Source organism: Streptomyces sp. NPDC008001 (assembly GCF_042958085.1).
Lineage (GTDB): Bacteria > Actinomycetota > Actinomycetes > Streptomycetales > Streptomycetaceae > Streptomyces.
On the sequence record NZ_JBIBIZ010000007.1, the window covers coordinates 367,456 to 424,497 of the forward strand.

Genomic DNA, 57,042 nt, shown 5'->3' on the forward strand with positions numbered 1-57,042 from the left:
GAGGGGGCGTTACGTGATGGGCAAGGCACGTGTGCGAGGGGCGTGGACGGTGCTCGCGCTGTTGCTGACGCTGCTGGGGACGCAGGTCCCCGGAGCCGCCGGCGCGGCACCCGCCCGCGCCGCGGACGGCCCGGCCCGGGTCGTCCGGGAAGTGCGGGCCGGCGAGCGGATGCTCGACGTGGCCGTCCGGTCGCCCGAGATCGACGGCCTGACCCGCACGCGGTGGGTGCGGCTGCTGCTCCCCGCCGGCTGGGACAGGAACGCGCAGCGCACCTGGCCCACCCTGTGGCTGCTGCACGGCGGCGGAGGGAACCACAAGGACTGGACCGCCAACACCCATGTCGAAGAGCTCACCGCCGCGCGCGACGTGATCGTCGTCATGCCGGAGACCAGCGGCTGCAGCAGCTACAGCGACTGGTGGAACTACGGCAAGGGCGGCGCCCCCGCCTGGGAGACCTACCTCCTGGACGAGCTCAGACCGCTCCTGGAGCGCACGTACCGGGCCGGTACGGACCGGGCGGCCGTCGCGGGCCTGTCCATGGGCGGGCAGGGCGCCCTGAAGTTCACCGCCGCACACCCGGGCATGTTCAAGGCGGCAGCCTCCTACAGCGGCGCCGCCGACCCCCTCTACAAGTCGCCCGACGGCGGCTTCAACGGCCCCGACGCGGTCAAGCTGGGCGGCCTCACCTGCCTCACGGACTGGAAGCGCCTGTGGGGCGAGCCCGGCTATCCCTTCGACACCACCGACCCGGCCGACGTGCGCCAGCGCGCCCTCTGGGAGCGCAACAGCCCCCTCCACCGGGCCGCCTCGCTCGCCGGCACCCCTCTCTACCTCTCCTACGGGAACGGCACCGACAGCGGCCCGGGCTGGAAGTGGGGCGATCCGCCGCCCTCCCCGGCCCGCTGCACCGACCCGGCCGCGCACGGCGGCGAAGCGGTCGAACGCGCGGTCTTCGGCATGAACCAGGAGCTCCGCGCCCGCCTCGCCGAGCTCCGCATCCCGGCCACGGTGTGCGCCTCGGAGGGCACGCACACGTGGCCGTACTGGGAGAGGGAGCTCGTCGCCTCCTTCCCGATGCTGATGGGCGCGATAGGGGCCTGAGCGTGCCCACCGCGATCCGGCGGCTGCGGGCCGTCCTCGGCTCGTCGGGCAGTTCCCCGAGCCCTTGACGGGGCGCGGCGAATCCACCGGGTTCAGCACGTCCGCTCAGTCGCGCCGCTCCAGCCTCAGCGTGAGGACCTGGAACGGCCGCAGCGCCAGCGGCACGGCGTCGCCGTCCGTCGCCGCCGCTGCCAGCGGCCGTTCCAGAAGGTCGCACACGGAGGCCGAGCCCAGCGGGAAGCCGGCCTCCAGACGCGCCCGGGCCCGCCCGCCCAGCGACTCGTACAGCCGGACGACGACGTCGCCGCTGCCGTCGTCCGCGAGCTTCAGCGCGCTGATGACGACCGCCTCGTTGCCGACCTGCGCCAGGGGCGGCACCACGGAACTCCCCGGGACCCGCCGCTCCGGCAGATTGATGCCGTAACCCTCGCGGACGGCGTCACCGATGGACGCGTTCGGCACCAGCGCGTACCGGAAGCGGTGCACCCCCTGATCCGTGCGCGGGTCCGGGAAGCGCGGCGCGCGCAGCAGGGAGAGCCGGACCGTGGTGGTCGTCCCCGTATCCTCCGGGCGGACCGTCCGCGTCACGTCGTAGCCGTACGTCGAATCGTTGACCAGCGCGACGCCCCAGCCCGGCTCCTCCACGTGGACGAACCGGTGCGCGCACGCCTCGAACTTGGCCGCGTCCCAGCTGGTGTTGGTGTGCGTGGCCCGGTACAGGTGGCCGAACTGGGTCTCGGCCGCCGCCCGGTCGGCGTGCACGTCCAGCGGGAACGCGGCCTTGAGGAACTTCTCCGTCTCGTGCCAGTCGACCTCCGTGACGAAGTCCAGCCGCCGTGCGCCCGCCGGGAGGGAGATCCGCTGCTCGACGCGCGACGACCCGAAGGCGCGCACGACCCGCACCGCCCCGTCGTCCGTCAGCTCCAGCGTCCCGGCGTCCGTCAGGTCCGTCACCGTGTTGCGGTAGAAGTGGTCGACGTCCCAGGCGTCCCACATGTTGGGGAAGTCCTGGTGCAGCTGCAGCAGGTTGGCCGCCGCCCCCGGAGCGACGGTCTCCCGGCCGGCCTCGAGGTCGTACACCGAGACCACCAGGCCCCGCGCGTCGACCTCGGCGCGCAGCACGCCGTTGCCAAGGACGAAGCCGCCTCCTTCGCGCGGCTCGGCCGTGGCCCGCTCGGGGCCGGAGCGGCCCGCGGGCCCGGCGGCGTGCGCGGGCGTCCCGCCGCGGCCGTGCGGCGCCGCGTTGAACACCACCGTGCCGCCCGCCGGCACATCACCCGCCAGCGCCGTCACCGCCTCCCCGATCAGGCCCTCCAGCTCGGCGGCGACCGCCGCGTACGTCTGCGCCGCCTCCCGGTGCACCCAGGCGATCGACGTGCCCGGCAGGATGTCGTGGAACTGGTGCAGCAGCACCGTCTTCCACAGCCGGTCCAGGGCCTCGTACGGATACGGCAGGCCCGTCCGCACCGCCGCCGTCGCCGACCACAGCTCCGCCTCGCGCAGCAGGTGCTCGCTGCGCCGGTTGCCCTGCTTGGTGCGGGCCTGGCTGGTCAGCGTCGCCCGGTGCAGCTCCAGATACAGCTCGCCCACCCACACGGGCGCCTGCGGGTACTCGGCGTGCGCCTTCTCGAAGAACGCCGACGGCTTCTCGAAGACCACGCGCGCCGAGCCCTCCAGATCCGCGAGCCGCTTCGCCCGCGCCAGCATCTCCCGCGTCGTGCCGCCGCCCCCGTCGCCCCACCCCGTCGGCGCGAGGGAACGCGTGGCACCGCCCTTCTCCTGGAAGTTGCGGACCGCGTGCGCGACCTCCCGGCCCGAGAGCTGCGCGTTGTACGTGTCGATCGGCGGGAAGTGCGTGAACACGCGGGTGCCGTCCAGGCCCTCCCACCAGAACGTGTGGTGCGGAAACTTGTTCGTCCGGCTCCACGAGATCTTCTGCGTCAGGAACCACTTGGCCCCCGCGAGCCGCACCAGCTGCGGTAGCGCGGCCGAGTAGCCGAACGAGTCCGGCAGCCACACCTCCTCCGTCTCGATCCCGAACTCCTCCAGGAAGAAGCGCTTGCCGTGCACGAACTGCCGGGCCAGCGCCTCCCCGCCCGGCATGTTCGTGTCCGACTCCACCCACATGCTCCCCACCGGCACGAAGCGGCCGTCAGCGACCGCCTTCTTCACCCGCGCGTACACCTCCGGGCGGTGCTCCTTGATCCAGGCGAACTGCTGCGCCTGCGACATGGCGTAGACGAACTCCGGCTCGTCCTCCAGCAGCGCGGTCATGTTGGCCGTGGTCCGGGCCACCTTCCGCACCGTCTCGCGCAGCGGCCACAGCCACGCCGAGTCGATGTGCGCGTGCCCGACCGCGCTGATCCGGTGCGCCGAGGCGTGCGCCGGCGCGGACAGCACGGCCGTGAGCCGCTCGCGCGCCTCGGCCGCCGTACCGCCGACGTCCTGGAGGTCGACCGCGTCCAGCGCCCGCTCGACCGCCCGCAGGATCTCCCAGCGGCGGGGATCGTCCGGGGACAGCTCCGTCATCAGCCCCTCCAGCACCTCCAGGTCCTGGACGAGCTCCCACACCGTCCGGTCGAAGACGGCCAGGTCCATGCGGGCCAGCCGGTAGCGCGGGGCGTCGTCCGCCGTCTCCCGGTCGCCGAGCTCGGTGGGGACGAAGGGGTGGTAGTCCAGGATCACCGGATTGGACGACGCCTCGACGTGCAGCAGCACCTCCTCGCCGCCCGCTGCCCGCTCGGCGACGCGGACCCACTGGTTGCGCGGGTTGAGGCCCTTCACCGGCGAGCCGTCGGGCCGGTAGACCAGGCCCTCGCACTGGAACCCCGGCATGTTCTCGTCGAACCCCAGGTCCAGCAGCGCCTCGACCGTGCGGCCCGCCCACTCCTGCGGCACCCTCCCCGCGACGGTGAACCAGCTCGTGCCCCACGGCGGGCCCCAGGCCGCGCCCGCCTCGATCGGCACGCCGCTGCCGGCGATCCCCTCGGCCACCGGGACGGGCTCGCCGGGCGCGTGCCACACGGTGACGGCCAGCGGCACCGACTCGGGGTACACGGCCGGCCGGATGCGCTCGTCCAGCACGCGCTTCAGCCGGGCTTCGGTGATGGTGCGGTCGTTGTGCATCAGGTCGGGTTCCTTACCGGGAAGTCGGACGTCCCGCCGGGGAGGCCGGACGTCTCACCAGGGGAAGCGGTGCCTCACCAGGGGAAGGCGAGGGAAGCGGGAGCGGATGCGGTGTACAGCTCGTCCACGGCGCGCACCTCGATCCGGGTGGCCGCCTCGCCGTCCGTACGACGCAGCGCCGGGACGTAATAGGCATGCCCGCAGGTGCCCCCGAGGAAGCGGAAGCGCCCGCCGGGCAGCACCTGGTGCAGCTCGTACTGGCGTACGGGGCGGGCACGGTGGCCGCTCCCGGCGGCGGCGCCCCAGGCCAGGCGCAGCTCGGCCGTCCCGCCGGGGCCCGTCCGCGACGCGGTGACGACCGGCGCCACGGGCCGGGCGGGCGCCGCCGGCACCGCGTCGCGCACCGCCAGCAGCCCCAGCCGCCAGCGCACCGCCCCGCCGTCCGGCGCCGTCAGCCGGATGCCGAGCGTCCGGATCGTCCGTCCGCGGCGGCCGCGCAGCTTCCGTCCGGCCCGCACGGTCGCCGTCGCCCAGCCGCGGCCCCCCGCGCGAAGGACGCCCGCCGGGAGGTACGCGACGCCGTCGTCCACGGCGACAGCCAGTTCGACGCGCACCGCGGCCGAACCGGGGTCCGTCCGGTGGGCGAGCTCCACGACCGTGGCGTCCGAGAGCGGCAGCCGCGCCGCGTACAGCTCGACCGTCGCCGGGGCACCGAGCCCGCCGTCGACCAGGAGGCTGCTGCCGCCCCGCCAGGCGTCGGCGAAGTCGAACCCGACGGCCGGCCGCGGCCCCGCCGTACGGACCACCCAGCGCCGGCCGGGCAGCCGGTCCTGCAGCCCCAGGTGGTTCCAGGCCGCCTCGCCGGTCCGCCGGCCCTTCTCGTACCAGCCCAGGCCGTGGCCGGTGTTGAACGTCGTCGCGAACGGCAGGGCGGTGAGGGTGGACCGGTCCGCGACGGACGCGGCCGGCGGCCGCCACGGCCCCGCCTCCGGCGCTGCGGGGTCCAGGGCCCGCCCCGACCAGAAGCGGTCGTCGCGCGCGTGGAAGGCGGCGGGGCCGCGGTCCCCGGCGGGCAGGCTCGTCCACGTCCACTCGGGCCGGTAGAAGCCGTACGAGGTGACGTGCGGGCCGGCCGCCGGAACGACGGCGTCCCAGTCCACGGGCGTGTCCCAGCCGCGCGCCTCGACGTCGATCCCGGCCCACAGGTCGTACGGGCTGCGCCCCAGCCCCCGCGCGACCCCGCCGGAGGAGACGAGGCCGGGCCGGTCCCAGCCGAAGTTGAGGAACATCGACCGGGAGGCCCGGAAGAACGGGGAGTTGCGGTCGTTCAGCTGGTTCTGCCAGGCGACGTCGCCCGAGATCGCCATCGCGTCGTACCAGGTGACGCGCAGGCCCTTCCCGCGCGCCCCGCCCTGCTCCTGCAGGTACGCCACGAAGTCGCGCATGTCCGCGCCGAGCCGGACGTCGCCGCCGCCGGTCTCGGCGTTGACGAACCAGCCGTCGAAGCCGTACGCCCCGGCCACCCGGATCAGCCGGTCGGCCAGCGGGAAGCCGCCGTCCGGGCCGCGCCGCACCAGGTCCCGCGTCCACTCCAGCCGCCCGCCGTACGCCGCCGGCGGCAGGAACACCGTGCCCAGCACGGGCACGCCGTTGCGGTGGGCCGCGTCCACGACGGGCGCGTTGGGCGCCAGGATCAGGCCCTCGCCGGAGGATCCGCCCCAGAAGACCAGCTCGTCGAGGTAGGCCCAGTGGGTCAGCGCGTAGAAGTCGGCGGTCGGCGCGCCCTGCGAGGGGTTACCGGAGGTGTGGGCGAAGGCGGCGAGCGCGCAGACCCGGGCCTGTCCGGCGCGGGCGGTGGCGTTGGGCGGCGGGGGAGCGAAGCGCGCGGCGAGCGGCACGGTCGCCCGGTTGAACGGCAGGTCGGCGTCCTTCTCCGGCTCCCACGCGCTGAGACTGCGCCAGACCACCCCGGGCTCCGGCGAGCCGCCCGGCAGGCTGTCGGGGAACCAGTAGGAGGCATACGGCTGGAGGGTGGGGGTGGGGGCGGTTGCAGGCGCAGGGGCGGCCGTGCTGTGCCCGGCGGGCAGGGCGACGGCGGCGAGGCCGGCGGCGAGGGCCGTCCGGCGGGTGATGTCCATGGTGGCTCCTCCACTGATCAGGCGTCAGTCCGACCACTTGACAAGTCGTCAACGGCGACGACTTCGGCGATGCCCCGCGCAGCCAGATGCGCCGCATCTCCGGCCCGCCGGGCCAGCACCACGGCCGGCCGCCCCCCGCGGGAGGCGCCCCGCATCCACGCCTCGAAGAACGCCCCGCCCGGCGCGCACACGGCTCGCCCCGGCGCGGTCTCGTCGTCACCCGCGTCCAGCACGAGCGCGGTGCGCCGTGGCGCGGGGGGCCCGGCGTGGCGGTGTTCGCGGGCGAGGCGCGCGAAGACCTCCCCGGCGGGTTTGACCTTGCGGTCGTTGGTGAGCAGCCCCAGCCCGTACTCCAGCTCCGGGAAGTCCGCGAGCCCGCGGTCGACGTCGTGGGAGCACCACCAGGTGATGCCCCAGAGGTCCGGGCAGTCCAGGGCGTTGCGGACGGTCGCTTCCGTGAAGGCCGCGGCGCGGGCGGGCGGGACGTGCGGGGCGGGCGCGCCGGTCTCCTGCAGCCAGACGGGGCGCGCCGGGTCGTCCGCCCAGGCCTTGGAGAGCTCGACGAGGTAGGCGGCGAGGTGTTCGGTCGCGCCGCCGGGCCCGTGCCGCTGTGCGGTGCCGTTGAACACCCAGGCGTGTACGGCGGTCATGGCCCCCAGCCGGGCGGAGTGCGCCGGGGTGAAGGGGTGGGTGCCGTCGTGGAAGGCGGCGTCGTACGAGGCGTGCAGGTGGGTCCTGCCGGGTGCTCCCTCCTCGCACGCCGCGAGCATGCGGCGCAGCCAGCGGCCGGCCTGCCGGGGGCTGATGCGGTCCGGGTCGGGGTGGGGCGGTCCGGCGAACTGGTTGAACTCGTTGCCGACGGTCATGCCGAGGAAGTTGGGCCGCCCGGCGAGGGCGCCGGCGAGCTCGGTGAGGAGGCGGGCCTGGGCGTCGACGACGTCCGGGTCGGTGAAGAGGCTGCGGCGGTGCCAGGTCGTGGTCCAGGACGGCACGAAGTCGAAGCTGGACAGGTGCCCCTGCAGCCCGTCCACGTTGACGTCGAGCCCGCGTTCGCCGGCGGCGTCGACGAGGCTCACGAGCTGTTCGACGGCGCGCGGCCGGATCATGGTGCGGTTGGGCTGGAAGAGCGGCCAGAGGGGGAAGACACGGATGTGGTCGAGGCCGAGCGCCGCCACGGAGTCGAGGTCGGCGCGGACGTCGTCCAGGTCGAAGTCGAGCCAGTGATGGAACCAGCCGCGGGACGGGGTGTAGTTGACGCCGAAACGCATGGGGCGGGGGTGTCCCTTCTGTGGGTGTCGTGTCCCTGGTGCGGGTGCCGTGCCCCCGATGGGGTGTCAGCCCTTGACGGCGCCCTCTCCGACGCCGCGGAAGAAGTACCGCTGCAGGCATGCGAACAGCACGACGAGCGGGGCGACGGCGACGACCGTGCCGGCGGCGACCAGCCGCGGATCCTGCTGGAAGGTGCCGTGCAGGTAGTTCAGGCCGACAGTGAGCGTGAAGTTGCCCGGGTCGGACAGCACTATCAGCGGCCACAGGAAGTCGTCCCACGCCCCCATGAAGGAGAAGATCGCGACGACGGCGAGGGTGCCCCGTACGGACGGCAGCGCGATCCGGACGAACCGCTGCCACGCGTTCGCCCCGTCGATGACGGCCGCCTCCTCGGTCTCGTAGGGCAGGTTCGCGAAGGCGTTGCGCATCAGCAGGACGTTCAGCGCACCGACCGCGCCGGGCAGGACGACGGCGACCAGCGTGTTGTTGAGCTGCAGGTCGCGCATCATCGTGAACTGGGCGACGACGACGGACTCCAGAGGCACCAGCACCGCCGCCACGAAGGCCAGCCCGGCCGCCCGGCGCCCGCGGAACCGCAGCCGGGCGAGCGCGTAACCGGCCGCCGAAGCGCCCGCGAGGTTGGTGAGGACGCTCGCGGCGGCGACCTTGAGGGAGTTCAGCGCGTAGTCCCAGACGGGGATGACGTCCGCGACCGCGGCGTAGTTGTGCCCGGTGGGGTGGGCGGGCAGGAAGCGGGGCGGGGAGGTGTAGACGTCCTCGGTGGTGCTCTTGAGTGAGGTGGAGAGCTGCCAGAGGAACGGACCGACGGTCAGCGCCAGCAGCGCGAGGAGGAGGACGTAGCGCAGGACCTTCTCCCAGGGTGTGGTACGGCTCATCGCTGCCTCCGCCGCCTCCGCCGGCGGTCGGTGCGGTGATCGGCGCGGGGGTTGGCGCGGCTGTCGGTTCGGCGGTTCGCGCGCAGCACCAGCAGCATCAGCAGCAGGGCGACGGCGAAGACGACCAGGGAGAGTGCGGAGGAGTAGCCGACGCGGCCGTTGAGGCCCGTGCCGGTCCGCTGGACGAGCATGACGAGCGTGGTGTCCTGCCCGGCGGGCCCGCCGGTGGGCCCGGCCAGCAGATAGACCTCGGAGAAGACCTTGAAGGCGGCCACCGACGACAGGGCGCCGACCAGGACCATGGTCGGGCGCAGGGCGGGGACGGTGACGGCGGTGAAGCGGCGCAGCGCGCCCGCGCCGTCGACGGCCGCCGCCTCGTACAGCTCGCGGGGCACGTTCGCCAGCCCCGCCAGGTAGATGATCATGTAGTAGCCGAGGCCCTTCCAGACCGTCAGGGCCATCGCGCTGAACAGCAGCAGCCACTCGTCGCCGAGGAAGGCCACGGGGCCTGTCCCCAGGGCGTGCAGGATGCCGTTGACCAGGCCGCGGTCGTCGAGCATCCACTCCCAGATCAGGGCCACCACGACGGTGGAGGCCACGACGGGCGTGTAGAACGCGGACCGGAAGAACGCGACGCCCGGGACCTGCTTCTGCACCAGCAGCGCGAGCAGCAGCGGCAGCAGCACGGTGCAGGGGACGACGAGGACGACGTAGAGGCCGCTGTTGCGCAGCGCCACCCAGAACTGCTCGTCGTGCAGCATGTCCCGGAAGTTGCGCAGTCCCACCCAGCCGCCGGGCGTGAGGGTGCGGGCGTCGGTGAACGCTTTGTGGAGGGTGGTGAGGAAGGGGTAGAGGCTGAAGGCAGCGACGGTGCCGAGGCCGGGCAGGAGGAAGAGCCAGGGAGTGGCGGCCCGGTGCGTACGTGCACCGGTACGCGTACGCGCATGAGCACGAAGGAATCTCACGGTCGTCAGCTCTGCTTGAGCAGCTTGTTGCTCTGCGCGACCGCGTCGTCCAGGGCCTCCCGGGGTGATTTCTTTCCCTGGAGGGCCTTGGCGACCTCGTTCTTGAGGACGGTCTTCATCTCTTCGCTGAGGACGACCGGTGTGTAATTGACCGCGCCCTTGAGCATTCTCGCGGAGGCCACCCGCACGCGGCCCTCGTCGGTGCCGTCGTCCTTCGTCCAGTACGGGTCGTCGAGGGAGCCCTTGGTGCTGGGGAAGACGGCGACCTTGTGGGCGAACGCCTCCTGGTTCTTCCGGTCCGTCACGAAGTGGGCGAACGCGACGGCCGCGGCCTTGTGCTTGCTGCGGCTGCTGACCCCGAGGCCCATGACGTACATATTGGGCTTGCCGGTGTTGTTGGGGGCGTCGGTGATGCCGAGGTTCCGGTAGAGGGAGGGCGCGTTCTTCTTGAAGTTCTCCAGGTCGTGGGCGCTGCCCGGATTCATGGCGACCTTCTGTTCCAGGAACTTCTGACCCGTCTTGTCCGGGGTGTTGGTGAGCGACTGCGGATCGAGGCCGCCGCGGTCGTAGAGCTTCTTGTACTCGGTGAGCAGTTCCACGCCCTTCGGCTCGTTGTACGTGAACCGGGTGGCGTCGCCGTTCATCAGCTGCACGCCGTAGCGGCCGAAGTCCTCGACGGCGGGGGTGCCGCCGAGCGTCGCCGTCTTCCCGCCCGAGCGCTCCGCGATGGTGCGGGCCGCCGCGAACAGCTCGTCGTAGCTCTTCGGGGGCTTCTCCGGGTCGAGGCCGGCCTGCCGGAAGAGGGCCTTGTTGTAGAACAGCGGACCGGTGTTGAGGTACCAGGGGAAGGAGTACGAGCCGTCCAGGCCCGGCAGTACATTGCCCTGCCACGCTTCGGGGGTGTATTCGCCCTTGAAGCGCGCGGCGGCCGGCTCCTTGTCGAGGTTCATCAGCAGGCCGGCCCTGGCCAGGGGAAAGGACAGGTCCGGTGAGACGTTGACGACGTCAGGGAGGGTACCGGCCGCGGCGTCCGCGCTGAGTTTGTCCGCGTAGTTGTCGGCGGGCTGGTCGAGCCATTTGACGCGGACGCCCGGGGTGGCCCTCTCGAATTCCGCCACCAGGCCGGTGAAGTAGTCCTTGAAATTGCTGCGCAGATTCCAGGTCTGGAAGGTGATGTCCCCCTCCGGTTTGCCGTCCGCACCGCCGCCCCCGGAGTCCGTGCCGCCCGAGCCGCAGGCGGTCAGCGTGAGGGCGGACACGAGCAGCGGAACGGACACGGCGACGGCTCTGCGGCGTATCGGCATGGCCGGCGGACTCCTTCGGTCGGGGCCGGGAGGTGGCGGTCCAAAAGGTGCACCCGGAAGGGGAGTTAGTCAATACTTCCGTCAACTGCTAATGCGCTTTAGTGTGTTGGGGCGAGGGGAGGAGGCATGGCGAGGGGAGGCGGTATGCGCCGTACGCCGGCCCGCCGGCCGACGATCAAGGACATCGCGCGCCGCGCCGGCGTCTCGGAGAGCGCGGTCTCGTTCGCGCTCAACGGCCGCCCGGGGGTCTCCGCGGCCACGCGTGAGCGCGTGCGCCGGGTCGCCGAGCAGCTCGGCTGGCAGCCGAGCACCGCCGCCCGGGCCCTGTCCGGCGAGGGCGCGGCGACGGTGGGGCTCGTCCTGGCCCGGCCCGCCTGCACGCTGGGCGTCGAGTCGTTCTTCCTCCAGCTGGTGTCGGGCGTGCAGGAAGCCCTCGCCGCCCGCCGCTTCGGGCTGCTCTTCCAGGTCGTGGAGGACCCCGGCGCCGAGTGCGCCGTCTACCGCCGCTGGTGGGCCGAGCGCCGCGTGGACGGCCTGCTGGTCGTCGACCCGCGCACGGCCGACCCGCGCCCGGAGCTGCTCGCCGAACTCGGCCTGCCCGCCGTCGTCATCGGCGCTCCCGCCGCCACGGCCCCGCCCGGCGCGGCGATCTCCACGGTGTGGGCCGACGACGCCGGCGCGATGGCCTCCGTCGTGGCCCACCTCCACGCCCTGGGCCACCGCCGGGTCGTCCACATCGCCGGCCTCCCGGACCTGGCCCACACCCGCCGCCGCATCGACTCCCTGCGCACGGCGGCCGCCCGCCTGGGCCTTGCGGAGGCGAGGTCGGTGACCACGGACTACTCCGACGCCCAGGGCGCCGAGGCCACCCGCCGCGTTCTCGCCGACCCCGACCCGCCGACCGCGCTCGTCTACGACAACGACGTGATGGCCGTGGCGGGCCTGGCGGCGGCCGCGGAACGCGGCCTCTCGGTCCCCGGCGACCTGTCCGTGGTGGCGTGGGACGACTCGGCCCTCTGCCGCCACGCCCACCCCACCCTGACGGCCCTGACCCGCGACACGGCCGCCTTCGGCAGGCGCGCGGCGGAGTCCCTGCTCGCCCTCCTCGACGGCGGCCCCCCACTGAGCATCCAGGACGCACGCCCCCGCCTCACCCCCCGAGGCAGCACGGCCCCACCCTGAACGAAACCGCCCCAACCGGCGATTCAGGAGGCCTGAATTTCAGGAGACGTAGTCGCCCCACCCGAAGGTCGCGACGTACGCCCGCCGTGCGATCTCCCATCCGCGGCCGCCCCGGACGCACACCACGCCGAGCGCGAGGACGAACCACGCCGCCAGGGCCCCGCCCAGGACCAGGGCCCACCGCGGGCCGGACGCGAGCGCGCAGGCGCCGAGGAGGGCGACCGTGACGCCGAGCCCTATGTGCGCCCCGACGGTGTCCGTCCGGACCGCCTCCCGCATGATCCGCCGCTCCGCGGCCATGTCCCGGGCGTACCGCCCGTCGGGGGAGGAGGCGCCGTCGCCGGCCCCAGTGGTGATGTCAGTGCGTGTCATGGAGGCCTCAACATACCTCCGCCTCACCCCCGCCCCCGCTCCGGCCCTTTGCCTGTTGTTTAATGACGACTGTTAGTTGCAAGCAGTTCGCAAAAGCAAGAGATCTTGAGTAGAGGTGTGGGCATGACGGCCCGGTCCGTACGGGGAGTGGCCGCCACGGCCATGGCAGGCGTTCTCGCGGCAGGCGCGGTGGCCTGCTCGGCACCGGGCGGGGGCGACGGGGCCGGCAAGGGCGCCAAGGACTCCCTCGTCGTAGGGCTGGCCAACGAGCCCGAGACCCTCAGCCCGCTCCTCGGCTACGGCAAGGACGGCAACTCCAAGATCTTCGACGGGCTGCTCCGCCGCGACGCCGCGATGAAGCTGCAGCCCGCCCTCGCCGCCGAGCTGCCGAAGGTCACCGACGACGGCCGTACCTACACCTTCACGCTTCGCAAAGGCGTGAAGTTCAGCGACGGCAAGCCGTTCACCGCCCGGGACGTGGTCTTCACCTACCGCACCATCCTCGACGAGAAGACCAACAACGCCGCCAAGGGCGAGCTCGACGCCATCGACAAGGTCACCGCTGCCGGTGACGACACCGTCGTCTTCGCGCTCAAGTACCCCTACGCGCCCTTCGCCGAGCGCACCGTGCTGCCCGTCGTCCCCGAGCACGCCGCCAAGGGCCAGGACGTCAACTCCGGCTCCTTCAACACCGCTCCCATCGGCACCGGCCCGTACGTCCTGACCGGCTGGAGCAAGGGCGAGAAGCTGACCTTCAAGGCCAACCCCGGCTACTGGGGCGGCGAACCGAAGGTCAAGAAGCTCACCATGGCGATCATCAAGGACGACGACGTGCGCGCCACCCGGCTGCGCTCCGGCGACCTCGACGGCGCCATCCTGCCGCCCAACCTCGCCAAGGGCTTCAAGGGCGACAAGTCCAAGGTGACCGTCACCGCCCGGACCACCGACTTCCGCGGCGTGACCCTGCCCACCGCGAACAAGGTCACCGGCGACCTCGCCGTCCGCCGCGCCCTCGACCTCGCCGTCGACCGCAAGGCCATGGTCGGCAAGCTCCTCGAAGGCGCCGGCCGCGCCGGCTACGGACCCGTCCCCACCGACAGCGACTGGTTCGCCAAGGGCACCGAGCGCCCGTACGACCCCGGCAAGGCCGGCAAGCTGCTGGACGAGGCCGGCTGGAAGCCCGGCGGCGACGGCATCCGGGAGAAGGACGGACAGCGCGCCGGCTTCACCCTCTGGTTTCCCGCCGGTGACAAGCTCCGCGAGGAGCACGCCCTCGCCTTCGCCTCCGACGCCAAGAAGGCCGGCATCGAGGTCAAGGTGCAGAGCGGCACCTGGGAGGTCATCGAGCCGCGCATGAAGAACGACGCGGTCCTCGCCGGCGGCGGCAACCCCGCCGACCCCGACTTCGACCTCTACAACCTCCTGCACTCCTCCCTGGCCCTCAACGGCTTCAACAACATGGCCGCCTACGCCGACCCCGGCGTCGACCAGGCCCTCGAAGAAGGCCGGCGCAGCGGCGACAAGACGGCCCGCAAGGCCGCCTACGACAAGGTCCAGCGCGGCCTCGCCGACAACCCCGGCTACACCTTCCTCACCCACGTCGACCACCTCTACGTCATGAACGCCGGGTGGAAGGACATCACCACCCAGGTCGAGCCCCACGACCACGGCCTCGGCGCCGGCCCGTGGTGGAACGTCGAGGCCTGGCAGCCCGAGCAGTGACCGCCCAGGCCTCCCTGCCCTGGGGGCCGATGGCGCGCATGGCGGGACGGCGGCTGCTGGCCGCCGTCCCCGTCCTCGCCGCCGTCACCTTCGGGGTCTTCGCCCTCGCCGCCGCCTCACCCTTCGACCCGGCCAAGGCGTACGCCGGCAGCGCCGCGCTCGGCGCGCGCCAGGATGTCCTCGACCAGCTGCGCGACAACCTGGGCGCCGACCGGCCCTTCACCGCCCGCTGGTGGGACTGGCTGACCTCGGCCCTCACCGGCGACCTCGGCGTCTCCGCCTCGCTGCGCCAGCCCGTCGCCCAGGTCATCGGCGAACGCATCGGCTGGTCCCTGCTGCTGTGCGGCACCGCCTTCGCCCTGGCCGTCACCGCCGGTACGCTGCTCGGCGTCCTCGCGGCACGCCGCCGCGGCAGCCTCTTCGACCGGGCCGTGACCTTCCTGGCGTACGCGCTCGAAGCCGCCCCGCCGTTCTGGCTCGGCCTCCTCGCCATCTGGCTGTTCTCCCTCAAGCTCGGCGCCCTGCCCGCCGGCGGACTCACCGGCACCGGCAGCGACGTCGTCCTGCCCGGCCAGGTCGCCTCCCACGTCGTCCTGCCCGCGGCGGTGCTCGCCGTCTCACAGCTGCCCTGGTTCGTGCTGTACGTGCGGCAGGGCGTCGGCGACGCCCTCGCCGAGGACCCCGTGCGCGGCGCCCGCGCCCGCGGCCTGCGCGAGCGGACCGTCCTGCTCGGCCACGCCCTGCGCTCCGGCCTCCTGCCCGTCCTCACCCTCGTCGGCTCCCGCGTCCCCGAACTCATCACGGGCGCCCTGCTGGTGGAGACCGTCTTCAGCTGGCCCGGCATCGCCTCCGCGACCGTGGAGGCCGCGACCAAGGTCGACTTCCCGCTCCTCGCGGCCCTGACGGTGCTCGCCACGGCAGCGGTGCTGGTGGGGAACCTGCTGTCGGACCTGCTGTACGGGCTGGCGGACCCGAGGGTGGGCTTCGATGGGTGACACGCGTGGCGCGGGTGGCAACGCGCGCATGCGCGCCTCCGCCACCGTGACGGCGGCCGTCGTCCTCGCCGCCCTGGCCGTGCCGTTCGCCGTCCCCCTGGACGAACAGGCGGTCGACCTCGCCGCGAAGCTCCGGCCGCCCACCTGGGCGCACCCCTTCGGCACCGACGAGGTGGGCCGCGACCTGCTGCTGCGCAGCGTGTACGGGCTCCGCGTCTCCCTCTTCGTCGGCGTCGCCGCGGCGCTCGCCGCCACCGTGATCGGCACGGCCGTCGGTGCGGCGGCAGGCGCCCTCGGGGGCTGGACGGACCGCGTCCTGATGCGGGTCGTTGACCTCTTCTCCTCGGTGCCGCACCTGCTGCTCGGCATCTTCGTCGTCACCATGTTCCGCCCGGGCGTCTGGCCCGTGGTGGCCTCCGTGGTGGTCACGCACTGGCTGTCGACGGCGCGCATCGTACGGGCCGAGGTGCTGTCCCTGCGGTCGCGCCCGTACATCGACGCGGCGGTGTCCGGCGGCGCGTCGCGGTGGCGGGTGACCGTGCGCCACCTGCTCCCGGCCGTCCTGCCGCAGGCCGGGCTCGCGGCGGTGCTGATGATCCCGCACGCGATCTGGCACGAGTCCGCTCTCTCGTTCCTGGGCCTTGGCCTGCCCACGCACCAGGCGAGCCTCGGCAACATGGTCCAGAGCGCGCGGAGCTCCCTCCTCGCGGGCGACTGGTGGCCGACGCTCTTCCCCGGGCTGTTCATCATCGTCCCCACGCTGGCGGTGGCGGGCCTGGCGGGGGCGTGGCGGGAACGCCTCAACCCACGGCGCCGATCGGAGCTGACGCTGTGAGCCCTGCGCATTCCGTACAGCCTGCGGAGCACGTACAGCCTGCGGAGCCCGTGCAGTCCGTACAGCCTGCACTTTCCGAACAGCCCGTACAGCCCGTACAGCCCGTACTGTCCGTACGGAACCTCTCCGTCCGCTTCTGGATGCGGCACGGCCGCCGCATCGCCGCCGTCACCGACGCCTCGTTCGAGCTGCTCCCCGGAGAGTGCCTGGCTCTCATCGGCGAGAGCGGCTGCGGCAAGTCCGTCCTGGCCTCGGCCCTCCTCGGACTCCTGCCCGGCAACGCCACCACGGAAGGCCACGCCCTCCTCCAGGGCGACCTGGACCTGCTCACCGCGGACGAGCGCACCCTCGCCCGCACCGTACGGGGCCGCCGGATCGGCCTCGTGCCGCAGAGCCCCGCCGCCCACCTCACCCCCGTCCGCACGGTGCGCTCCCAACTGGAAGAGACCGTCCGGGAACTGACGGGCGTGCCCAGGGCCGGGCTGCGGGAAGCGGCCGAAGCCGCGGCGGAACGGGTGGCCTTCCCCGCCACGCACCTGGACCGCCACCCCCACCAGCTCTCCGGCGGCCTGGCGCAGCGCGCGGCCACCGCCCTCGCCCTCGTGGGCGACGCCCCGCTCCTGCTCGCGGACGAACCGACCACCGGCCTCGACCGCGACCTCGTCGACCGCACCGTGGACGAACTGAGGCGCCACGCCGACACCGGCCGCGCCCTGCTGATGATCACGCACGACCTCGCGGCGGCCCGGCGGATCGCCGACCGCGTGGCCGTCATGTACGCCGGCCGCATCGTGGAGATCGCCGACGCCGGCGCTTTCTTCGGCACGCCCGGGCCCCGCCACCCCTACGCCCGCGCCCTGCTCGACGCCCTCCCGGAGCGCGCCTTCACCCCCATACCCGGCATGCCCCCCGAACTCGGCGACCTGCCGGACGGCTGCGCCTTCGCCGCCCGCTGCGCACGGGCGAGCGACCGCTGCGGGACGGTCCCGGAGACGGCCGGCGGCGTCGCCTGCCACCACCCGGAGGGGACGCCGGGCGACGAGACGCCGGGTCACGAGATGCCGGCCGACGAGACGCCGGGCAAAGGAGACGCCGCGTGCTTGAGCTGATACGTATCACCGCCGGTTACGACCGGCGCGCGCCCGTGGTCCGGGAGGTCTCCCTGACGATCGAGCCCGGCCGCGCCGTCGGCCTGCTCGGCCCGAGCGGCTGCGGCAAGTCCACCCTGGCCCGGGTGGCCGCCCTGCTGCACGCGCCGGACTCCGGCACGGTCGTCGTCGACGGCGTCCCGGTCCGCGGCGCACGCCACCGCGCTCCGCGCGAGCTGCGCACGGCCTTCGGCGTGGTCTTCCAGCAGCCCCGCCTGGCCGCGGACCCGCGCATGCGCCTCGCCGACCTGATCGCGGAACCGCTGCGGGCGACGGGCCGGCGGGACGAGGCGGCAGTGGAGGTGCCCGCACTGGCCGAGCGCGCCGGCCTCTCCGGAGAACTCCTGGGGCGCCGCCCGCACGAGGTCAGCGACGGCCAGCTGCAGCGCGCGTGCCTGGCCAGGGCCCTCGTCCTGCGCCCGCGCTGGCTGATCTGCGACGAGATGACGGCGATGCTGGACGCGTCGACGGCGGCCGCCCTCGTGGCGGTCGTGGAGGACTACCGGGTGGAAGGCGGCGCGGGGCTCCTGGCGGTCGGCCACGACCGGGTGCTCCTGGACCGCTGGTGCGACGAAACGACGCACTGGAACAAGCTGACGCAACAGCCGAAATAGGCAGCCCCGACATCTCAGCGTGTCCCGGCCGGGCCTCTCACCTGCCCGGGCATGACCTCTCAGCCCGTCCGGGCACCACAACAACTCAGCCCGTCCGGCGTTTGAGGACCGGGGTCCGGGGCAGAGCCCCGAAACCTAGCGCCGCCCGCCCACGAGCTCCCGCTTGACCGCAGAAGACTCCGCCCGCTCCGCCCCTTTCACCCGTACCCGCCGTGGCGCAGCCCCCCGCACCGTAGCGACCGCAACCCCCGCCAGCACCAGCAGCCCGCCCCCCACCGCGTTGAGCGCCGGCAGATTGCCCAGGAACGCCGCGTCGAGCAGCAGAGCGGCGACCGGCACCGCGTACAGCACCAGCGAAGCCGCGGAGGCCGTCGTCGCCCGCAGCGTCCGCGACCAGGTCCAGAAGGCCATCGCGGTGCAGCCCAGGCCCAGCCACAGCACGGCCAGCGTGCGGTGCCCGCCGGCCGCCGCGACCTGGCCCACCACGCCGGGCGACAGCGGCAGCAACGGCAGCATGCCGAACAGGCTGCCGTAGAAGACGCATTCCGCGCCCGAGTACCTCTTCAGCAGCGGCTTCTGCAGAGCGAACGACGTCGCCTGCGTCGCGGCGGCACCCAGCACCATGAGCGCGCCCATGAGCGAGCCGCTCCCGCCGCCCGAGGTGACGGCGACGGTGAGCGCGCCGGTGAGCGCGACGCCGAGCCCCGCGAGGCCCCGCGGGCCGGGCCGGTCGCCGAGGAAGGCCATGCCGAGCACGGTGGTGAAGACGGGGGACGCGGCGATCAGCATGGCCGCGGTGCCCGCGTCCACGCTCTCCTCGCCGGCGCACAGCAGCACCTGGTAGGCCGTCATCCCGGTGAGGCCGAAGGCCGCCATGCGCAGCACGTCGGCACGCCGCAGCCGGCCGATGCGCCCGAGGAAGAGGCACGGCAGGAGGACGACGACGGTGATGGCCATGCGCAGGAGCGCGATGGCGGCCGGCGAATAGTCCGGCAGCGCCACCTGAATAGCGGTGAACGCGGATCCCCACAGCAGCGCGGTCGCCGCCATCGGTATCCACGGAATGCTGGTGCGCTGTGCGGAGGTCATATCCGCAAGCTAACAACGGCCGATCTATAAGGCAAATAACGGATTCTATCCGCCTCTCAAAGGAATCCTTTCACGGGAGGCGTTTCACCAATCCCGCCTTGTCACCGCCTCCGCACCAGCGGGAACGGCAGCGTCTCCCGGATCGACAGCCCCGTCAGGAACATCACCAGCCGGTCCACGCCCACCCCCAGGCCACCCGTCGGCGGCATCGCGTACTCCAGCGCCCGCAGGAAGTCCTCGTCCAGCTCCATCGCCTCGGGATCGCCGCCCGCCGCCAGCAGCGACTGCGCCGTCAGCCGCCTCCGCTGCTCGACCGGATCGATCAGCTCCGAGTACGCCGTGCCCAGCTCCGTGCCGTACGCCACCAGGTCCCACCGCTCCGCGAGCCGCGGATCGGCCCGGTGCGGCCGCGTCAGCGGCGAGACGTCCGTGGGGAAGTCCTTGTAGAAGACGGGCAGCTCCGTGCGCTCCTCGACCAGCCGCTCGTACATCTCCAGGACGATGTCCCCGCGCCCGTCCTCCGGCCGGTGCGGCACCCCCGCCGCGTCGCAGTGCCGGCGCAGCGCCTCCACCGGGGTGTCCGAGCCGACCTCCTCGCCGAGCGCCTCCGACAGCGCACCGTAGACGGTCTTCACAGGCCACGGCCCCGAGATGTCGCGCTCGACGAGCTTCCCGTCCGCATCCGGCCGCACCGCCACCATCGACCCGTGCGCGGCGACGGCCGCCGCCTGGATCAGCTCGCGCGTCAGGTCGAGCATCACGTCGTAGTCCGCGAACGCCTGGTACGCCTCCAGCATCGTGAATTCGGGATTGTGCTTGTACGAGACCCCCTCGTTGCGGAACGTGCGGCCCATTTCGAAGACCTTCTCCATGCCGCCCACGCACAGCCGCTTCAGATACAGCTCCGGCGCGATCCGCAGATACAGATCCAGGTCGTACGCATTGATGTGGGTGGTGAAGGGCCGGGCGTTCGCACCGCCGTGGACCTGCTGCAGCATCGGCGTCTCGACCTCCAGGAAGCCGCGGTCGAGCAGCCCCTGGCGCAGCGCCTGCACGGCAGCGCTGCGGGCCCGCACCGTCCGGCGCGCCTCCGGCGAGACGGCGAGGTCCACGTACCGCATCCGCACCCGCGCCTCGGGGTCGCTCAGGCCGTGCCGCTTGTCGGGCAGGGGGCGCAGGCACTTGGCGATCATCCGGGCGTCGCTGACGAAGACGGTGAGCTCGCCGCGGTCGGTCGTGCCGATCTCACCCTCCGCCTCGATGTGGTCGCCGAGGTCGATGTGCGTGGCGAAGCGGCGCAGTCCCTCGCGCCCGCAGTCCTCGCGGGTGAGCGTCAGCTGCAGGTCGCCGGACCAGTCGCGCAGCACGGCGAACGCGACCCCGCCGTGGTTGCGGACCAGTAGCACGCGGCCCGCCACAGTCGCCCGCTCGCCCGTCCGGGACGCCGGGCCGAGCCCCGCGTGGGCGGCACGGATCGCGGCGAGCGTGTGCGTGCGGCGGGCGTCGACCGGATACGGGTCCACGCCCGCCGCACGCAGCAGCTCCAGCTTCCGCCGCCGCACCCGCACCTGCTCCGGCAGGCCCGCGAGCCCGTCCGCGCCCGCCTCCTCGGCGCCGGCCTCCAGGCCCAGCTCGGAGAGCGGCGGCAGGCCCGCGGTGGACGACGGGCTGGTGACGCCCCTGGCCCGCCCCCGGTTCCACAACTGGCCCAGGCTCGGCACCGCGACGAATCCCTCGGCGATGCCCGCCGCCAGACCGATCCGCGCCAGGGCGCCCGCGTCCGCGTAGCAGAGGAACCGAGGGTGCCACTCCGGGTTGTACTTCACGTTCGAGCGGTAGAGGGCTTCCAGCTGCCACCACCGGGAGAAGAACAGCAGCAGCTTGCGCCACAGCCGCAGCACCGGCCCCGCCCCGATCCGCGCCCCCTCCTCGAACGCGGAGCGGAACACGGCGAAGTTGAGCGAGATGCGCTTGACCCCGAACCGCCCGGCCTGCGCGCACAGCCGGGCGACCATGAACTCCATGACGCCGTTGGGCGCGGCCCGGTCACGGCGCATCACGTCCAGCGAGACCCCGTCCCGGCCCCACGGCACGAACGACAGCAGGGCGATCATCGTCCCCTCGCTGTCGAACGCCTCCACCAGCAGGCAGTCGCCGTCGGCGGGATCGCCGAGCCGCCCCAGCGCCATCGAGAAGCCCCGCTCGGTCTCGGTGTCCCGCCAGGCGTCCGCCCGGTGGATGACCTCGCCCATCTCCTCGTCGGTGAGCGCCGAGTGCCGCCGGATCCGGACGGTGGCGCCGGTGCGCTCGACCCGGTGCACGGCCTGCCGCGTCACCCGCATCTCCCGCCCGTCCAGGTCGAACGAGGCGACCTGCAGGATCGCCTCGTCACCCAGCTGGAGCGCGCCCAGCCCCGAGCGGCAGTACGCCTTCGCGCCCGCCTCGCTGGCCCCCATCACGGCCGGCTGCCAGCCGTACCGGCCCGCGACCTCCAGCCAGGCGTCAATGGCCGGAGTCCACGCCTCCGGATCCCCCAGCGGGTCCCCGGAGGCCAGGCAGACACCCGCCTCGACGCGGTACGTCACCGCCGCCTTGCCGCTGGGGGAGAAGACCACGGCCTTGTCCCGGCGGGTCGCGAAGTAGCCCAGGGAGTCCCGGCCGCCGTAGCGGGCCAGGAGGGCGCGGATGCGGGGCTCCTCGTCGTCGTGGAGCGCCGCCTCCAGGCGCTGCGAGCGGAAGAGCGCCATCGCGGCGTTGAGCAGGGCCAGCGCACCGAACAGCCCGAGCAGGAAGTACAGCCAGTGCGGCGGATGCCCCGTGAAGTGCCGGCCGCTCACCAGCCCGCCGCACACCTTGTTGGCGACGAACAGCAGCCTGTTCCCCGCCCCGCGCTCCAGCGACCCCGGGAACAGCGACACCAGGCCCCAGCCCACCAGGGTGGCCACGGCGAGCCCCGCCGCCAGCACCAGCAGCGCCCGCAGGAAGGCCCCCCGGCGCGACGCCGCGTAGAACTCCCGGCGGGCCAGGACCAGCAGCACCATCGCGGCCAGGCACAGCACCAGCGACGGGATCGTGTCCCAGTAGCCCACGGTGAGCAGCAGGACGTCGGCGAGCAGCAGCAGGGACAGGTAGCCGAGGACGAACCAGAGCGTGACCCTTTTGCGGGCGGCCATCGCCGCCGCGAGCAGCAGCAGGAAGACGGCATAGGCAAGGTTCGGGGCCGTGGGGACGGTCAGCGTGTCGAGCGCCTCCGTCAGCGGCCGCACCGCCCGCCGCAGCGGCATGATCAGCGAAGTGATCGCACAGAACAGCCCGAGGGCGCCGAAGAAGACCGCGAACCCGTTGGGCACCCGGTGCAGCAGCCGTTGCCACGCGGACGGGCGCTCCCCGCCGGACCGGCCTTCGGGAGCCGGGGCGGGCCGCTCCGCGATGGGCCCGCTCTCGGAGGCTGTGCGGCTCATTCCGCCAGCCTAGGCACCCTGCGGGCGGCTTGCCTGCCGAGCGCACCGGCCCGGACGGCGGCGCTCGTACCTGAATGGAGTACACGCGGCGCGCCGGGCCGGGGCGTCCGGTGCGACACACTGACGGGCAACCGTTCCACCGAGGAGGTTCGCCATGGCCATTTCGCTCTCCGTGGTCCTGTTGTTGCTCGTCCTCGTGGTCGTGTTCATGCGCAGCGGCTCCCTGCGCATGTCGAACGCCCTGGTCTGCGTCCTGCTCGGCTTCCTCCTCGCGAGCACCAGCGTCGCGCCGACGATCTCCGACGGCCTGAACACCACCGCACGCCTCGTGAGCGGCGTGCGGCCCTGACACCGCCCGGGCCGGGCCCCGCTGTCAGGGGACCCGGCCCGGGCGATGCCGCTCGCCGGGCGGCCTAGCGCCCGATCTCCACGTCCTCCAGGACGCCCAGGGCGTCGGGGACGAGGATCGCCGCCGAGAAGTAGGCGCTCACCAGATACGAGGAGACCGCCTGCTCGTTGATGCCCATGAACCGCACGTTGAGGCTCGGCTGGAACTCGTCCGGGATGCCCGTCTGGTGCAGGCCCACGACACCCTGGTTGTCCTCGCCCGTGCGCATCGCGAGGATCGAGCTCGTGCCGTTCTCGCTGATCGGGATCTTGTTGCAGGGCAGCAGCGGCACACCGCGCCAGGAGCGCACCGAGGAGCCCAGGACGTCGATGGACTTCGGGTAGAGGCCGCGGCTGGTGCACTCCCTGCCGAACGCCGCGATGGTCCGGGGGTGGGCGAGGATGTACTGGGTCTTGCGGCGCCGCGCCAGCAGCTCGTCGAGGTCGTCGGGGGTGGGCGGGCCGCTGCGGGTGTGGATGCGCTGGCTGATGTCGGCGTTGTGCAGCAGACCGAACTCGCGGTTGTTGACGATCTCGTCCTCCTGGCGCTCGCGCAGCGCCTCGACCGTCAGCCGCAGCTGCTGCTCGAGCTGGCTCATCGGTTCGTTGTAGAGGTCGGCGACGCGCGTGTGGACCCGCAGCACGGTCTGGGCGACGCTCAGCTCGTACTCGCGCGGGCGGAGCTCGTAGTCCACGAAGGTGCCGGGGATGACCGGCTCGCCGACGTGCCCCGACGTCACGGCGATGTCGGCCTCACCGCGCTTGTTCTGCGGCTTGGCGGGGCGGGACGCGAACGCTGCGACATGCTCGCGCAGCGCCTCGGAACGCTCCGACAGCTCCCGGAAGGCCTGCAGCGAGAGCGCGAGAACCGTGCAGCGGGTCACGGCCCGGACGCTGAACTCCCAGGTGCCGTCGGGCTCCAGGGGTACCTGCTCGCCGAAGTAGTCGCCGTCGGCCAGCACGCCGAGCACGATCTCGTCACCGTACTTGCCGGTGCCCGTCTTGTTGAGCTTGCCGTGGGCGACGAGGAAGATCTGGTCGGCCGGGGTGCCGGCCTCGACGAGCGTGTCACCGGCGGCGAACTCGCGCTGGACGAAGCCGTCCGCCAGCGCCTCCAGCGTGTCGTTGTCGCCGAAGTCCCGCAGCAGCGGCAGTTCCCCGAGCTCCGGCGGGATGACCCGGACCTCCGAGCCGGTGGAGATGAACTCGACCCGCCCGTCCCCGACGGTGTAGGTGAGGCGCCTGTTCACCCGGTAGGTGCCGGCGGACACCTGTACCCAGGGCAGCACGCGCAGGAGCCACCGGGAGGAGATCCCCTGCATCTGCGGGACGGTCTTGGTCGTCGTGGCGAGCTGGCGCGCCGCCGTCGTGCCGAGGCTGAGCTGAGCCTCCGCGGACGTAGTGGCCTCTCCGGACTCCACTGACGTGGTCATGGCTGGTTGTCACCCATCTGTATGCGGTACCTGGCGCGGATTCACGGTGTGCGGGGTGTGGCGCGGCGGCCGGGTCAGTGCCCGATCTCGACGTTCTCCAGAATTCCGAGGGCGTCCGGCACCAGGACGGCGGCGGAGTAGTAGGCGCTCACCAGATAGGACATGATGGCCTGATCGCTGATGCCCATGAAACGTACGGAGAGGCTCGGCCGGTATTCATCGGGAATTCCCGTGCGGTGCAGCCCGACGACACCCCGGGATTCTTCGCCGGTGCGCATCAGGAGAATGGAACTGGTGCCGGTCTCGCTGATCGGGATCTTGTTGCACGGGAAGATGGGAATTCCGCGCCAGGCGGGTACGGAGTGGCCGCCGACGGCAGCATTGTCCGGATACACGCCGCGCCTGTTGAATTCGCGGGCCACCGCCGCGATCGTGCGCGGGTGGGCGAGCAGGAAGCCGGGGTCCTTCCAGACCGTGGCCAGCAGCTCGTCGAGGTCGTCGGGGGTGGGCGGCCCGCTGCGGGTGTGGATGCGCTGCTTGAGGTCGGCGTTGTGCAGCAGGCCGAACTGCCGGTTGTTGATCATCTCGTGCTCCTGGCGCTCGCGCAGGGCCTCGATGGTCAGCCGCAGCTGCTGCTCGACCTGGTTCATGGGCTCGTTGTAGAGGTCGGCGACGCGCGTGTGGACGCGCAGCACGGTCTGGGCGACGCTCAGCTCGTACTCCCGGGGGGAGCGTTCGTAGTCCGCGAAGACGCCGGGCAGCGCCGGCTCGCCCGAGTGGCCGGCGGCCACGTCGATGGCGGACTCGCCGTGCTCGTTCTGCGGGCGGCCGGCGGCCGCGCGGAACTCCTCCACATGGGCCCGCAGACCCTCCGAACCTTCCATGACCTCCTGGAACGCCTGGCGCGGCAGGGTCAGGACGGTGCAGGCGGTGACGGCCTTGACGGTGAAGTCCCAGTTGCTCTCCGACGCCGCGGCCAGCGCCTGGTCGCCGAAATAGCCGCCGTCGGCGAGAACGCCGAGGACGGCGGGATCCTCGTATTCGCCCTGATGGAGTTTGTTGAGCTTGCCGTGGGCGATCAGCACCACCTGGTCGGCCGGCTGCCCCGCTTCCACCAGGACGTCGCCCGGCCGGAACTCGCGCTGGGTGAAGCGGCCCGCGAGCGCTTCGAGGACCGCCGGGTCGTCGAAGCCGCGCAGCAATGGGAGCTCGCCGAGCTCGGCCGGGATGACCCGGACATCGGCGCCGGTCGAGACGAACTCCACCCGGCCGTCGCCGAGCGTGTGCGTCAGCCGCCGGTTGACCCGGTACGTACCGCCCGGGACGTGCACCCATGACAGCATGCGCAGGAGCCACCGCGAGGTGATTGCCTGCATCTGCGGCACGGACTTTGTCGTGGTCGCCAGATTCCGCGCGGCCGCGGTGCCCAGGCTCAGCTGTCCGGGACCGTTATTGCCGTCGTTACCGGTCTCCACTGACGTCGTCATATCCGAATGCCCACCCATCCGTTACGGGACAGCCCGCAGCTCATTGCGGACGTGCCGAAGAATTCCCCTTGGCCGCTATCGAAGCTAGCAGCGGGATATCAGCGGGCGCAGTCACTCAAAAGGGTGGATTGATCGATGATGTTACGTTCTGAGGAAAACTCCGATGCCGTTCGCCACCGGTCGTTCCGCGCCGCCCGACGGATGGTTGCGGACCGTCGTCCGCCCGCTGTCCGGATCACGGGTGACCAGCGTGCTCGAACCGCCGCCGTCCAGGTTCACGGCGTCGTCGGATCCCAGGTCGCGCATCAGGTCTGCGAGCTCGGCGACGGTGAGCCCCGAGCGGTAGCCGGGGGCGCCGTCCAGCGCCAGCAGGTAGAACAGCCGGCCGTCGTCGCCCAGACCGGCGGAGGTCCGCACGGCGGAGGTCGTGGAGTCCAGGCCGGGCAGCAGCCGGCCGTCGCGCAGCACGGGGAACCCGCCGACCGCGAAGCGCAGCGCCCCCCGGTGGGCCGGCTGCAGCCGCTCCTCCACGCGCACGGCGTCGCCGACCTTCAGCCGGCGCAGCTCGCGCGCCCCGGCGTTCCGCCCGACGAGCACCAGCGTGCCGGAGGCGATCGCACCGTGCCCCGGCTTCCGCGCCGCGCCCGTCACCTTGCCGTGCCGGACCGTCAGCTCGTAGGTGTCGTCCGTGCACGGCGCGGCCCTGTTGACGTCCGTCCCGCAGGTCGCCCGCAGCCGTGAGGCCGAGCCCCAGGAGGAGTTGTAGGCGCCGATCCCGCCGACCGGGAGGGCGTACTGGTTGAGCCCGCGCAGCGGCAGGGTCCTGCCCTTGGCGGAGACGGTCCCCTTCAGGGTGAGCCGGTCCAGCCGGCCCCTGTCGTCGGTGCCGAGGCCGATGACGTCCCGGGTGGTGCCGCCCGGGGGCAGCACCGGCCCGAAGCGCTGGCCGTCCGGCACGGCGGCACCGAGCCGGCGGCCGCCCGTGATGGACGGGCCCACGGGCGCGCCCGTCGCCTCGACCCCCGGGTGCTGGGCCTCCGTGATGTTGAAGAAGTCGCCGTTGACCCCGGCCACCGCCTTGCGGGCGGCCGTCATCCGGGACACCGTCGCCCGCGCGGCGACCGAGCCCGGGTACAGCAGGTCGAGCGAGACGCCCGGCTCGCTCAGGTCGACCCTCAGCACGTGCCCGTACGCCGGACCGTGGGAGGCGGACAGGGAGAACTCCCGGTACTCGACGCCGGGCGCGATCGGGGCCGGGGCCCCGAGCCGCAGCGCGGGCCGGTCGCCCGCATCCGCCAGGGCGGTGCCCCCGCCGATCAGCGAGGACCACGCCACCAGAACCGTCAGTACCGAGCGCACACGTCTTCTGCGTCTCTTCACAGTCACCCCAGAGGTCCCGTCAACTCTGGCACGGCGCAGAACAGTTCACCATGCCCCGAAAGAACGACAGGGGAAGCGCCGGCGTCGACGCGGGCAACTCTCGGCAACTCCCGGCACATCCCTGCCCAGAGGCCCGCCCGGGCCCGGATACTCACCCGTACGGGCCTGCGCGGACGGACCGCAGCCGCCCGGCGGGCCCGCACCGACCCGGGAGTTCCCGGAGAACTGGGAGAGCTGCCATGAGCCTTCGCTCGCGCCGCGCGGCCGTCGTCACCTTCGGAGCCGCCCTCGGCGCCGCGCTCACGGGGTCCCTCGCCGCACCGGCCCTGGCCGCCCCGGCGGCAGTGGAGCACGACGCGTCCGGCGCGCCGGGCCGTCCGCCCCTGCGCCGTGCGCACGCGCACAACGACTACGAGCACCCCCATCCGCTCACCGATGCGCTCGGACACGGGTTCGGCAGCGTCGAGGCGGACATCTGGCTCGCCGACGGCGAACTCCTCGTCGCCCACGACGCGTCCGGCCTCGATCCGGCCCGCACCCTCGAAGCCCTCTACCTCGACCCCCTGGAGCGCCGGGTCAGAGCCGGTCACGGCCGGGTCTACCCGGGCCACGACCTCTCGCTGCAACTGCTCGTCGACATCAAGACCGAGGGCGCCGCGACGTACCGCGAGCTCTCACGGCGGCTGCGCCGCTACGGCACGCTGTTCACCTCCTGCGCCGACGGCCGGATCCGCCGGGGTGCCGTCACCGCCGTGGTGTCGGGGGACCGGGGCGCCCGGGGACCCATGGCGGAGGAGCGGCTGCGCCACGCGTTCTACGACGGCCGGCTCGCCGACCTCGGCGGCGGCGCGCCCGCGTCCTTCGTCCCCCTGGTGAGCGACAACTGGAACAGCGTCTTCGGGTGGCAGGGCGCCGGCCCGATGCCGGCCCCGGAGCGGGCCCGCCTCCGGCGGATCGTCTCCACCGCGCACGCAGAGGGCCGGAAGGTGCGGTTCTGGGCCACGCCCGACCGGCCCGGCCCGGCGCGCGAGGCCGTGTGGCGGGAGCTGTACTCGGCCGGCGTGGACTTCCTCAACACGGACGACCTGGCGGGCCTTGAGGCGTTCCTGCGGGCGGCGGGCTGAGCGTCCGCCGGGCGCCGCACTCCTGAACGGGGGATGGTCTTCCGGGCGGTTCGCAGGTCTCCTGAGGTTGGCCGGGCGCCGTCCGGCGGAATGTCCCGGTCCCGGGCGGATCGTGTGGCGGTACCGTCACCGCCCGCCGGGGGCCGCGGGTCCGGCGGGACGCTGGATGCATGGCCACTCCATCTGGACCGCCTCACGGGCCGCCGGCGGGCCCGCCTCCGGGCGGCTTCGGGCCCGCCCAGCCGCCGTGGGACGCGCCTCCGCCGCCCCCTCGCCGGGGCGGTGGTCGCCGTCGGGCCGCCTTCCTCGCCGCCGCGGTGGTGGCGGTCGCAGGGCTCGGCCTGGGCGCCGTCCTCATCGTCGGTGGCAAGAGCGCCGGTCCGGGCAGTCCGGGTGACGGCGGGTCATCCGCATCGCCGTCCCTCACCGTTCCCACCGGGCTTCCGTCCCGGTGGCCGACGGCGCTGCCGTCCGGTCTGCCCAGCGGCTTTCCCAGCGGTTTCCCCAGCGGTCTGCCCACGTCCTTGCCCACGGGTCTGCCGAGCGGCTTCCCGACGGGCCTGCTCCCGGTCTCCGGGGACGGCGGCAGAGGCTGACCGGGGCGGCGTACGGGCCGTCAGCCGGCCGGGACCTGCTCCGGGACGGCCTGGATGTCCAGCTCGATCCTGATGGTGGCGCCGATCATGGCGATGCCGCGCCGGAGCATGGAGCGCCAGTCCAGGGTGAAGTCCTCGCGGTGCAGCTCGGTCGACGCCGAGCAGGCCGTCCGGGTCTCGCCCATGATGCCGGTGCCGATCCCCAGGTACCGGGTGTCGAGGGCGATGTTCCGGCTGACGCCGTGCAGATTGAGCACGCCCTGAACGGTCCACCGCGAGCCGCCCTTGTGGACGAAGCGCTCACTGGTGAACTGCATGTACGGGTAGTGCGCGACGTCCAGGAACTCCCGGGAGCGCAGGTGCTCGTCGCGCTGCGCCACGCCCGTGTCGATGCTGGCCGTATCGATCACGACGTCGAGATGGGAGTGCTCGATGTCCTCGGCGATCCAGAGGGTGCCTTCGAAGCGGTTGAAGCGCCCGTGCACCTCGGCGAGCCCGATGTGCCGGGCGATGAAGCGCACCGCCGTGTGGTCCGGATCGATGCGCCATGCGCCCGGCGCGGGCATGGCGGGCGCCGGGGCCGTCACCATCGCCACGGTGCCGAGTGAGGTGCTGACGCCCTCCGCGCAGGTGACGGTGCGCAGGACGGGCTGGAACCCGTCGGCCGTCAGGGCGAGGCTGTACTCGCCGGGGGCGACGGTCGTCGTGAACCGGCCGTGCGGGTCGGTCTGGCCGCGCACCACCTCCTGGCCACTGGCGTCCCGTACGGAGACCTCGGCTCTGTGCAGCGGAGACTGCGCCGCGTCCGTCACCGTGCAGTCGAGGGCCCCCGCTCCGAACGGAATCGGCGTGGTCTCCGGACCGGAGAAACGCGTGAACCGGCGGAGCAGGGCGAAAGCCATCCCAAAGGGCCTTTCTGCGACAGAAGGTGATTGAACTGTAGATCACCATAATCTGTCGCTGATGGGAAAAAACCTTGGGGTTGCCTACGAAAGGTTCCTTTTTGTCTTCTCGGGCCTTCGGATCACCGGTCGACTGGGGGAGGCGAGGGGACCTCGTCCGCGAGGAGCGCCGCGAGCGCGGCGGCCGGATCGTGGTCGCAGGCCCCCGCGGGCTCCCAGCGGCCGCCCTCCTTCCGGTAGGGCCACCAGCGGCCGTCCCTGCCGTAGCGCAGCTGCGCGCCCGTGCCGACCGCGGTCCAGCGGTTGCGCACGGCCCTGAGCCGCGGCGCCTGCTCCTCCTCCCATGCGGCCGTCAGCTGGGCACGCGCGCGTGCGAGGTCCTCCGCCCCCGGGGCCCAGTCCTCCTCCAGCACGGCGAGCGAGGCGGGACCGCCGTGCCCCCACGCCCGCACCGCCCGCGCGAGCTCGGACCGCTCCCGGCCGCAGCCCGCTGCGAGCCGTCCGGCGATCCGGTCGTCCGGGCCGGCCGCCGCGAGCCGTACGGCGTCCTCCCACAGTGAGAGCTCCCTCGCGACGGGAGAGCCCTCATGGCCGGCGGTCAGCGCCTCCGCCAGCAGCTGCCGGGCGCGTACTGCTGCTGCCGCCACCAGGAACTCCAGCGCCCCGGTGTCGAGTCCGGGCGCGGGCCCCGCATCACCCGCGAGCACCGGAGGGCGGCCCGGAGCGTCCACCGCAGGAGGCGGGTCGGGCAGCGGGCGTACGGACGCGGCCCCGGCGAACACGTCCACGGCAGGCACCCCGCACGGCGCACCGGCACCCCGTACGGGCGTGCTGCCCGGTCCGCGTGCGGCGTTGCGCTCCTGCAGCTCGTCCAGCAGCTCACGTTCCCCGCGCCCGCGCATCAGCAGCAGCACGAAGGGGTCCCGGTCGAGCAGCCGCGCCATCTGATGGCACAGCGCCGCCGTGTGCGCGCAGTGGTCCCAGGCCCCGCACGAGCACTCCGGTTCGAGATCCCCGATGCCCGGCAGCAGTTCCACCCCGGTCGCCAGCGCGTCCTCGGCCAGGTGCGGCGGTATGTCGCGGTCGAGCAGCGCCGCGATGTGCCCCGCCTCGGCGGCCACCAGGCCGAGCAGCCGGTCCCAGTCCGCCGCGCTGAACTCCTGCACCACCACGTCCGCGCGGTACGGGGTGCCGTCGTGGTCCCGTACGAGGGCCGTGAGGCGTCCGGGCCGCACGGAGACCGCGCCCACCGCGCCCGCGCGCGCGTGCCTGCGCCCCGCCTTGACCTGCTTGCCGTCCAGCGCCGTGTCCTCCAGCGCCTTCAGCCACGCCCGGCCCCACCAGGTCCGCGCCCCGCTCCGACCGGGCTCGGGCGGCAGCGCCTCGAACGTGCGCTCCGCCCGGCCGGCGGCATCCTGTCCGGTCAACGTCCGTTCCCCCTCAGTGCGACGAGATCCGCCAGCTCGGCGTCGGTCAGTTCGGTCACGGCCGCCTCGGCGCTGCCCAGGACGGCGTCCGCGAGGGCCTGCTTGCGGGCGAGCATCTCGGCGATGCGGTCCTCGACCGTGCCCTCGGTGACGAACCGGTGCACCTGCACCGGCTGCGTCTGGCCGATCCGGTACGCGCGGTCGGTCGCCTGTGCCTCCACGGCCGGGTTCCACCACCGGTCGAAGTGCACGACGTGTTCCGCCCGGGTGAGGTTGAGGCCCGTACCGGCGGCCTTCAGCGACAGCAGGAAGACGGGGACCTCGCCGTCCTGGAAGCGGCGCACCATCTCCTCGCGGCGCGCCACGGGCGTGCCGCCGTGCAGGAGCTGCGTGCGGACGCCACGCGCCCCCAAGTGCTGTTCCAGGAGACGGGCGGTCGCCACGTACTGCGTGAAGACCAGCACGCTCGCCCCTTCGGCGAGGATCGTGTCCAGCAGCTCGTCCAGGAGCTCGACCTTGCCCGAGCGGCCGGCGATCCGCGGGGACTTCTCCTTGAGGAACTGCGCCGGGTGGTTGCAGATCTGCTTCAGGCCGGTCAGGAGCTTGACGATCAGACCGCGCCGCTGGAGGCCGTCCGCGCCCTCGACCTCGGCGAGCATCTCCCGCACCACGGCCTCGTACAGCGCCGCCTGCTCCTTGGTGAGCGCGACCGCCCGGTCCGTCTCCGTCTTCGGCGGGAGCTCGGGCGCGATGCCGGGGTCGGACTTGCGGCGGCGCAGCAGGAACGGGCGGACCAGGGCCGCCAGGCGCTCGGCAGCGGCCGGGTCCGCGCCGCCCTCGACGGCCTGGGCGTAGCGCTTGCGGAACCGGCTCAGCGGGCCCAGCAGCCCGGGAGTCGTCCAGTCGAGGATCGCCCACAGCTCGGAGAGGTTGTTCTCGACCGGCGTGCCGGAGAGCGCCACGCGTGCCTTCGCCCCGATGCTGCGCAGCTGTCGCGCGGTGTCGGAGTACGGGTTCTTCACGTGCTGGGCCTCGTCCGCGACGACGAGCCCCCAGGCGGTCCCGCCCAGCCGCCGCGCGTCCAGCCGCATCGTGCCGTACGTGGTCAGCACGAACTCCCCGCCGGAGAGCCCCTCCAGGGACCGCGAGGAGCCGTGGAAGCGGCGCACCGGGGTGCCGGGCGCGAACCGCTCGACCTCCCGCTGCCAGTTGCCCATCAGGGACGCGGGGCAGACGACCAGCGTGGGCCCGGCCGCGCCGGGCAGCGTCTGCCGGTGCAGGTGGAGGGCGATCAGGGTGATGGTCTTGCCGAGGCCCATGTCGTCGGCGAGGCAGCCGCCGAGGCCGAGCGAGGTCATCCGGTGCAGCCAGTCCAGGCCGCGCAGCTGGTAGTCGCGCAGGGTGGCGGCGAGCGCGGCGGGCTGCGACAGGGGTTCGCGGCTCTCCCCGGGATCGGCGATCCGGTCGCGGAGCGCCGCCAGCCAGCCGGTGGGCCGGACGTCGACGAGCTCGCCCTCCTCGTCACCGCCCTCGGCGTGCGCCCTGCCGGTGAGCGCGGCTCCCAGCGCTTCGATCGGTGTGATCTTGCGGTCCTGCCGCTCGCGGGCGCGGCGCACCGCCGCGGGGTCGACGAGCACCCACTGGTCGCGCAGCCGTACGGCGGGCCGGCCGGCCTCCGCGAGGCGGTCCAGTTCGGCCTGGGTCAGCTCCAGGCCGCCGACGGCGAAGCGCCAGCTGAAGGCGAGCAGCGCGTCGGCCGAGAGCAGGGACGGCATGCCGGAGCGTTCGCGGTCCGGTCCCTCGCCGTCGTCGTCCGGAGGGCCGACGACGGCCCGCGCGGTGAACGTGCGGACGAGCTCCTTCGGCCAGTGCACCTCGACGCCGGTGGCGTCCAGCGCCGCGGAGGCTCCTCCCAGCAGTTCGCCGACCTCCTCGTCGGCGAGGTCGATGGCGTCGGGGACCGCGGCGGAGAGCAGCGGCGTGAGCGCCGGCCAGGCGCGGGCGGCACGGCGCAGCGCGAGCAGCGCCTTCATGCGCGCGTCCCGGCCGAGCGCGGCGCCCGCGGGCGACTCCCCGGACCACACCTCGGCGGCATCCGCCACGAGGGCGGGGTCCGAGAGGCTGTGGAGCTGCAGGACGGCCCGGAAGCGCGGGGCGGCGTCCGCGTCGTCACCGAAGGGGACCAGCGCCTCGACGCGCAGGGAGAGCCGTACGCCCGCGTCGTGCCCCGCGGCGACGCCCTCCGCCCAGGCGCGCTGTTCGGGCAGGCGGCGCGGTTCGGGCGTGGCGAAGGCTGGTCCGCCGGCGGCGAGGGCCGCGGCGGGGGAGCGGGGGAGTCCGTCGGCGACCGCGTCCAGGAAGGCGCGGAGGAGCTGTTCCGGCTCGGGGAGCAGCAGCGGGCCGGTGCCCGGGAGGGGCACGGCATGCGCTGCGGGGGGCATGGCGGCGGCCAGGTCGCGCACCCGGCGCAGGTCGTCGGCGGTGAGCGGGCCGGCCCGCCACGCGTCGTGGTCGGTGGCCGACAGCCCCGGCAGCAGGCGCCCGCGCGCCGCCAGCTGCAGGGCGAGTACGGCGGCGGCGCCCCAGAAGGCGGCGGCTTCGCACGCCCGCGCGGACCGTGCGCGGGTCAGGACGGGCAGGGCGTCGCGCACGGGCAGCACGGCGGCCCGCACGGTCGTGGTGGTGACGCCGGTGCCGTCCGCGACGGCGACGGTCAGGTCCTCGACGCCGCCCGGGGAGGCGGGTGGTTCGTCGTCCGGGAGCCAGAAGGCCACCCGCCCGGTGCGCGCGGGGTCTCCGGGAAGGAAGACCGCCGAGCACCGGGCGAGCCGGGAGATCTCGGAGGGTGTTGCGGCAGAGGGCGGTGTCACAGCGCTGCGCATTCCTCAAATTTGACTAGTCGGGTCCGGAGCGGCCGAGGGTACAGGACGCGTGCCCCCGGCGAAGGCCTCCACAGCGTGAGCCGGACCACACCGCCGGACGAGGGGTGTACCTAAACCCCCTGCGCCCGCCGGGGGCTTGCCCCCGCACGGCCCGGGTGGTGACGCCATGGCTACGGGCCCGCCCCGGTCCGTACGTTCGGTGAGGTCGGGCCGCACTCTTCCGAGATCGCCGTCTGCCGTCACCCGCCCCGTCCTTCCGACCGTCCGGAGCCCTCATGTCCCAGGCCGCCACTCTGCTCACGGAGCCTCCCGCGGGTTCGCCCGACGGGCCTGCCGCGGGCAGCGCATTCGCCCCGCTCCTGCGCCAGGTACGGGACGAGGGCCTCCTCGAACGCCGCAGGGGCTGGTACGCCCGCAGCATCGTCGTGAACCTCCTGGCACTCGCCGCCACGGCCACCGGGATCGTGCTCGCCGGCGACTCCTGGTGGACGCTCCTGCTGGCGGTCCCCGCCGCCCTCTTCTGGGCCCGCACCGCCTTCGTCGGACACGACAGCGGGCACGCCCAGATAGCCGCCACGCGGCGCACGGGCCGGCTCATCGGCCTCCTCCATGCCGACCTGCTGCTCGGCATGGGCTACGCCTGGTGGAACGACAAGCACAACCGTCACCACGCCAACCCCAACCACGTCGACAAGGACCCGGACGTCGGTGTCGGCGCACTCGTCTGGACCCGGCAGCAGGCCGCACAGCGCCAGGGGCTCTCCCGGTGGCTCACCCGCAACCAGGCCCGCCTCTTCTTCCCCATGCTCCTGCTCGAAGGCATCAGCCTGAAGGTCTCCGGCGTGCGCGACCTCAAGCGGCAGACGCCCGGTGAGCGGTGGACGGAAGCCGCACTCCTGGCCCTCCACGCGGCCGGCTACGCCACCCTCCTCCTGTCCTCGATGTCCCCCGGCAAGGCCGCCGTCTTCGCCTTCGTCCACCACGCCCTCTTCGGTCTCCACCTCGGCATGGTCTTCGCCCCCAACCACAAGGGCATGGAGATGCCGGACCCGGACGGCGAGCGCTGGGGCCACCTGCACCGCCAGGTCCTCACCTCGCGCAACGTGCGCGGCGGCCCCGTCACGGACTGGCTCATGGGCGGCCTGAACTACCAGATCGAGCACCACCTCTTCCCGAACATGCCGCGCCCCCACCTGCGCCTCGCCCGGCCGCTGGTCCGCGCGCACTGCCGCGCGGCGGGGCTCCCGTACACGGAGACTGGAATCGTCGACTCGTACCGCCAGGCGCTGCACCACATGCATGACGTCGGCGCGCCGCTGCGGGCCGGCTGAGGAACCGGGCGGATCCGCCGGGCGTTCTCACGACAGAGCGGCAGCCGCCGCGAAGGAGGCAGGGATATGAGCAACAGGACCAAGGTCGCCGTCGGAGGCGTCGCGGTCGGAGTGATCCTGCTGTGGCTGCTGCCCTTCTGGGCCGCGCTGCTCGTGATGGTCGGCGTCCCCGTGGGCGCGTATCTGCTGCTGGACTCCTCTCAGCGCAAGAGGCTGCGCCGGGTGTCGCGCAAGGAGCTCGGCCGCTGAGGACGGTGACGGCTGTGACGGCCGGCAGGGTCAGCCGGTGAAGGCCGGCGCCAGCGCCGCGGGCATCGTGAGCCGCGGACTGCCGGAACCGTCCGCCGGGACGGTCCACAGATCCGATCCGTAGTCGCCCGGCAGCGCGTAGACGAGCGTGCGGTCGTCCCGCCAGACCGCCTGGTCGTCGATGTTGCGCCGCTCGGCCGCCGGGGTCTCGCGCAGAGTGCGCAGATCCAGGACGTACAACCGCCAGGGCGCGTCGGAGGGCGCGCCCTCCACGCGCTTCTTGTAGGCGACGCGCGTTCCGTCGGGCGAGAGGGACGGGCACTCGACGTTGTCGTGCACGGACCGCAGCGTCCGGTCGGTACGGTCGCCGCGCACCAGATGAGTCCGCCCTCCGGTGGCGACGGTCGCGTAGAAGTGCGTGTCGTCGGCGAACGTGACGCCCCAGACGTTGGTGTCCGCCGCTTCGTGCAGCCGCCCGTCCAGGTAGAACCGGTAGTCCTCCAGGTTGCGGTCCAGCGTCCCGGTGCGCAGGTCCAGGACGGAGGTCCGGGTGGAGAAGTTCGTGCCCGCGTACGAGTCGCCGCTCACGAACACGGTCCAGGCGACGGAGCGCCCGCTGGGGGAGACCCGCGCGCGGGTCGGCACGCCTGCCAGGTCGTAGTGGTGCAGTTCGCGCAGCCGGGCGTCCAGGACGACGGCCCGGTAGCCGTCGTGGAGCCTGCCGTGGACCGCCTGCAGGCAGATTCCCGTCCCGCCGGCCGCGTGGAAGCGCAGGCACCGCACTCCGGACGACGTCCGGGGCCCGGACGGGTCGGCGGCGGGCACCGAGGCGATCTCGTCGCGGTGCGGCCCCCAGGCCATGTTCCGGAAGACGCTCCGGCCCGGCGCGTCCAGGACGACCTCGCCGCGGGCGACCCGCGGGTCGCCCGGCCGGGTGCGGTCCTTCTCGGCGGCCCGCCCCGCCGCGTGCAGCGTGGCGGCCAGCGCGACACCGCCGAGGACGAGCACGGCCGCGATCAGGGTCAGCACGCGGTTCCTGAGGCTCACCGGGGAGGGCCCTCGTGACGTGCCGGGCTCGCCGGGCTTATCCGGCGTCCCGGTCCGGCGGGCGGCTCGGCCGAGCCGCCCGCCGGCGCCTTCGAGGGACGCAGCAGAAGGGCGCTGACGGCGGCGGAGACGGCCAGACCGGCGGCTGCCGCCTCCAGCGCCGTCCGGTCGCCCCACGCGGTCCAGGCCGCACCGAAAGCGATCGAGCAGGCGAACCGGGCGGCGGCCTGCCCGGTCTGGACGACGGCGAGCCCGCTGCCGCGGACGGCCTCGGGAACGGCATCGGCGGCGGCCGCCGCCAGCACCCCGTCCGTCGCCGCGTAGAAGCACCCGTGCAGCGCGAGCGTGAGGCACGGGAGGGCGGGGGAGCCCCCGAGCGGGGCGACGAGCACGGCGTACGCGCCCAGCAGCGCGAGGTGGCCGCAGAGGAACAGCCGTCGCCGCCCCACGCGGTCGGCGACGGCCCCCAGCGGTACGGCCAGCAGCAGAAAGGCTCCTGCCGTCCCCAGTGGCAGCAGCGGGAACCACGCCTCGGACAGGTCCAGGCGGCGTTGCAGGGTGAGGTAGAGGAACGAGTCGCTCACGGTGGTCAGCCCGAGCAGCACCGCGCACGCGGTCAGCCGGCGCACCTCCGGCCGGCGCGTCACGGCGCGCAGCGGAGCCCGCCCCGCGGGGGCGCTGCGCCGGCCGCGGGCGGCCGTGGGGCCGGGCACGAACAGCAGGAGGACGAGCACCCCGAGGACGGCCAGGCAGCCGCTCACCGTGAACACGGCGTCGTAACCGCCGGCTGCCGCCCGCAGGATGAGGAAGGCGACCAGGGGGCCGATCAGGGCTCCCGCGGTGTCCATCGCCCGGTGCACCCCGAAGGCCCGGCCCCGGCCCGCGGGATCGCAGGCCAGCGAGATCATGGCGTCGCGCGGCGCGGTGCGCAGGCCCTTGCCCGTGCGGTCGGCGGCGAGCACCGCGCCGATCAGCGGGACGCCGTGCACCACGAGCAGAAGTGGCTTGCACAGGGCGGAGAGGCCGTAACCGGCCGCCGCAACCGCCTTGTGGCCGCCGGGGCCCCGGTCGGCGAACCTGCCGCCGGCGAGCCGGACGAGCGCGCTGACGCCGTTGTGGATGCCGTCCAGGAGGCCGAAGCCGAGGGGTGAGAGCCCCAGTTCGGCGACGAGGTAGAGCGGCAGGACGGCGGTGACCATCTCCGAGGAGACGTCGGTGACGAGGCTGACGGTGCCCAGGGTGAGCACGGTTGCGGGCACGGCGGCCCGCCGGCCGGGGGAGGGGGCCCGGCCGGCGGTGTCGTGGACGCCCGGAGCGGTGCGGCTGTCCGCGAGGTACACGGTCAGCTGTTCCAGATGCCGGTGATGTCCTGGGCGCTCGCGGCCCGGCCGGCGTGCGCGGTCCCGTACATGTCCTCGAGCGTGCGCAGGACGTCGTAGTGGTTGTACGTGGTGCCGGACGTGGACCCCGGCTTGACGGGCTGTCCGTACAGCACGGTCGGGATGCGGTTTCCGCTGAGCCTGTTGTCCTCGTCGAAGGTGATGAGGAGCAGGCTGTTGTGCGTCTTGGCCCAGTCGGCGTAGCCCTTGAGGTTGCTCTTCAGCCAGGTGTCACCGGTGCCGACGGAGCAGTCGTGCATGTCACTGCAGAGGTTGGGCACGACGAACGAGACCGTCGGCAGCTTGCTGTAGTCGGCAGGGAAGGCGGTCATCGTGTGCGCGGTGCCGGTGGGCACGTTGCCGAAGCCGAACCAGGGGTTGTGCTTCTGCGCGTACTTGCCGCTCTTGCAGGTGGTGGACCCTTCGGCGGGCAGGGATTCGTTGTAGCTCCCCCACGTCTTTCCCGCGGCGTCCAGCTCGGAGGCGAGGTTGGGCTCGTCGCTGAAGCCCGGAGTGACGCAGCTGTCGTCGGTGACGCCCTGGGTGTCGCCCGAGAAGAGGGCGTAGTAGTTGGGCTGGCTGGGGTGCGTCTCGGCGTACGAGGCGGTCAGCCCGGCCCCGCCCGCGGCGAGGGAGTTGATGTAGGGGGCGCCGGAGCTGCCGATGACCTGGTCGTAGGCGTGGTTCTCGAAGACCACGACCACCACGTGATCGGGGGTGGGCACGGCTGCTGCCGCGGACGAGTCCGAGGCCCACAGGCCGAGGGAGGTGGCGGCGAGGCCGATCGCCGTGGCCATGGCGCCGAGATGACGGCGGCGGAGCCGGCGGGAGCTGTGGAGGTGTCTGGTGGCGGCGGGCACGGTGTCCTCCGTACGGGCGGGCGCTGGTGGGGAGGCCCGGGACGAGGTGGGGGGCCGGGACGTGATGGCAATGTAGAACGCCGAAAGTGGCATGTACACGCCTTCAAGGTGTCGGCTTCGGGAACTGTGGGTGCCCACGACCTGTGTGCGGGCACGACCGACCCGCACACAGGCCTGCGCGGTGAAGGGGGAGCCGGTCGGAGGCGGCCGGTCCGTGACCGGTCCGCGCCTTACGCGACGGGCAGGTTGAGCAGCTTGCGCGCCATGTGCTGCGGCGTCTCGTCGTGTTCACGGGCGAGCGCGACCACGGCCCGGCAGGCGAGCTCGTTCACGCCGAAGCAGAGCGCGTCCGGGGACACCCAGCGGGCGGCCTCGGCGCTTCTGTCGTGGTCGTCCTCGGCGCACGCCGCCACATAGGTGGCAGCCGCCTCGAAGAGGTTGTGCTGCTGCCGCCCGGCGGGCGGCACGGGCTCCGGCAGCTGCCGGGCCTCCTCGATGCGCTTGCGGAGCCTGCTGAACACCGATCCTCACCTGCCTCCGCGAGCGGTCCGTGCCGTGGTCGTTCAAGTGTGCCCGCCACCCGTAGAGTTGAACCTCCGACGAACGAAGGGGCGACCGCCGAGTGAAGCGCTTCGACTGGCTCAAGGAGATCCGGAGGCTGGACCCCGAACGGGACTTCCTCAGGATCTACCGGATCACGGCGACCCTGGAGTTCCCCTGGGACATCACCCGCGCACTCGAACTCGCCCTCTACAGGACCTACGCGGTGCCCAGCATCGGCCGGCTCCTCGCCGAGACGGGCGAGCTCCCCGACCGCACACAGAAACGTTACGACGACACCGCCCTCCTCCTGGACACCGTCGTCGAGCACGGATTCGACAGCGAGAGCGGGCGCACAGCGATCCGCCGAATCAACCAGATGCACCGCGGCTATGACATCAGCAACGACGACATGCGCTACGTCCTGTGCACCTTCGTCGTCATCCCCGGAAGGTGGGTCGACGCGTACGGCTGGCGACGGCTCTCCGGGCACGAGCGGCATGCGATCGCCGCGTACTACCGCGCCTTGGGCAAGCACATGGGCATCCAGGGCATCCCGGGATCCTATGCGGAGTTCGAGCGCTGCCTGGACGACTACGAGGCCGAGCACTTCGGCTGGGACGAGGGGGGCCGCCGCGTGTCGGACGCGACGCTCGACCTGATGGCCTCCTGGTACCCGCGTCCGCTCGCCCCGCTCGTGCGCGGTGCGAGCAAGGCCCTGCTCGACGACTCGCTGCTGCGGGCCTTCCGGTACGAGCGGCCCCACCCCGCCGCCCGGGCACTGGTGCGGGGCGCGCTGCGGACCCGGGCCAGGGCCGTGCGCCTCCTCCCGCCGCGCCGCACTCCCCACTACGTGCGCCAGAACCCCGAGATCAAGGGCTATCCGGACGGCTATGTCGTCGCGGAGCTGGGCACGTTCCCCGCTGCCCGGCGGGGAACGGTCTGCCCGGTGCCGCACGGACGGCCCGCTGCGGAAGCCGGTTCAGGCGCCGCGGAGTGAGCCGATCGTCTCCCGCAGCCAGGCCAGTTCCGCGCGGCTGGTGGCGCGGGCGATCGTGAGCACCCCGCGCCGGAAGGGGTCCTCGACCTCCTCCGCGTGCAGCGGCCGGTCGCCGGCGTAGAAGAAGCTCGCCGGCTGCTGGAGGAAGGCGAGCCGCCGTTCCAGCACGGCGGCCTGCCCCGCCGGTTCGCCGAGGTGCCGCAGGAACGCGAGCACGGTGAACCAGCGGTTCTCGTCCGTGATGTCGTTCTCGGCCGGTTCCGCAAGCCGGTGGCGCAGCTCCTCGCGGCCGTCCGGCGTGAGGCTGAGCACGTGCCGGGGGGCCGCTCCCGAGCCGGGCCGGGTCTCGCGGGCCAGCAGCCCCGCCGACTCCAGCCGCTTGATCGCCGGATACAGCGAGCCCTCCGCCACGGGCTTCACGTGCCCGGTGAGCGCGGCGATGCGTTTGCGCAGCTCGTAACCGTGCAGCGAAGCGTCGTAGAGGAATCCGAGGATGGCGAGTTCAAGCATGGCGGTATTCAACCCGACAGCCGCTGTACATCGCTATGGCCATACATCGGGATCGATGTATGGTGATGATCCAGTACGGAATCGCTGGAGGGGAGAAGGGCATGCGACAGGCGGAGTTCGGATCCACGGGGGCCTGCGTGCGATGGACCGAGGCCGCCGGAGGCGGCCCGGCGCGCGTCTACCTCCACGGCCTGGGGTCGGCGTCGGCCGTCTACCACGCGCACATCGCTGCCGCCCCGGCGCTGTCCGACCGGCGCTCGCTCTTCATCGACCTGCCCGGGCACGGCATCAGCGACCGCCCCCTGAACTTCGGTTACACGCTCGAGGAGCACGCCGACGCCGTTGCCGCGGCCCTGCACTCGGCCGGGATCAAGGGGGCCGAGCTCGTGGGCCACAGCATGGGCGGATCGGTCGCCGTCGTGCTCGCGGCCCGGCGGCCGGAGCTGGTCTCCGGTCTCGTCCTCGCCGAGGCGAACCTCGACCCCGACCCGCCGCGCACGGCCGGCAGCAGCGGCATCTCCTCGTATACGGAGGAGGGCTTCGTCCACGGCGGCGGCTTCTCGGAGACGCTGCAGCGCGTGGGCCCGCTCTGGCGCGCGACGATGCGGCTGGCCGACCCCACGGCCCTGCACCGCAGCGCGGTCGGCCTGGTGCGGGGGACCCGGCCGACGATGCGGCACATGCTGCAGGAACTGGCCATTCCGCGGACGTACCTGATCGGCGAGCTGAGCGGCGAACTCCCGGGGCGCGAGGAGCTGGAGGCGTCGGGAGTGGTCGTGGAGACCGTGCCCGGTGCCGGGCACAACATGATGTTCGACAACCCCGCCGCCTTCGTCCGGGCGGTCGCCGCGCAGTCCCTCCTGTCCTCGTGAGCCCGCTGCCCGCGTAGCGCCTCAGCCCTGGACCGCTCCGTTCCGCGCAGGGCGGTCCGAGCGGTGGGCGAGCGCCAGGAAGCGGTTGTCCTCGTCCGTGTAGGAGTCGAGGTGCCAGCCGCCGCGCGCCAGCAGAGGGCGCAGGTTGGGCTCGGCGCGCTCGTCGTCGGCCGTCACCGGACGGCCGTGACGGGCGGCGAGCGCGGCCCGCCCGACGGGGTGGAAGAGTGCCAGCCGGCCGCCCGGCCGTACGACGCGGGCCAGCTCGCGCAGGCCCTCCACGAGATCCGCCAGGTGCGAGACGAGCCCCGCCGCGAAGACGGCGTCGACCGAACCGTCGTGCAGCGGAAGCCTGGTGACGTCGGCCAGCAGCAGCCGGCCGTCATCGTGCCGGCCCGCCCGTACGGCCGCCTCCAGCATCGCGGGCGTGAGGTCCGCGCCGAGCACGACGCCCTTCGGTCCGACGGCCGCCCGCAGGGCCGGAAGCGCCCGGCCGGTGCCGCATCCCGCATCCAGGACCACGTCGCCGTCCTGCAGCCCGAGATCGGCGACAGCCGCGTCGTAGGCCGGCCCGTCATCGGGGAACCGGGCGTCCCAGTCGCGCGCCCGTACCGTGAAGAACTCCTGCACGTGGGCGGGATCGCGCCACTGGTCCTTGGTCGTTTCCTGTGCCATGTCCCCATCATGTGCCAACTTGTGCACGGAGACGTGCCGACGGGCCGGGACGGGTTGCCGACGGCACGCAGGTGAGCAAGGCTTGCACGGCAGTCACGGGGAAAAGCGGAACGGGGAGGCGGGACATGGCAGTCGGCAAGGGGCTCGACTGGATGCTGGACGACCTGACCGAGCGCATCGAGCACATACGGCACGCGCTGGTGCTCTCCAACGACGGTCTGGTGACGGGGGCCAGCGCGAGCCTGAAGCGGGAGGATGCCGAGCATCTTGCCGCCGTCGCGTCGGGGATGCACAGCCTCGCGAAGGGCACGGGCCGGCAGTTCCGGGCCGGCCGGGTGCGGCAGACGATGGTCGAGTTCGACGAAGGCGTGCTGTTCGTGACGGCTGCCGGCGACGGCAGTTGTCTGTGCATCCTCGGGGGAGCGGAGGCGGACATCGGCCAGATCGGATATGAAATGGCGCTGCTCGTCAACCGCGTCGGCGAGCACCTCGGCGTCGCGGCCCGGCAGCAGAGCGGGGCGGCCGGGGGGCTCGGCGGCAGGAGCTGACAGCGGGCCGTCACGGAAGTTATCCACAGGCAGGAATCGCGCTCGCACCTCGCCACTATCGTCGTCACTGTCAGTGATCGGATGGTTGCGGGGAGGGCGTCATGGCGGTGCAGGAATGCCGGGAACGGGGTACGGCGGGTACGGTGGCCTGCGGGAGGGCGGCCCGGGAGCTGGGCCTCAAGCCCCGCGAGTTCGAGCTCGCCGTGCAGCTGGGGCACGTGCGGACGGTGTCCGTGCCCGGCGGCAGACCGCGGGTCGCCCGCGAGGAAATCGAGCGGCTCCGCTCCGGCGCGGGATTCCCCGACTCGCTGCGGAACCGGCTGTGGGCGGTGGGTACGGCGGAGGCCGCCCAGCTGATGGGCGTGAGCCCCGCCCGCTTCGCCCGCCTCGCCAGAGCGGGCTGTTTCGCCCCGGTCAGGTTCTACGTCAACCGCTACCGGGCCGTGGTCTGGCACTATCTGGCCGCCGACCTCGTCGAGTTCGCCGATGCCAACCCCGGCCTGCTCACCGGCCGTACGGCTCCCGGGCTCCGCATGGAGCTGGAGGAGCGTGACGACCAGCGGGCCCGGAGCTGGCGCGCCCGGCGGCTCGACCAGCTGACCGCGCGGGCCGCCGACCCCTGGGAGCGCGCGGCGGCCTTCGCGGCCGTGCTCGATCCCGGACAGCTCGCGGATGCGGTCCCCGACCCGTACGAGCGGGCGTACCTGAGCGCGTTGCGTCCCGATCTCGCGGGGATCCGCTCGGACTCGGCGGCCGCGCGGGACGTCATCGAGAAGGTGACGCTCGCCGTCGACGCCGACGAGATCGGGCGGCACCGGGAGCGGCTCGCCGGGGCTCTGTCCGCCGCCCGCGCGGACCGGCCCGCGCCGAAGCCCCACGCACACCTGAGCTGTGCTGCTGAGGAGCCGCAGCCGGAGCCGGAGTCGGCGCCTGAACCGGAGGCCGAGCCGGAACCTGAGCTTCGATCGGAGCAAGGGCGGGACCAGGGGCCGGGAGGGGAGCCGGAGGAGGCGCGGGCGGAGCCGGTGCCACCGGCCGGTCTGCGTGGCTGGCTCCGCCGCCTGCGGCTCATCGCGTGAACGCCGTGCCGTGGCCGTGCCGGCGGGCGCTCAGCCCACCTTGCGGAACAGCCCCTCCTGCATCACTGACACCAGCAGCCGGCCCTCGCGGTCGAAGATCTGACCACGGGCCAGGCCCCGGGCGCCCGTCGCGATCGGTGACTCCTGCTGGTAGAGGAACCACTCGTCGGCGAGGAACGGCCGGTGGAACCACATGGCGTGGTCCAGCGAGGCCATGTCGAAGCCGCGCGGCCCCCACAGCGGCTCCACCGGGATGCGCACGGCGTCGAGGAGCGTCATGTCGCTCGCGTACGTGAGGGCGCAGGTGTGCACGAGCGGGTCGTCGCCCAGCGGCCCCAGCGCGCGCATCCACACCGCGCTGCGCGGCTCGGCGGACGCCAGCTCCTGCGGCGTCCAGCGCAGCCGGTCCACGTAGCGGATGTCGAAGGCCAGCCGTCGCTCCATGTGCCGCAGGGCGCTGGGCAGCTCGCCGAGGCGTTCGCGGATCTCGTCGGCGAGCCGCGGCAGCTCCTCGGGCGCCGGTACGTCCGGCATGGCCACTTGGTGCTCGAAGCCCGGTTCGGGCTCGTGGAAGGAAGCAGTGAGATTGAAGATCGTACGGCCCTGCTGGACGGCCACCACGCGCCGCGTGGTGAAGGAGCGCCCGTCCCGCACCCGCTCCACCTGGTACACGATCGGCACACCCGGCCGCCCGGGGCGCAGGAAGTACGCGTGCAGCGAATGGACCGGGCGGTCACCGTCGGTGGTCCGCCCGGCCGCGACCAGCGCCTGCCCGGCCACCTGCCCGCCGAAGACGCGTTGCAGCGACTCGTCGGGACTGCGGCCCCGGAAGATGTTCAGGTCGATCCGCTCCAGGTCGAGCAGACCCACCAGACGGTCGGTCGGTGTGGTCATCGGGCCTCCTTCGCTGCCGGGGCGGGCCGCAGGGGCCGCGCCTCGGAGGCTACAGCTGACCGACGTCCACGACGCGGACCACCGCGCGGCCCTCCTCGTCGGAGGCGGTGAGGTCCACCTCGGCCGTGATGCCCCAGTCGTGGTCGCCGCCGGGGTCCGCGAAGGTCTGCCGCACCCGCCACAGCCCGTCCTCCGGCTTCTCCTCGATGCGCAGCAGCTTCGGGCCGCGCGCGTCGGGGCCGGTGCCCAGGTCGTCGTACTCGTCCCAGTAGGCGTCCATGGCCTCGGCCCAGCGGTCCTCGTCCCAGCCGGACTCGGCGTCCATCTCGCCGAGCTCGCCGACCTTGTCGAGGGCGGCCAGCTCGACCCGGCGGAACAGCGCGTTGCGCACGAGCACCCGGAAGGCACGGGCATTGGCCGTGACGGGCTTGACCTGGTCGGCGCGGTCCTGGGCCTGCTCGGCCGTCTCCTCCTCGGGGTTGGCCAGCTGCTCCCACTCGTCCAGCAGGCTGGAGTCGACCTGGCGCACCATCTCGCCCAGCCAGGCGATCAGATCCTCGAAGTCGTCGGACTTCAGGTCGTCGGGGACGGTGTGGTCCAGCGCCTTGTACGCGCCGGCCAGGTAGCGCAGGACGATGCCCTCGGTCCGGGCCAGGTCGTAGAACGAGGTGAACTCGGTGAAGGTCATGGCCCGCTCGTACATGTCGCGGATGACCGACTTCGGAGACAGCGGGTGGTCGCCGACCCAGGGGTGGCTCTTGCGGTAGAGCCCGTAGGCGTGGGTCAGCAGCTCCTCCAGCGGCTTCGGGTAGGTCACGTCCATGAGCCGCTCCATGCGGTCCTCGTACTCGACGCCCTCCGCCTTCATTGCGGCCACGGCCTCGCCGCGCGCCTTGTTCTGCTGCGCCGCGAGGATCTGCCGCGGGTCGTCCAGCGTGGACTCCACCACCGAGACCATGTCCAGGGCGTAGGAGGGCGACTCCGGGTCCAGGAGCTCGAAGGCGGCGAGAGCGAACGTCGACAGCGGCTGGTTGAGCGCGAAGTCCGACTGCAGGTCCACGGTCAGGCGGACGATGCGGCCCTCGGCGTCGGGCTCGTCGAGCCGCTCGACCACGCCGCCGTCCAGCAGGGAGCGGTAGATCGCGATGGCGCGGCGGATGTGCCGCAGCTGGTTCTTACGCGGCTCGTGGTTGTCCTCCAGCAGGCGGCGCATCGCGTCGAAGGCGTTGCCCGGGCGGGCGATGACCGCCAGCAGCATCGCGTGCGTGACCCGGAAGCGCGAGGTCAGCTGCTCGGGCTCGGAGGCGATGAGCTTCTCGAAGGTGTTCTCGCCCCAGTTGACGAAGCCCTCGGGCGCCTTCTTGCGGACCACCTTGCGCCGCTTCTTGGGGTCGTCGCCCGCCTTCGCCAGGGCCTTCTCGTTCTCGACGACGTGGTCCGGGGCCTGGGCGACCACGAAGCCGGCCGTGTCGAAGCCGGCCCGCCCGGCCCGGCCCGCGATCTGGTGGAACTCCCGGGCCCGCAGTGTCCGCACCCGCTGGCCGTCGTACTTGGTGAGGGCGGTGAACAGCACCGTGCGGATCGGCACGTTGACGCCGACGCCGAGGGTGTCCGTGCCGCAGATAACCTTCAGCAGCCCCGCCTGTGCCAGCCGTTCCACCAGGCGGCGGTACTTGGGCAGCATGCCCGCGTGGTGCACGCCGATGCCGTGCCGGACGTAGCGCGAGAGGTTCCGGCCGAACTTGGTGGTGAAGCGGAAATTGCCGATCAGCTTGGCGATCTCGTCCTTCTCCTCGCGCGAGCACATGTTGATGCTCATCAGCGCCTGCGCCCGCTCCACGGCGGCGGCCTGGGTGAAGTGCACGATGTAGACGGGGGCCTGGTGCGTCTGCAGCAGCTCGGTGAGGGTGTCGGTGAGCGGCGTCGCACGGTACTCGTAGGACAGCGGCACGGGCCGGGTCGCCGAGCGGACCACGGTCGTGGGGCGCCCGGTGCGCCGGGTCAGATCATCCTCGAACCGGGACACATCGCCCAGAGTTGCCGACATCAGGATGAACTGCGCCTGGGGCAGCTCCAGCAGCGGGATCTGCCAGGCCCAGCCCCGGTCCGGCTCCGCATAGAAGTGGAACTCGTCCATCACGACCTGGCCGATGTCCGCGTCCTTGCCGTCCCGCAGCGCGATGGAGGCGAGCACCTCGGCGGTGCAGCAGATGATGGGCGCGTCGGCGTTGACCGAGGCATCGCCCGTGAGCATGCCGACGTTCTCCGTGCCGAAGATCTTGCACAGGTCGAAGAACTTCTCCGACACCAGCGCCTTGATGGGCGCGGTGTAGAAGGTCACCTGGTCGTTGGCCAGTGCGGTGAAGTGCGCCCCCGCCGCGACGAGGCTCTTGCCGGAACCCGTGGGCGTCGAAAGGATCACGTTCGCCCCGGAGACCACCTCGATCAGCGCCTCCTCCTGCGCGGGGTACAGCGAGATGCCCCGCTCCTCGGCCCAGGTCGAGAAGGCTTCGAAGAGGGCATCGGGGTCGGCATGGCTCGGCATCTGATCGATAAGGGTCACCCCTCCATACTGCCTGGCCCCGGACCGGATCAGAGAACCGGCCGGTCGAATGATGATCATCCGGCGGCTACGCTGAGTCGCCGACCCGGCGTCAGGACAGCGCTCGGCGTCCGGACCGAAGAACGGCACGAGGAAGTGGGACGACCATGATGGGACCGGCGCACTCGCTATCAGGAGCGGCCGCCTGGCTGGGCGTGGGGGCGGCGATGGCGGCCGCCGGCGATCCGATGCCCTGGCCGGTGCTCGTCGTGGGCGCCCTGATCTGCGCCGGAGCGGCGCTCGCCCCCGACCTCGACCACAAGTCGGCGACGATATCGCGCGCCTTCGGCCCGATATCGCGTGCGCTGTGCGGCATCATCGACAAGCTGTCGCACTCCGTCTACAAGGCCACCCGCGGGCGCGGCGACCCGCGCCGCAACGGCGGCCACCGCACCCTCACCCACACCTGGCTGTGGGCCGTCCTGATAGGCGCCGGCGCCTCGGCGCTGGCCGTGACCGGCGGCCGCTGGGCCGTGCTCGGCATCCTCTTCGTCCACCTGGTGCTCGCGGTCGAAGGCCTCCTGTGGCGGGCGGCCCGCACCTCCAGCGACGTCCTGGTCTGGCTCCTCGGCGCCACCAGCGCCTGGATACTGGCCGGCGTGCTGGACAAGCCGGGCAACGGCTCGGACTGGCTCTTCGCGGGCCCCGGCCAGGAGTACTTGTGGCTGGGCCTGCCGATCGTCCTCGGCGCCCTCATGCACGACATCGGCGACGCACTGACCGTCTCCGGCTGCCCGGTCCTGTGGCCCATACCCGTCGGACGCAAGCGGTGGTATCCCGTCGGACCGCCCAAGGCCATGCGCTTCAAGGCCGGCAGCTGGGTGGAGCTCAAGGTCCTCATGCCGGCGTTCCTCGTGCTCGGCGGTCTGAGCGGGCTCGGGGCCCTGGAGTTCATCTGACCGGGGCGCTCCGCCCCGGCCGCGCCTGCCGCTAGCGGTGCCAGGAGCGCCACAGAGCCGCGTACGTACCGCCCGCCGCGACCAGCTCGTCGTGGCTGCCCAGCTCGGAGATCCGGCCGTCCTCCGCCACCGCGATCAGGTCCGCGTCATGGGCGGTGTGCAGCCGGTGTGCGATGGCCACCACCGTACGGCCCTCCAGAACCGTCGCAAGCGAACGCTCCAGGTGCCGGGCCGCACGCGGATCCAGCAGCGACGTCGCCTCGTCCAGCACCAGCGTGTGCGGATCGGCGAGGACGAGCCGGGCCAGGGCGATCTGCTGCGCCTGCGCCGGGGTGAGCGCGAGCCCGCCCGAGCCCACCGCGGTGTCCAGCCCCGCCGGCAGCGCCTGCACCCAGCCGCCTGCGTCCACCGCGCCCAGCGCGGCCCACAGCTCCCCGTCCCCGGCGGCCGGCTGCGCGAGGAGCAGGTTGTCGCGCAGCGACCCCACGAAGACGTGGTGTTCCTGGTTGACCAGAGCCACATGGCGGCGCACCCGCTCCGCGGGCATCCGCGCGAGCTCCGCGCCGCCGAGCGTCACCGCACCCGAGCGCGGCGCGTAGATGCCGGCCAGCAGCCGGCCCAGCGTCGACTTCCCCGCACCGGACGGACCGACCAGCGCCACCCGGCTTCCCGGCCGCACCGCCAGGGAGACGCCGTGCAGGACGTCGTTGCCCGCCGCGTAGCCGAACCGCACCTCGTCCGCCCGCACCTCCCGGCCCCTCGGCTCCGGGCCGTCATCGGCCCCCTCCGGCCCGATCTCACGCACCCCCACGAGCCGCGCGAGGGACACCTGCGCGATTTGCAGCTCGTCGTACCAGCGCAGAATGAGGCCGATCGGCTCGACGAGCATCTGCGCGAACAGCGCGCCTGTCGTCAGCTGCCCCACGGACACCCACCCCTGGAGCACGAAGACACCACCGATGATCAGCACGGAGCCGAAGACCAGCGAGTGGGTCACGTTGATCACCGGAAAGAGGACCGAGCGCAGCCACAGGGTGTACCGCTCCCACTGGGTCCAGGACGCGATCCGGTCGTCGGAGAGCGCCACGCGGCGCTCACCCAGCCGGTGCGCCTCGACGGTCCGCCCCGCGTCGACGGTCTCCGTGAGGGACGCGGCGACCGCCGCGTACCCCGCGGCCTCCGAACGGTAGGCGCCGGGCGCCCGGCGGAAGTACCAGCGGCAGCCGGCCACCAGCACCGGCACCGCGACCAGCACGCACAGCGCGAGCGGCGGCGCCGTCACCGTCAGCGCCCCCAGCAGCAGCGCCGCCCACACGAAGCCGATCGCCAGCTGAGGCACGGCCTCGCGCATGGCGTTCGCCAGCCGGTCGATGTCGGTGGTGATCCGGGACAGCAGATCACCGGTACCGGCCCGCTCCAGGACGCCCGGCGGCAACCCCACCGACCGCACGAGGAAGTCCTCGCGCAGATCCGCCAGGATCTCCTCGCCGAGCACCGATCCGCGCAGCCGCACCATGTGCACGAATACGGTCTGCACGGCGAGAGCGACCGCGAACAGCGAGAGCGTGCGCCCCAGATGGACTTCCTTCGTCCCCGCCGCCAGGTCCTCGACCATCCCGCCGAGCAGGGCGGGACCGGCCATGGAAGCCGTCACGGCGACGGCGTTCACCGCCACCAGCAGCACGAACGCCGTCCGGTGTCTGCGCAGCAGCTCGCGCACGTAGGCCCGTACGGTCGCGGGCAGGGCGACCGGGAGGGTGGTCGCCGACTCCGGTGCCGCCGGGTCGTGCGCCGGCGGCCTCACTCCGATCATGCCGACTCCTCGATCTGTTCGTTGCCGCCGGGCCCGGAGAGCCCCGGGGCCGGTACCGCGGTCGCAGCCGCCCCGCCGTCGGTCTCGCGCGTGACCACGGCGCGGTAGGCCGGGTCGGCGCGCAGCAGCCCGCGGTGCGTTCCCACCGCCACGGCCCGGCCTTCCTGTACGAACACCACGCGGTCCGCCCGGTCGAGCAGCAGCGGGCTGGAGGAGAACACCACCGTCGTACGGCCCTGCCGCAGGGCCCGCAGCCCGTCGGCGATCCGCGCCTCCGTGTGCGAGTCGACGGCGGACGTCGGCTCGTCGAGCACCAGCACTTGTGGGTCGGTCACCAGCGACCGGGCCAGGGCCAGCCGCTGCCGCTGCCCTCCCGACAAGGAGCGGCCCCGCTCGGTGATCCGGGTCCGCATGGGATCCCCGGAGGCGTCCGGCGAAGCCTGCGCCAGGGCGGTCAGGACGTCCCCGCACTGCGCCGCCTCCAGCGCGGCACCGGCCGCTACGGCCCCGGACGCGGGTACGTCCAGCAACTCGGCGAGCGTCCCCGACAGGAGCACCGGGTCCTTGTCCTGGACGAGCACCGCGGTACGGGCCGTGTCCAGCGGCAGGTCGTCCAGCGCGACACCGCCCAGCAGCGCCGACGGCGCGCCCTCGGAGCCGGCCGAGGCATGACCGCCCAGCCGGTCGGCCAGCCGGCCCGCGGTGTCCGGGTCACCGCACACGACCGCGGTCAGCCGGCCCGCCGGGGCCGACAGCCCGCTCCCCGGGTCGTACAGGTCCCCCGAGGGTACGGCTGCGAGGCCTCCGCACCGCTCCGCGCGGGCCGTGCGTCCCAGGGAGAGCACGCGTGCCGCGCGCACCGCCGAGGGGCGGGAGAAGGAGTACGCCATGGCGATCTCCTCGAACACCCTGAGCGGAAAGAGCAGGAACGTCACCACGCCGTAGACGGTGACCAGTTCACCGACACCGACCCGGCCGTCCTCGACCAGCCCCACCCCGTACCCGACCACCGCGATCAGCAGCAGCCCGGGCAGCAGCACCTGGACCGCCGCGATCAGTGCCCACATCCGGGCACTGCGCACCGCCGCCCGGCGCACCTCCTGGGAGGCGCGCCGGTAGCGGCCCAGGAACAGCTCCTCGCCGCCGATGCCGCGCAGCACGCGCAGCCCGGCCACGGTGTCGGAAGCCAGCTCGGTGGCGTACCCCGCCTTCTCGCGCTGCTCGTCGGCCCGCTTCGTCGCCGGGGGCAGCAGGGGCAGTACCGCCAGGACGAGCGCCGGCACCGCCAGCGCGATCAGCGTGCCCAGGGCGGGCTGGTAGATCACGAGGGCCACGCACACGGCGACCGTGGTGAACAGCGCGGAAGCGAAGCGCGAGAGCGCCTCCACGAACCAGCCGATCTTCTCGACATCACCCGTCGACACCGCGACGACCTCGCCGGCCGCGACCTGGCGGGTGAGAGTGGCACCCAACTCGGCCGTCTTGCGGGCCAGCAGCTGCTGCACCCGGGCGGCAGCCGTGATCCAGTTGGTGATCGCGGCACGGTGCAGCATGGTGTCGCCCAGCGCGATGAGCGCACCCAGCAGCACCATCAGCCCGCCCGCCAGGGCCAGCCGTGCGCCCGAGCGGTCCACAACGGCCTGGACGGCGATGCCGAGGGCGACCGGCAGCGCGGCCACGGCCGCCATGTTCACCACGCCCCACACCAGGGCCTTGGCCTGCCCCGCCGCCTGGTTCCGCCCGAGCCAGAGCAGGAACCGCGGTCCCGACCTCGTGTCGGGCCGGCCGGGATCGCTGTACGGAAGGTCGCGAATCTGCATGACATCCCAGGGGGTGGGCGGGCCGGCAGGAGTTGTGAAAGGTTCGCGCCACTGGAGTTCCGCATTCAACTGGTTTTCACACACTGACGCCGGATCAGGCCAAAAGGGGCCCTGGCGCACTGCAGTACGAAGCGCTTCACTCCTGCCCCATGAGACGACTGTTCCTCACCGTGTGCGCCGCCACCGCCGGCCTGGTGCTGGGCACGAGCCCCGCCACGGCCGCCGGCCCGCCGACCGAGTTCGGCACCCACTGGCACGACCCGGTCACCGCCGGACCGCCCGTCGCCACGCCGGACACCACCTCCTGCTCGGTGACGCTCGCCGACACCGAGTTCCGCGACTACATGCCCTACAAGGGCACGTACATACCGCCCAAGGGATGCGGCGACCGCTGGAGCAAGGTCGTCCTGCGGCTCGACGGCGCCGTCGCCGGACGGCAGTACGACCGCCTCGGCTACCTGCAGGTCGGCGGCGTCGAAGTCCTGCGCACCTCCACCCCGGAACCCTCGCCCAAGGGCATCACCTGGCACGTCGAGAAGGACGTCACCCGCTACGCCGCCACCTTCCGGGACCGGCAGCCCGTCGAGATGCTCATCGGCAACCTGGTGAACGAGACCTACACAGGCGTCATCAAGGTCAGGGCGACACTGACCTTCTACGCCGCCGAGGGACGCACCAAGGCGGCGCACACGCCCGACAAAGTGCTCACTCTCGACAGCGCGCACAACGCCGGCACCTCCTACGAAGGCCTGCTGACCACCCCGCGCAACAGCGAGCGGATCGTGGCGGAGGTGTACGCGACCGGCTCGGGCGGCGGCTGCGAGGAGTTCTGGTACCTGACGGTGCCGGACGCGGCGCCGTACTCCTGCAAGGCCAAGGACGGCCCGTACCGCGAGGTCCGGGTGTCCGTGGACGGAAAGCTCGCCGGGATCGCCGCACCCTTCCCCACCGTCTGGACGGGCGGCTGGTCCAACCCCTTTCTCTGGTACGTCATCCCCGGCCCGCGCGCCTTCGACGTGCGACCCGTGGAGTACGACCTGACGCCGTTCGCCGGGCAGCTCAACGACGGCAAGCCGCACCGGGTCACCGTCTCCGTGGCCGGAGTGCCCGAGGGCCAGAGCGGCTGGAGCACCCCCACCAACATCCTGGTGTGGCGGGACGCCAAGGCCTCCCGGGTCACCGGCGCCCTCACGGCACACGAGACCGGCGCGCCCGCGAACAAGGTGGCGTACGAGCCCGGCACGGAGCACACGCTGAAGGCCGACGGCGGTCATTCCCTGACGGTCGCGGGCTACGTCGACACCTCGCACGGCAGGGTGACGACCACGGTCACCCGCAACGTCGCCGCCGCCTCCACCCACCGCTGGACCGACGGGGAGACGAAGGACGGGCTCGAGGCCCGCTGGACGGACGACGAGAGCATCACCGTGGCCGGCCGGGGGCCCGCCACCACGACCCGCTCCCACCGCGTCTACAGCATGAACGGCGAGATCAGCATCGGCTCCGGCGACCGGCTGCGCACTGTGATGACGATGGGCGACCGCTCCGACAGCGTCACCCTGCGTGCCGGAAAGCGGATCGACTGGTCGAGGTTCGACGACACCTACACGGGCGACGCGGCGTACAACCAGAATGTCCCCCGCGAGCAGCGGCACGCGACGGGCGTCTCGCGTGAGCGCTACCGCCTCCTCGGGCCCGGCACGTGCTACGACCGGACCCTGGCCACCGCCCAGGGAGAGCTGACGGAGGACAGCCGCTCCTGCTGACCTTCAAGGCCTCACGGAGGCACTGCGCCGGGTGGGTGTGCGACGGCCCCGGGCCGCCGCACACCCACCCGGTCCCTACCGGTGTCAGCAGGCGGAACCCGGGCCCGCCATCAGCTCGTCCAGCAGGCCACCCAATTGCTCGCGCTGTGCGGCGGAGAGGGGCGCCAGCAGGTCTTCCACGGCCGCCCTCCGGGCCTCTCTGAGCTTCCGCAGGACCCTGCGGCCCTCGTCGGTCAGCTCGATCCGGATGACCCGCCGGTTGGACGGATCGGGCACCCGGCGCACCGAACCGCCGGCTTCAAGGGCGTCGACCAGAGTGGTCACGGCCCGCGGCACGACCTCCAGGCGCTGCGCCAGGTCCGCCATCCGGGGCGGACGGTCGTAATGCGCGACCGTGCGCAGCAGCCGGGACTGCGCAGGGGTGATCCCGACCGGGTCCAGATAGCGCTTCTGGGCCCGGTGGAGCCTGCGGGTGAGGCGCAGCAACTGCTCGGCGAGCTGTCCGGACGTGTCGGGGGCGGTCATGATCACAAGGTTACCAGGACGCAATTCATTGTGAGCTTAGGTAACAGTGAGCTAAGCTCGGGATCCGACATCATCGTCTCCGAAAACCAGGAGCTCATGCACCACGACGAACAGCAATGGACCCCACCGCCCGCAGATCCCGAGCAGCCCGCCCAGGTGCGGCGCATCCTGCGGCTCTTCCGTCCCTACCGCGGCAGACTCGCCCTCGTCGGCCTCCTCGTCGCCGCCTCCTCGCTCGTCTCCGTCGCCTCGCCGTTCATGCTGCGCGAGATCCTCGACACTGCGATCCCCCAGGGGCGCACAGGACTGCTGAGCCTCCTCGCGCTCGGCATGATCGCCGCCGCAGTCGTCAACGGCGTCTTCGGCGTCCTGCAGACCCTGCTGTCCACGACTGTCGGCCAGCGCGTCATGCACGACCTGCGCGCCGCCGTCTACGACCGCCTCCAGCGCATGCCGCTCGCGTTCTTCACCCGGACCCGCACCGGTGAAGTGCAGTCCCGCATCGCCAATGACATCGGCGGCATGCAGGCCACCGTCACCTCCACCGCCACCTCGCTCGTCTCCAACTTCACGAGCGTCGTCGCGACCGTGGTGGCGATGCTGGCCCTCGACTGGCGGCTCACCGTCGTCTCCCTGCTCCTGCTGCCGGTGTTCGTGGCGATCAGCCGCCGGGTCGGCCGCGAGCGCAAGAGGATCACGTCGCAGCGGCAGAAGCAGATGGCCGCCATGGCCGCCATGGTCACCGAATCGCTCTCCGTCAGCGGCATCCTCCTCGGCCGCACGATGGGCCGGGCCGACTCCCTGACCCAGGCCTTCGCCAAGGAGTCCGAGCGGCTCGTCGGCCTCGAAGTGCGGGCGAACATGGCCGGGCGCTGGCGGATGTCGACCATCGGCGTCGTCATGGCCGCCATGCCCGCCGTCATCTACTGGGCCGCGGGGATCGCCCTGCAGACGGGCGGACCGGGCATCTCCATCGGCACGCTGGTGGCCTTCGTCTCCCTGCAGCAGGGCATGTTCCGGCCCGCGGTCAGCCTGCTGTCCACCGGCGTGCAGATGCAGACCTCCACGGCGCTCTTCCAGCGCATCTTCGAATACCTCGACCTTCCGGTGGAGATCGCCGAACCGGAGAAGCCCGTCCGGCTGGAGGAGGTGCGGGGCGAAGTGCGCTTCGAGAAGGTCACCTTCGCCTACGACGCACCGGGCTCACGCGAGCCCGCGGCCCCCACGCTCAGCGGGATCGACCTGACCGTCCCGGCCGGCGGCAGCCTCGCCGTCGTCGGCCCGACCGGCTCCGGAAAGAGCACGCTCAGCTATCTCGTCCCCCGGCTCTACGACGTCACCGACGGCCGTGTCCTGATCGACGGAGCCGACGTGCGCGAGCTCGACTTCGACACCCTCGCCAGAGCGGTCGGCGTGGTCTCCCAGGAGACCTACCTCTTCCACGCCTCCGTCGCGGACAACCTCCGCTTCGCCAAGCCCGACGCGACGGACGAGGAGATCAGATCGGCGGCCCGCGCGGCACAGATCCACGACCACATCGCCGCCCTCCCCGACGGGTACGACACCCTCGTCGGCGAGCGCGGTTACCGGTTCTCCGGCGGCGAGAAGCAGCGCCTGGCCATCGCCCGCACGATCCTGCGGGATCCCCCCGTCCTCATCCTCGACGAGGCGACCAGCGCCCTGGACACCCGCACGGAACACGCCGTCCAGGAGGCCATCGACGCCCTCTCCGCAGGGCGGACGACGATCACCATCGCGCACCGGCTGTCCACGGTCCGCAATGCCGACGAGATCGTCGTCCTCGACCAGGGGCGCGTCACCGAGCGCGGCACCCACGAGGAACTCCTCGCCCAGGACGGGCACTACGCCGCACTCGTACGCCGGGACGCAGGGCGCGTGACGGCCGACGTGTGACGAGCATGTGACGAAAGTTAGTACAGGTGTGCGGGGCTGCTGCCGGGGGGATCCAAAGGATCATGACGCAATCCGAGCCACTGTCCGCGCCAGCCGGCAGCGACACCGACACCGGCGCCGGCCGTGCCCCGGCCCCGCACGTCCCCGCAGTCCCGTCCCGCTCCTCCCTCCGCCAGCTCGCCGCGGCGTCCGTCGGCAACGCCGCGGAGTGGTACGACTGGTACGCCTACTCCTTCCTGGCGGTCTACTTCGCCGACCGGATCTTCCCCAAGGGCTCCGGCAACTCCCTCGTGCCGCTGCTCTCGGCCTTCGCCGTCTTCGCCGTCGGCTTCTTCATGCGACCGGTCGGCGGCCTCCTCATGGGAGCGGTCGCAGACCGGCGCGGCAGGCGCGCGGCCCTCACGGTCACCATCCTGTTCATGGGCGCCGGCAGCCTGCTCCTGGCCCTCACTCCCACCTACGCCGCGACGGGTGTTCTCGCCCCGGTGGTCCTCGTGGTCGCACGGCTGATCCAGGGCCTCTCGGTCGGCGGTGAGTTCGCGGCGTCCACGACGTTCCTCGTGGAGTCCGCGGGCCCGGGCCGCAGAGGGCTGTTCGCCAGCTTCCAGTACGTGTCCACCACCATCGGCCAGCTCCTCGCCTCGGGCACGGCCGCCCTCCTCGCCCACCTCCTCACCGAAGGGCAGATGGGCGACTGGGGCTGGCGCGTGCCGTTCCTCATCGGCGCCGTCATCAGCCTGGCCGGATTCTGGATCCGGCAGGGCGCGGAGGAGACGCACACCGTGCCCGGGAAGGCGGCCGAGCGCCCGGCCGTCTTCGAGGCGCTGCGCCGGCACCCCCGCGAGTCCCTGCTGATCTGCGGGATCACCGCAGGCGGCACGCT

General features: G+C 72.8%; 45 protein-coding genes (1 of these 45 only partly in view). 19 read left to right on the forward strand and 26 right to left on the reverse strand.

The annotated features are described in order from the left end of the window. Positions 1-16 precede the first annotated feature (16 nt). Positions 17-1,102 (forward strand): alpha/beta hydrolase, encoded by a 1,086-nt coding sequence (locus tag ACFZCD_RS20685; protein ID WP_391832842.1) that lies wholly within the window; start codon positions 17-19, stop codon positions 1,100-1,102. Positions 1,103-1,207: 105 nt separating this feature from the next. Here the strand turns inward: ACFZCD_RS20685 and ACFZCD_RS20690 are convergent, their stop codons facing one another. The 6 genes from ACFZCD_RS20690 to ACFZCD_RS20715 all read right to left on the reverse strand — a co-directional run bounded on the left by ACFZCD_RS20690 (position 1,208) and on the right by ACFZCD_RS20715 (position 10,800). After that, positions 1,208-4,228, reverse strand: a complete 3,021-nt coding sequence (locus ACFZCD_RS20690; RefSeq protein ID WP_391832844.1) for an alpha-mannosidase — start codon at positions 4,226-4,228, stop codon at positions 1,208-1,210. Positions 4,229-4,302: 74 nt separating this feature from the next. Continuing rightward, positions 4,303-6,366, reverse strand: a complete 2,064-nt coding sequence (locus ACFZCD_RS20695) for an endo-beta-N-acetylglucosaminidase (RefSeq protein ID WP_391832846.1) — start codon at positions 6,364-6,366, stop codon at positions 4,303-4,305. Positions 6,367-6,383: 17 nt separating this feature from the next. Continuing rightward, complete coding sequence (locus ACFZCD_RS20700) at positions 6,384-7,634, reverse strand: glycosyl hydrolase (RefSeq protein WP_391832848.1); 1,251 nt, start codon at positions 7,632-7,634, stop codon at positions 6,384-6,386. A gap of 66 nt (positions 7,635-7,700) precedes the next feature. Then, positions 7,701-8,531 carry a carbohydrate ABC transporter permease gene (locus ACFZCD_RS20705; RefSeq protein ID WP_391832850.1) on the reverse strand — a complete coding sequence of 277 codons (831 nt, stop codon included), beginning with the start codon at positions 8,529-8,531 and terminating at the stop codon, positions 7,701-7,703. After that, positions 8,528-9,496: a carbohydrate ABC transporter permease gene (locus ACFZCD_RS20710; RefSeq protein ID WP_391832852.1), complete on the reverse strand. Its 969-nt coding sequence runs from the start codon at positions 9,494-9,496 to the stop codon at positions 8,528-8,530. The genes ACFZCD_RS20705 and ACFZCD_RS20710 overlap by 4 nt, the downstream gene beginning before the upstream one ends. 5 nt (positions 9,497-9,501) lie before the next feature. Further along, the gene (locus ACFZCD_RS20715; RefSeq protein WP_391832854.1) at positions 9,502-10,800 is read right to left on the reverse strand and encodes an ABC transporter substrate-binding protein; all 1,299 of its coding nucleotides are present in this window, start codon (positions 10,798-10,800) and stop codon (positions 9,502-9,504) included. A 144-nt stretch (positions 10,801-10,944) separates the two neighbouring features. Here ACFZCD_RS20715 and ACFZCD_RS20720 point away from each other — a divergent pair, with 144 nt between their 5' ends. Next, complete coding sequence (locus ACFZCD_RS20720; protein WP_391832856.1) at positions 10,945-11,982, forward strand: LacI family DNA-binding transcriptional regulator; 1,038 nt, start codon at positions 10,945-10,947, stop codon at positions 11,980-11,982. A 39-nt stretch (positions 11,983-12,021) separates the two neighbouring features. Here ACFZCD_RS20720 and ACFZCD_RS20725 read toward each other — a convergent pair whose 3' ends face one another. Beyond that, positions 12,022-12,354 (reverse strand): hypothetical protein, encoded by a 333-nt coding sequence (locus ACFZCD_RS20725; protein ID WP_391832858.1) that lies wholly within the window; start codon positions 12,352-12,354, stop codon positions 12,022-12,024. Positions 12,355-12,477: 123 nt separating this feature from the next. Between ACFZCD_RS20725 and ACFZCD_RS20730 the strand changes: the two genes are divergently transcribed. The 5 genes from ACFZCD_RS20730 to ACFZCD_RS20750 all read left to right on the forward strand — a co-directional run bounded on the left by ACFZCD_RS20730 (position 12,478) and on the right by ACFZCD_RS20750 (position 17,668). After that, complete coding sequence (locus ACFZCD_RS20730) at positions 12,478-14,076, forward strand: ABC transporter substrate-binding protein (RefSeq protein WP_391832860.1); 1,599 nt, start codon at positions 12,478-12,480, stop codon at positions 14,074-14,076. A 38-nt stretch (positions 14,077-14,114) separates the two neighbouring features. Then, positions 14,115-15,071: an ABC transporter permease gene (locus tag ACFZCD_RS20735; protein WP_391832862.1), complete on the forward strand. Its 957-nt coding sequence runs from the start codon at positions 14,115-14,117 to the stop codon at positions 15,069-15,071. Further along, positions 15,064-15,906: an ABC transporter permease gene (locus ACFZCD_RS20740; RefSeq protein WP_391832864.1), complete on the forward strand. Its 843-nt coding sequence runs from the start codon at positions 15,064-15,066 to the stop codon at positions 15,904-15,906. Before ACFZCD_RS20735 ends, ACFZCD_RS20740 begins: the two co-directional genes overlap by 8 nt. Before the next feature lie 140 nt (positions 15,907-16,046). Continuing rightward, positions 16,047-17,015: an ABC transporter ATP-binding protein gene (locus ACFZCD_RS20745; RefSeq protein WP_391833124.1), complete on the forward strand. Its 969-nt coding sequence runs from the start codon at positions 16,047-16,049 to the stop codon at positions 17,013-17,015. Continuing rightward, a complete protein-coding gene (locus ACFZCD_RS20750) occupies positions 17,003-17,668 on the forward strand; it encodes an ABC transporter ATP-binding protein (protein WP_391832866.1) in 666 nt (221 codons plus the stop codon). Before ACFZCD_RS20745 ends, ACFZCD_RS20750 begins: the two co-directional genes overlap by 13 nt. Positions 17,669-17,803: 135 nt before the next feature. Here ACFZCD_RS20750 and ACFZCD_RS20755 read toward each other — a convergent pair whose 3' ends face one another. After that, positions 17,804-18,757 (reverse strand): DMT family transporter, encoded by a 954-nt coding sequence (locus ACFZCD_RS20755; RefSeq protein WP_391832868.1) that lies wholly within the window; start codon positions 18,755-18,757, stop codon positions 17,804-17,806. 101 nt (positions 18,758-18,858) lie between these two features. Next, the gene (gene lysX, locus ACFZCD_RS20760; protein WP_391832870.1) at positions 18,859-22,218 is read right to left on the reverse strand and encodes a bifunctional lysylphosphatidylglycerol synthetase/lysine--tRNA ligase LysX; all 3,360 of its coding nucleotides are present in this window, start codon (positions 22,216-22,218) and stop codon (positions 18,859-18,861) included. A gap of 154 nt (positions 22,219-22,372) precedes the next feature. Here lysX and ACFZCD_RS20765 point away from each other — a divergent pair, with 154 nt between their 5' ends. Continuing rightward, positions 22,373-22,567 (forward strand): hypothetical protein, encoded by a 195-nt coding sequence (locus ACFZCD_RS20765; RefSeq protein ID WP_391832872.1) that lies wholly within the window; start codon positions 22,373-22,375, stop codon positions 22,565-22,567. A gap of 64 nt (positions 22,568-22,631) precedes the next feature. Here the strand turns inward: ACFZCD_RS20765 and ACFZCD_RS20770 are convergent, their stop codons facing one another. The 3 genes from ACFZCD_RS20770 to ACFZCD_RS20780 all read right to left on the reverse strand — a co-directional run bounded on the left by ACFZCD_RS20770 (position 22,632) and on the right by ACFZCD_RS20780 (position 26,884). Then, positions 22,632-24,038, reverse strand: coding sequence for a family 2B encapsulin nanocompartment shell protein (locus ACFZCD_RS20770; protein WP_391832874.1), 1,407 nt, complete (start codon positions 24,036-24,038; stop codon positions 22,632-22,634). Between the two features lie 74 nt (positions 24,039-24,112). Continuing rightward, positions 24,113-25,525, reverse strand: coding sequence for a family 2B encapsulin nanocompartment shell protein (locus tag ACFZCD_RS20775; protein ID WP_391832876.1), 1,413 nt, complete (start codon positions 25,523-25,525; stop codon positions 24,113-24,115). Positions 25,526-25,666: 141 nt separating this feature from the next. Next, on the reverse strand, positions 25,667-26,884 hold the full coding sequence (locus tag ACFZCD_RS20780) for a phosphodiester glycosidase family protein (RefSeq protein WP_391832878.1): 1,218 nt from the start codon (positions 26,882-26,884) through the stop codon (positions 25,667-25,669). Positions 26,885-27,144: 260 nt separating this feature from the next. Between ACFZCD_RS20780 and ACFZCD_RS20785 the strand changes: the two genes are divergently transcribed. Continuing rightward, positions 27,145-28,029, forward strand: coding sequence for a phosphatidylinositol-specific phospholipase C/glycerophosphodiester phosphodiesterase family protein (locus tag ACFZCD_RS20785; protein ID WP_391832880.1), 885 nt, complete (start codon positions 27,145-27,147; stop codon positions 28,027-28,029). Between the two features lie 616 nt (positions 28,030-28,645). On the opposite strand, the gene ACFZCD_RS20790 is transcribed toward ACFZCD_RS20785, so the two are convergent. The 3 genes from ACFZCD_RS20790 to ACFZCD_RS20800 form a co-directional block, all read right to left on the reverse strand. Next, positions 28,646-29,527 carry a YceI family protein gene (locus tag ACFZCD_RS20790; protein WP_391832882.1) on the reverse strand — a complete coding sequence of 294 codons (882 nt, stop codon included), beginning with the start codon at positions 29,525-29,527 and terminating at the stop codon, positions 28,646-28,648. A gap of 122 nt (positions 29,528-29,649) precedes the next feature. Continuing rightward, complete coding sequence (locus ACFZCD_RS20795) at positions 29,650-30,954, reverse strand: SWF or SNF family helicase (RefSeq protein ID WP_391832884.1); 1,305 nt, start codon at positions 30,952-30,954, stop codon at positions 29,650-29,652. After that, complete coding sequence (locus ACFZCD_RS20800; protein WP_391832886.1) at positions 30,951-33,824, reverse strand: DEAD/DEAH box helicase; 2,874 nt, start codon at positions 33,822-33,824, stop codon at positions 30,951-30,953. Before ACFZCD_RS20800 ends, ACFZCD_RS20795 begins: the two co-directional genes overlap by 4 nt. A gap of 287 nt (positions 33,825-34,111) precedes the next feature. Here ACFZCD_RS20800 and ACFZCD_RS20805 point away from each other — a divergent pair, with 287 nt between their 5' ends. Together ACFZCD_RS20805 and ACFZCD_RS20810 are read left to right on the forward strand one after the other, a co-directional pair. Beyond that, positions 34,112-35,167: a fatty acid desaturase family protein gene (locus ACFZCD_RS20805; protein WP_391832888.1), complete on the forward strand. Its 1,056-nt coding sequence runs from the start codon at positions 34,112-34,114 to the stop codon at positions 35,165-35,167. Positions 35,168-35,233: 66 nt separating this feature from the next. Continuing rightward, positions 35,234-35,416 (forward strand): hypothetical protein, encoded by a 183-nt coding sequence (locus tag ACFZCD_RS20810; RefSeq protein ID WP_058042796.1) that lies wholly within the window; start codon positions 35,234-35,236, stop codon positions 35,414-35,416. A 30-nt stretch (positions 35,417-35,446) separates the two neighbouring features. On the opposite strand, the gene ACFZCD_RS20815 is transcribed toward ACFZCD_RS20810, so the two are convergent. The 4 genes from ACFZCD_RS20815 to ACFZCD_RS20830 form a co-directional block, all read right to left on the reverse strand. Beyond that, positions 35,447-36,463 (reverse strand): TolB family protein, encoded by a 1,017-nt coding sequence (locus tag ACFZCD_RS20815; RefSeq protein ID WP_391832890.1) that lies wholly within the window; start codon positions 36,461-36,463, stop codon positions 35,447-35,449. Further along, positions 36,460-37,803 (reverse strand): MFS transporter, encoded by a 1,344-nt coding sequence (locus ACFZCD_RS20820; RefSeq protein WP_391832892.1) that lies wholly within the window; start codon positions 37,801-37,803, stop codon positions 36,460-36,462. Before ACFZCD_RS20820 ends, ACFZCD_RS20815 begins: the two co-directional genes overlap by 4 nt. 2 nt (positions 37,804-37,805) lie before the next feature. After that, positions 37,806-38,639 carry an alkaline phosphatase family protein gene (locus tag ACFZCD_RS20825; protein WP_391833126.1) on the reverse strand — a complete coding sequence of 278 codons (834 nt, stop codon included), beginning with the start codon at positions 38,637-38,639 and terminating at the stop codon, positions 37,806-37,808. 293 nt (positions 38,640-38,932) lie between these two features. Continuing rightward, a complete protein-coding gene (locus tag ACFZCD_RS20830) occupies positions 38,933-39,199 on the reverse strand; it encodes a hypothetical protein (RefSeq protein ID WP_391833128.1) in 267 nt (88 codons plus the stop codon). Between the two features lie 125 nt (positions 39,200-39,324). Here ACFZCD_RS20830 and ACFZCD_RS20835 point away from each other — a divergent pair, with 125 nt between their 5' ends. Beyond that, positions 39,325-40,242, forward strand: coding sequence for an oxygenase MpaB family protein (locus tag ACFZCD_RS20835; protein ID WP_391832894.1), 918 nt, complete (start codon positions 39,325-39,327; stop codon positions 40,240-40,242). Here the strand turns inward: ACFZCD_RS20835 and ACFZCD_RS20840 are convergent. Beyond that, complete coding sequence (locus tag ACFZCD_RS20840; protein WP_391832896.1) at positions 40,225-40,752, reverse strand: PadR family transcriptional regulator; 528 nt, start codon at positions 40,750-40,752, stop codon at positions 40,225-40,227. The genes ACFZCD_RS20835 and ACFZCD_RS20840 overlap by 18 nt on opposite strands. 101 nt (positions 40,753-40,853) lie before the next feature. Here ACFZCD_RS20840 and ACFZCD_RS20845 point away from each other — a divergent pair, with 101 nt between their 5' ends. Then, positions 40,854-41,624 carry an alpha/beta fold hydrolase gene (locus ACFZCD_RS20845; RefSeq protein ID WP_391832898.1) on the forward strand — a complete coding sequence of 257 codons (771 nt, stop codon included), beginning with the start codon at positions 40,854-40,856 and terminating at the stop codon, positions 41,622-41,624. Between the two features lie 21 nt (positions 41,625-41,645). On the opposite strand, the gene ACFZCD_RS20850 is transcribed toward ACFZCD_RS20845, so the two are convergent. After that, on the reverse strand, positions 41,646-42,299 hold the full coding sequence (locus ACFZCD_RS20850; RefSeq protein WP_391832900.1) for a class I SAM-dependent methyltransferase: 654 nt from the start codon (positions 42,297-42,299) through the stop codon (positions 41,646-41,648). Between the two features lie 125 nt (positions 42,300-42,424). Between ACFZCD_RS20850 and ACFZCD_RS20855 the strand changes: the two genes are divergently transcribed. Continuing rightward, a complete protein-coding gene (locus ACFZCD_RS20855; protein ID WP_391832902.1) occupies positions 42,425-42,847 on the forward strand; it encodes a roadblock/LC7 domain-containing protein in 423 nt (140 codons plus the stop codon). A gap of 101 nt (positions 42,848-42,948) precedes the next feature. Beyond that, positions 42,949-43,926, forward strand: coding sequence for a DUF6397 family protein (locus ACFZCD_RS20860; RefSeq protein ID WP_391832904.1), 978 nt, complete (start codon positions 42,949-42,951; stop codon positions 43,924-43,926). Between the two features lie 30 nt (positions 43,927-43,956). On the opposite strand, the gene ACFZCD_RS20865 is transcribed toward ACFZCD_RS20860, so the two are convergent. Together ACFZCD_RS20865 and ACFZCD_RS20870 are read right to left on the reverse strand one after the other, a co-directional pair. Further along, positions 43,957-44,820: an acyl-CoA thioesterase gene (locus ACFZCD_RS20865; protein WP_391832905.1), complete on the reverse strand. Its 864-nt coding sequence runs from the start codon at positions 44,818-44,820 to the stop codon at positions 43,957-43,959. Positions 44,821-44,869: 49 nt separating this feature from the next. Next, entirely contained in the window at positions 44,870-47,383 is a 2,514-nt protein-coding gene (locus ACFZCD_RS20870; protein WP_391832906.1) for a DEAD/DEAH box helicase, read from the reverse strand. A 146-nt stretch (positions 47,384-47,529) separates the two neighbouring features. Between ACFZCD_RS20870 and ACFZCD_RS20875 the strand changes: the two genes are divergently transcribed. Further along, complete coding sequence (locus ACFZCD_RS20875; RefSeq protein WP_391832907.1) at positions 47,530-48,321, forward strand: metal-dependent hydrolase; 792 nt, start codon at positions 47,530-47,532, stop codon at positions 48,319-48,321. 31 nt (positions 48,322-48,352) lie between these two features. On the opposite strand, the gene ACFZCD_RS20880 is transcribed toward ACFZCD_RS20875, so the two are convergent. Both ACFZCD_RS20880 and ACFZCD_RS20885 read right to left on the reverse strand, forming a co-directional pair. Continuing rightward, the gene (locus ACFZCD_RS20880) at positions 48,353-50,134 is read right to left on the reverse strand and encodes an ABC transporter ATP-binding protein (RefSeq protein WP_391832909.1); all 1,782 of its coding nucleotides are present in this window, start codon (positions 50,132-50,134) and stop codon (positions 48,353-48,355) included. After that, positions 50,131-51,954, reverse strand: a complete 1,824-nt coding sequence (locus ACFZCD_RS20885; RefSeq protein WP_391832911.1) for an ABC transporter transmembrane domain-containing protein — start codon at positions 51,952-51,954, stop codon at positions 50,131-50,133. The genes ACFZCD_RS20880 and ACFZCD_RS20885 overlap by 4 nt, the downstream gene beginning before the upstream one ends. Positions 51,955-52,103: 149 nt before the next feature. On the opposite strand from ACFZCD_RS20885, the gene ACFZCD_RS20890 reads away from it, so the two are divergent. Continuing rightward, entirely contained in the window at positions 52,104-53,720 is a 1,617-nt protein-coding gene (locus tag ACFZCD_RS20890; RefSeq protein ID WP_391832913.1) for a peptide-N4-asparagine amidase, read from the forward strand. Positions 53,721-53,804: 84 nt separating this feature from the next. On the opposite strand, the gene ACFZCD_RS20895 is transcribed toward ACFZCD_RS20890, so the two are convergent. Then, positions 53,805-54,245 (reverse strand): MarR family winged helix-turn-helix transcriptional regulator, encoded by a 441-nt coding sequence (locus tag ACFZCD_RS20895; protein WP_391832915.1) that lies wholly within the window; start codon positions 54,243-54,245, stop codon positions 53,805-53,807. 96 nt (positions 54,246-54,341) lie between these two features. On the opposite strand from ACFZCD_RS20895, the gene ACFZCD_RS20900 reads away from it, so the two are divergent. Together ACFZCD_RS20900 and ACFZCD_RS20905 are read left to right on the forward strand one after the other, a co-directional pair. Then, positions 54,342-56,159 (forward strand): ABC transporter ATP-binding protein, encoded by a 1,818-nt coding sequence (locus ACFZCD_RS20900; protein WP_391832917.1) that lies wholly within the window; start codon positions 54,342-54,344, stop codon positions 56,157-56,159. A 62-nt stretch (positions 56,160-56,221) separates the two neighbouring features. Continuing rightward, positions 56,222-57,042 carry the 5' portion of an MFS transporter gene (locus tag ACFZCD_RS20905; RefSeq protein ID WP_391832919.1) on the forward strand. Its footprint extends 547 nt past the window's final position, so only the first 821 of its 1,368 coding nucleotides appear in the window; it begins with the start codon at positions 56,222-56,224; the stop codon falls past the right edge of the window.

Bases quoted from the DNA above. Each gene is read 5' to 3' on its own strand.
- ACFZCD_RS20685 (WP_391832842.1), top strand. From the start codon at position 17: ATGGGCAAGGCACGTGTGCGAGGGGCGTGGACGGTGCTCGCGCTGTTG.
- ACFZCD_RS20690 (WP_391832844.1), bottom strand. From the start codon at position 4,228: ATGCACAACGACCGCACCATCACCGAAGCCCGGCTGAAGCGCGTGCTG.
- ACFZCD_RS20695 (WP_391832846.1), bottom strand. From the start codon at position 6,366: ATGGACATCACCCGCCGGACGGCCCTCGCCGCCGGCCTCGCCGCCGTC.
- ACFZCD_RS20700 (WP_391832848.1), bottom strand. From the start codon at position 7,634: ATGCGTTTCGGCGTCAACTACACCCCGTCCCGCGGCTGGTTCCATCAC.
- ACFZCD_RS20705 (WP_391832850.1), bottom strand. From the start codon at position 8,531: ATGAGCCGTACCACACCCTGGGAGAAGGTCCTGCGCTACGTCCTCCTC.
- ACFZCD_RS20715 (WP_391832854.1), bottom strand. From the start codon at position 10,800: ATGCCGATACGCCGCAGAGCCGTCGCCGTGTCCGTTCCGCTGCTCGTG.
- ACFZCD_RS20720 (WP_391832856.1), top strand. From the start codon at position 10,945: ATGCGCCGTACGCCGGCCCGCCGGCCGACGATCAAGGACATCGCGCGC.
- ACFZCD_RS20725 (WP_391832858.1), bottom strand. From the start codon at position 12,354: ATGACACGCACTGACATCACCACTGGGGCCGGCGACGGCGCCTCCTCC.
- ACFZCD_RS20730 (WP_391832860.1), top strand. From the start codon at position 12,478: ATGACGGCCCGGTCCGTACGGGGAGTGGCCGCCACGGCCATGGCAGGC.
- ACFZCD_RS20735 (WP_391832862.1), top strand. From the start codon at position 14,115: ATGGCGGGACGGCGGCTGCTGGCCGCCGTCCCCGTCCTCGCCGCCGTC.
- ACFZCD_RS20740 (WP_391832864.1), top strand. From the start codon at position 15,064: ATGGGTGACACGCGTGGCGCGGGTGGCAACGCGCGCATGCGCGCCTCC.
- ACFZCD_RS20745 (WP_391833124.1), top strand. From the start codon at position 16,047: ATGCGGCACGGCCGCCGCATCGCCGCCGTCACCGACGCCTCGTTCGAG.
- ACFZCD_RS20755 (WP_391832868.1), bottom strand. From the start codon at position 18,757: ATGACCTCCGCACAGCGCACCAGCATTCCGTGGATACCGATGGCGGCG.
- lysX (WP_391832870.1), bottom strand. From the start codon at position 22,218: ATGAGCCGCACAGCCTCCGAGAGCGGGCCCATCGCGGAGCGGCCCGCC.
- ACFZCD_RS20765 (WP_391832872.1), top strand. From the start codon at position 22,373: ATGGCCATTTCGCTCTCCGTGGTCCTGTTGTTGCTCGTCCTCGTGGTC.
- ACFZCD_RS20770 (WP_391832874.1), bottom strand. From the start codon at position 24,038: ATGACCACGTCAGTGGAGTCCGGAGAGGCCACTACGTCCGCGGAGGCT.
- ACFZCD_RS20775 (WP_391832876.1), bottom strand. From the start codon at position 25,525: ATGACGACGTCAGTGGAGACCGGTAACGACGGCAATAACGGTCCCGGA.
- ACFZCD_RS20785 (WP_391832880.1), top strand. From the start codon at position 27,145: ATGAGCCTTCGCTCGCGCCGCGCGGCCGTCGTCACCTTCGGAGCCGCC.
- ACFZCD_RS20790 (WP_391832882.1), bottom strand. From the start codon at position 29,527: ATGGCTTTCGCCCTGCTCCGCCGGTTCACGCGTTTCTCCGGTCCGGAG.
- ACFZCD_RS20805 (WP_391832888.1), top strand. From the start codon at position 34,112: ATGTCCCAGGCCGCCACTCTGCTCACGGAGCCTCCCGCGGGTTCGCCC.
- ACFZCD_RS20810 (WP_058042796.1), top strand. From the start codon at position 35,234: ATGAGCAACAGGACCAAGGTCGCCGTCGGAGGCGTCGCGGTCGGAGTG.
- ACFZCD_RS20825 (WP_391833126.1), bottom strand. From the start codon at position 38,639: ATGGCCACGGCGATCGGCCTCGCCGCCACCTCCCTCGGCCTGTGGGCC.
- ACFZCD_RS20840 (WP_391832896.1), bottom strand. From the start codon at position 40,752: ATGCTTGAACTCGCCATCCTCGGATTCCTCTACGACGCTTCGCTGCAC.
- ACFZCD_RS20845 (WP_391832898.1), top strand. From the start codon at position 40,854: ATGCGACAGGCGGAGTTCGGATCCACGGGGGCCTGCGTGCGATGGACC.
- ACFZCD_RS20850 (WP_391832900.1), bottom strand. From the start codon at position 42,299: ATGGCACAGGAAACGACCAAGGACCAGTGGCGCGATCCCGCCCACGTG.
- ACFZCD_RS20855 (WP_391832902.1), top strand. From the start codon at position 42,425: ATGGCAGTCGGCAAGGGGCTCGACTGGATGCTGGACGACCTGACCGAG.
- ACFZCD_RS20860 (WP_391832904.1), top strand. From the start codon at position 42,949: ATGGCGGTGCAGGAATGCCGGGAACGGGGTACGGCGGGTACGGTGGCC.
- ACFZCD_RS20865 (WP_391832905.1), bottom strand. From the start codon at position 44,820: ATGACCACACCGACCGACCGTCTGGTGGGTCTGCTCGACCTGGAGCGG.
- ACFZCD_RS20875 (WP_391832907.1), top strand. From the start codon at position 47,530: ATGATGGGACCGGCGCACTCGCTATCAGGAGCGGCCGCCTGGCTGGGC.
- ACFZCD_RS20880 (WP_391832909.1), bottom strand. From the start codon at position 50,134: ATGATCGGAGTGAGGCCGCCGGCGCACGACCCGGCGGCACCGGAGTCG.
- ACFZCD_RS20885 (WP_391832911.1), bottom strand. From the start codon at position 51,954: ATGCAGATTCGCGACCTTCCGTACAGCGATCCCGGCCGGCCCGACACG.
- ACFZCD_RS20890 (WP_391832913.1), top strand. From the start codon at position 52,104: ATGAGACGACTGTTCCTCACCGTGTGCGCCGCCACCGCCGGCCTGGTG.
- ACFZCD_RS20895 (WP_391832915.1), bottom strand. From the start codon at position 54,245: ATGACCGCCCCCGACACGTCCGGACAGCTCGCCGAGCAGTTGCTGCGC.
- ACFZCD_RS20900 (WP_391832917.1), top strand. From the start codon at position 54,342: ATGCACCACGACGAACAGCAATGGACCCCACCGCCCGCAGATCCCGAG.